63 protein-coding genes (1 of these 63 running past the window's edge) are annotated in these 54647 nt (G+C 61.1%); 27 read left to right on the top strand and 36 right to left on the bottom strand.

All coding sequences use genetic code 11. The annotated features are described in order from the left end of the window. The 9 genes from B7O88_RS04355 to B7O88_RS04320 form a co-directional block, all read right to left on the bottom strand. Positions 1 to 1401, bottom strand: the 5' portion of a protein-coding gene (locus B7O88_RS04355; protein ID WP_172409637.1) for a hypothetical protein. It extends 471 nt beyond the left edge of the window; the window shows 1401 of its 1872 coding nt (coding positions 1-1401); it begins with the start codon at positions 1399 to 1401; its stop codon lies beyond the left edge, outside the window. A gap of 21 nt (positions 1402 to 1422) precedes the next feature. Continuing rightward, the gene (locus tag B7O88_RS04350) at positions 1423 to 2679 is read right to left on the bottom strand and encodes a hypothetical protein (protein ID WP_088273998.1); all 1257 of its coding nucleotides are present in this window, start codon (positions 2677 to 2679) and stop codon (positions 1423 to 1425) included. Continuing rightward, a complete protein-coding gene (locus B7O88_RS17925; RefSeq protein ID WP_172409636.1) occupies positions 2679 to 4250 on the bottom strand; it encodes a hypothetical protein in 1572 nt (523 codons plus the stop codon). The genes B7O88_RS04350 and B7O88_RS17925 overlap by 1 nt, the downstream gene beginning before the upstream one ends. Positions 4251 to 4252: 2 nt before the next feature. Beyond that, a complete protein-coding gene (locus tag B7O88_RS17920; protein ID WP_172409635.1) occupies positions 4253 to 6256 on the bottom strand; it encodes a hypothetical protein in 2004 nt (667 codons plus the stop codon). A 60-nt stretch (positions 6257 to 6316) separates the two neighbouring features. After that, positions 6317 to 7384, bottom strand: a complete 1068-nt coding sequence (locus tag B7O88_RS04340) for a hypothetical protein (protein ID WP_088273997.1) — start codon at positions 7382 to 7384, stop codon at positions 6317 to 6319. Between the two features lie 88 nt (positions 7385 to 7472). Next, positions 7473 to 7904, bottom strand: coding sequence for a hypothetical protein (locus B7O88_RS04335; RefSeq protein ID WP_235005730.1), 432 nt, complete (start codon positions 7902 to 7904; stop codon positions 7473 to 7475). Then, entirely contained in the window at positions 7904 to 11197 is a 3294-nt protein-coding gene (locus B7O88_RS04330; protein ID WP_088273996.1) for a tape measure protein, read from the bottom strand. The genes B7O88_RS04335 and B7O88_RS04330 overlap by 1 nt, the downstream gene beginning before the upstream one ends. Before the next feature lie 92 nt (positions 11198 to 11289). Continuing rightward, positions 11290 to 12630 carry an ISL3 family transposase gene (locus tag B7O88_RS04325; RefSeq protein ID WP_088273995.1) on the bottom strand — a complete coding sequence of 447 codons (1341 nt, stop codon included), beginning with the start codon at positions 12628 to 12630 and terminating at the stop codon, positions 11290 to 11292. Further along, positions 12623 to 13117 carry a hypothetical protein gene (locus B7O88_RS04320; protein ID WP_088273994.1) on the bottom strand — a complete coding sequence of 165 codons (495 nt, stop codon included), beginning with the start codon at positions 13115 to 13117 and terminating at the stop codon, positions 12623 to 12625. Before B7O88_RS04320 ends, B7O88_RS04325 begins: the two co-directional genes overlap by 8 nt. A 198-nt stretch (positions 13118 to 13315) precedes the next feature. On the opposite strand from B7O88_RS04320, the gene B7O88_RS04315 reads away from it, so the two are divergent. After that, on the top strand, positions 13316 to 14176 hold the full coding sequence (locus B7O88_RS04315) for a hypothetical protein (RefSeq protein WP_088273993.1): 861 nt from the start codon (positions 13316 to 13318) through the stop codon (positions 14174 to 14176). Positions 14177 to 14221: 45 nt separating this feature from the next. On the opposite strand, the gene B7O88_RS04310 is transcribed toward B7O88_RS04315, so the two are convergent. The 20 genes from B7O88_RS04310 to B7O88_RS04215 form a co-directional block, all read right to left on the bottom strand. After that, positions 14222 to 14965 carry a phage tail tube protein gene (locus B7O88_RS04310; protein ID WP_088273992.1) on the bottom strand — a complete coding sequence of 248 codons (744 nt, stop codon included), beginning with the start codon at positions 14963 to 14965 and terminating at the stop codon, positions 14222 to 14224. A gap of 15 nt (positions 14966 to 14980) precedes the next feature. Continuing rightward, the gene (locus B7O88_RS04305; protein WP_088273991.1) at positions 14981 to 15178 is read right to left on the bottom strand and encodes a hypothetical protein; all 198 of its coding nucleotides are present in this window, start codon (positions 15176 to 15178) and stop codon (positions 14981 to 14983) included. Positions 15179 to 15190: 12 nt separating this feature from the next. After that, positions 15191 to 15628, bottom strand: a complete 438-nt coding sequence (locus tag B7O88_RS04300; protein ID WP_088273990.1) for a hypothetical protein — start codon at positions 15626 to 15628, stop codon at positions 15191 to 15193. 1 nt (position 15629) lies between these two features. Beyond that, complete coding sequence (locus B7O88_RS04295; RefSeq protein ID WP_235005729.1) at positions 15630 to 15971, bottom strand: hypothetical protein; 342 nt, start codon at positions 15969 to 15971, stop codon at positions 15630 to 15632. Beyond that, positions 15968 to 16204: a hypothetical protein gene (locus B7O88_RS04290; protein ID WP_140418564.1), complete on the bottom strand. Its 237-nt coding sequence runs from the start codon at positions 16202 to 16204 to the stop codon at positions 15968 to 15970. Before B7O88_RS04290 ends, B7O88_RS04295 begins: the two co-directional genes overlap by 4 nt. A 112-nt stretch (positions 16205 to 16316) precedes the next feature. Further along, positions 16317 to 17345: a major capsid protein gene (locus B7O88_RS04285; protein WP_088273988.1), complete on the bottom strand. Its 1029-nt coding sequence runs from the start codon at positions 17343 to 17345 to the stop codon at positions 16317 to 16319. A 15-nt stretch (positions 17346 to 17360) separates the two neighbouring features. Further along, complete coding sequence (locus B7O88_RS04280; protein WP_088273987.1) at positions 17361 to 17711, bottom strand: head decoration protein; 351 nt, start codon at positions 17709 to 17711, stop codon at positions 17361 to 17363. An 11-nt stretch (positions 17712 to 17722) separates the two neighbouring features. Continuing rightward, entirely contained in the window at positions 17723 to 18937 is a 1215-nt protein-coding gene (locus B7O88_RS04275) for a S49 family peptidase (protein WP_088273986.1), read from the bottom strand. 5 nt (positions 18938 to 18942) lie between these two features. Further along, the gene (locus tag B7O88_RS04270) at positions 18943 to 20547 is read right to left on the bottom strand and encodes a phage portal protein (RefSeq protein ID WP_088273985.1); all 1605 of its coding nucleotides are present in this window, start codon (positions 20545 to 20547) and stop codon (positions 18943 to 18945) included. A gap of 2 nt (positions 20548 to 20549) precedes the next feature. Beyond that, positions 20550 to 20765 (bottom strand): hypothetical protein, encoded by a 216-nt coding sequence (locus B7O88_RS04265; RefSeq protein WP_088273984.1) that lies wholly within the window; start codon positions 20763 to 20765, stop codon positions 20550 to 20552. Positions 20766 to 20773: 8 nt separating this feature from the next. Continuing rightward, positions 20774 to 22789: a phage terminase large subunit family protein gene (locus tag B7O88_RS04260; protein WP_328587505.1), complete on the bottom strand. Its 2016-nt coding sequence runs from the start codon at positions 22787 to 22789 to the stop codon at positions 20774 to 20776. Continuing rightward, positions 22707 to 23234 carry a terminase small subunit gene (locus tag B7O88_RS04255; RefSeq protein WP_088273983.1) on the bottom strand — a complete coding sequence of 176 codons (528 nt, stop codon included), beginning with the start codon at positions 23232 to 23234 and terminating at the stop codon, positions 22707 to 22709. Before B7O88_RS04255 ends, B7O88_RS04260 begins: the two co-directional genes overlap by 83 nt. Positions 23235 to 23376: 142 nt before the next feature. After that, a complete protein-coding gene (locus B7O88_RS04250) occupies positions 23377 to 24111 on the bottom strand; it encodes a hypothetical protein (protein WP_088273982.1) in 735 nt (244 codons plus the stop codon). Next, positions 24108 to 24479, bottom strand: coding sequence for a hypothetical protein (locus tag B7O88_RS04245; RefSeq protein ID WP_088273981.1), 372 nt, complete (start codon positions 24477 to 24479; stop codon positions 24108 to 24110). Before B7O88_RS04245 ends, B7O88_RS04250 begins: the two co-directional genes overlap by 4 nt. A gap of 288 nt (positions 24480 to 24767) precedes the next feature. Next, positions 24768 to 25205 carry a hypothetical protein gene (locus B7O88_RS04240; protein ID WP_088273980.1) on the bottom strand — a complete coding sequence of 146 codons (438 nt, stop codon included), beginning with the start codon at positions 25203 to 25205 and terminating at the stop codon, positions 24768 to 24770. Between the two features lie 306 nt (positions 25206 to 25511). After that, positions 25512 to 27284, bottom strand: coding sequence for a DUF5906 domain-containing protein (locus B7O88_RS04235; RefSeq protein WP_088273979.1), 1773 nt, complete (start codon positions 27282 to 27284; stop codon positions 25512 to 25514). Beyond that, entirely contained in the window at positions 27281 to 28330 is a 1050-nt protein-coding gene (locus tag B7O88_RS04230; RefSeq protein ID WP_088273978.1) for a PriCT-2 domain-containing protein, read from the bottom strand. The genes B7O88_RS04235 and B7O88_RS04230 overlap by 4 nt, the downstream gene beginning before the upstream one ends. Then, a complete protein-coding gene (locus B7O88_RS04225; RefSeq protein WP_235005740.1) occupies positions 28323 to 28415 on the bottom strand; it encodes a TraR/DksA C4-type zinc finger protein in 93 nt (30 codons plus the stop codon). The genes B7O88_RS04230 and B7O88_RS04225 overlap by 8 nt, the downstream gene beginning before the upstream one ends. A gap of 144 nt (positions 28416 to 28559) precedes the next feature. Beyond that, complete coding sequence (locus tag B7O88_RS04220) at positions 28560 to 29048, bottom strand: phage regulatory CII family protein (RefSeq protein ID WP_088273977.1); 489 nt, start codon at positions 29046 to 29048, stop codon at positions 28560 to 28562. A gap of 317 nt (positions 29049 to 29365) precedes the next feature. Continuing rightward, positions 29366 to 29593 (bottom strand): hypothetical protein, encoded by a 228-nt coding sequence (locus B7O88_RS04215; protein ID WP_088273976.1) that lies wholly within the window; start codon positions 29591 to 29593, stop codon positions 29366 to 29368. Between the two features lie 99 nt (positions 29594 to 29692). Between B7O88_RS04215 and B7O88_RS04210 the strand changes: the two genes are divergently transcribed. From B7O88_RS04210 to B7O88_RS04130, 17 genes are all read left to right on the top strand, one after another. Beyond that, positions 29693 to 30328, top strand: coding sequence for a LexA family protein (locus B7O88_RS04210; protein ID WP_088273975.1), 636 nt, complete (start codon positions 29693 to 29695; stop codon positions 30326 to 30328). Positions 30329 to 30424: 96 nt separating this feature from the next. After that, positions 30425 to 30619: a hypothetical protein gene (locus tag B7O88_RS04205; protein WP_088273974.1), complete on the top strand. Its 195-nt coding sequence runs from the start codon at positions 30425 to 30427 to the stop codon at positions 30617 to 30619. Then, positions 30616 to 30900 (top strand): hypothetical protein, encoded by a 285-nt coding sequence (locus B7O88_RS04200; RefSeq protein ID WP_088273973.1) that lies wholly within the window; start codon positions 30616 to 30618, stop codon positions 30898 to 30900. The genes B7O88_RS04205 and B7O88_RS04200 overlap by 4 nt, the downstream gene beginning before the upstream one ends. Beyond that, on the top strand, positions 30897 to 31151 hold the full coding sequence (locus B7O88_RS04195; protein WP_088273972.1) for a hypothetical protein: 255 nt from the start codon (positions 30897 to 30899) through the stop codon (positions 31149 to 31151). Before B7O88_RS04200 ends, B7O88_RS04195 begins: the two co-directional genes overlap by 4 nt. Then, positions 31141 to 31425: a phage antirepressor KilAC domain-containing protein gene (locus B7O88_RS04190; protein WP_088273971.1), complete on the top strand. Its 285-nt coding sequence runs from the start codon at positions 31141 to 31143 to the stop codon at positions 31423 to 31425. The genes B7O88_RS04195 and B7O88_RS04190 overlap by 11 nt, the downstream gene beginning before the upstream one ends. Then, positions 31422 to 31802, top strand: a complete 381-nt coding sequence (locus B7O88_RS04185) for a hypothetical protein (protein ID WP_088273970.1) — start codon at positions 31422 to 31424, stop codon at positions 31800 to 31802. Before B7O88_RS04190 ends, B7O88_RS04185 begins: the two co-directional genes overlap by 4 nt. Further along, complete coding sequence (locus B7O88_RS04180) at positions 31799 to 32047, top strand: pyocin activator PrtN family protein (RefSeq protein WP_088273969.1); 249 nt, start codon at positions 31799 to 31801, stop codon at positions 32045 to 32047. Before B7O88_RS04185 ends, B7O88_RS04180 begins: the two co-directional genes overlap by 4 nt. 26 nt (positions 32048 to 32073) lie before the next feature. Next, positions 32074 to 32379, top strand: a complete 306-nt coding sequence (locus B7O88_RS04175; RefSeq protein WP_088273968.1) for an Acb2/Tad1 domain-containing protein — start codon at positions 32074 to 32076, stop codon at positions 32377 to 32379. A gap of 29 nt (positions 32380 to 32408) precedes the next feature. Continuing rightward, a complete protein-coding gene (locus B7O88_RS04170) occupies positions 32409 to 32753 on the top strand; it encodes a hypothetical protein (RefSeq protein WP_088273967.1) in 345 nt (114 codons plus the stop codon). Between the two features lie 41 nt (positions 32754 to 32794). Further along, positions 32795 to 33613: a DUF2303 family protein gene (locus tag B7O88_RS04165; protein ID WP_088273966.1), complete on the top strand. Its 819-nt coding sequence runs from the start codon at positions 32795 to 32797 to the stop codon at positions 33611 to 33613. A gap of 69 nt (positions 33614 to 33682) precedes the next feature. Next, positions 33683 to 34177, top strand: coding sequence for a hypothetical protein (locus B7O88_RS04160; protein ID WP_088273965.1), 495 nt, complete (start codon positions 33683 to 33685; stop codon positions 34175 to 34177). Then, positions 34174 to 34377: a hypothetical protein gene (locus tag B7O88_RS04155; protein ID WP_088273964.1), complete on the top strand. Its 204-nt coding sequence runs from the start codon at positions 34174 to 34176 to the stop codon at positions 34375 to 34377. The genes B7O88_RS04160 and B7O88_RS04155 overlap by 4 nt, the downstream gene beginning before the upstream one ends. A gap of 1 nt (position 34378) precedes the next feature. Further along, complete coding sequence (locus B7O88_RS18055) at positions 34379 to 35539, top strand: hypothetical protein (RefSeq protein ID WP_200818405.1); 1161 nt, start codon at positions 34379 to 34381, stop codon at positions 35537 to 35539. Next, the gene (locus tag B7O88_RS18050; protein ID WP_200818404.1) at positions 35536 to 35820 is read left to right on the top strand and encodes a hypothetical protein; all 285 of its coding nucleotides are present in this window, start codon (positions 35536 to 35538) and stop codon (positions 35818 to 35820) included. The genes B7O88_RS18055 and B7O88_RS18050 overlap by 4 nt, the downstream gene beginning before the upstream one ends. Beyond that, entirely contained in the window at positions 35817 to 37631 is a 1815-nt protein-coding gene (locus B7O88_RS04140) for a DNA cytosine methyltransferase (protein ID WP_088273963.1), read from the top strand. Before B7O88_RS18050 ends, B7O88_RS04140 begins: the two co-directional genes overlap by 4 nt. Further along, entirely contained in the window at positions 37628 to 38824 is a 1197-nt protein-coding gene (locus tag B7O88_RS18120; RefSeq protein ID WP_088273962.1) for a DNA adenine methylase, read from the top strand. The genes B7O88_RS04140 and B7O88_RS18120 overlap by 4 nt, the downstream gene beginning before the upstream one ends. Further along, positions 38821 to 39099, top strand: coding sequence for a pyocin activator PrtN family protein (locus B7O88_RS04130; RefSeq protein ID WP_088273961.1), 279 nt, complete (start codon positions 38821 to 38823; stop codon positions 39097 to 39099). The genes B7O88_RS18120 and B7O88_RS04130 overlap by 4 nt, the downstream gene beginning before the upstream one ends. 317 nt (positions 39100 to 39416) lie before the next feature. Here the strand turns inward: B7O88_RS04130 and B7O88_RS04125 are convergent, their stop codons facing one another. After that, positions 39417 to 40538 carry a site-specific integrase gene (locus B7O88_RS04125; RefSeq protein ID WP_088273960.1) on the bottom strand — a complete coding sequence of 374 codons (1122 nt, stop codon included), beginning with the start codon at positions 40536 to 40538 and terminating at the stop codon, positions 39417 to 39419. A 102-nt stretch (positions 40539 to 40640) separates the two neighbouring features. Here B7O88_RS04125 and dusA point away from each other — a divergent pair, with 102 nt between their 5' ends. Both dusA and tal read left to right on the top strand, forming a co-directional pair. Beyond that, complete coding sequence (gene dusA / locus B7O88_RS04120) at positions 40641 to 41657, top strand: tRNA dihydrouridine(20/20a) synthase DusA (protein ID WP_088273959.1); 1017 nt, start codon at positions 40641 to 40643, stop codon at positions 41655 to 41657. A 59-nt stretch (positions 41658 to 41716) separates the two neighbouring features. Then, complete coding sequence (gene tal / locus B7O88_RS04115) at positions 41717 to 42667, top strand: transaldolase (RefSeq protein WP_088273958.1); 951 nt, start codon at positions 41717 to 41719, stop codon at positions 42665 to 42667. Here tal and rssC read toward each other — a convergent pair. Continuing rightward, positions 42656 to 43144: an anti-sigma factor antagonist RssC gene (gene rssC / locus B7O88_RS04110; protein ID WP_088274321.1), complete on the bottom strand. Its 489-nt coding sequence runs from the start codon at positions 43142 to 43144 to the stop codon at positions 42656 to 42658. The genes tal and rssC overlap by 12 nt on opposite strands. Beyond that, a complete protein-coding gene (locus tag B7O88_RS04105; RefSeq protein WP_088273957.1) occupies positions 43144 to 44334 on the bottom strand; it encodes a PP2C family protein-serine/threonine phosphatase in 1191 nt (396 codons plus the stop codon). The genes rssC and B7O88_RS04105 overlap by 1 nt, the downstream gene beginning before the upstream one ends. Positions 44335 to 44564: 230 nt before the next feature. On the opposite strand from B7O88_RS04105, the gene B7O88_RS04100 reads away from it, so the two are divergent. Then, entirely contained in the window at positions 44565 to 44870 is a 306-nt protein-coding gene (locus tag B7O88_RS04100; protein WP_160003140.1) for a PilZ domain-containing protein, read from the top strand. Between the two features lie 24 nt (positions 44871 to 44894). Here B7O88_RS04100 and B7O88_RS04095 read toward each other — a convergent pair whose 3' ends face one another. Continuing rightward, complete coding sequence (locus tag B7O88_RS04095; RefSeq protein WP_235005727.1) at positions 44895 to 45623, bottom strand: MlaA family lipoprotein; 729 nt, start codon at positions 45621 to 45623, stop codon at positions 44895 to 44897. 102 nt (positions 45624 to 45725) lie between these two features. Here B7O88_RS04095 and B7O88_RS04090 point away from each other — a divergent pair, with 102 nt between their 5' ends. From B7O88_RS04090 to B7O88_RS04080, 3 genes are all read left to right on the top strand, one after another. After that, a complete protein-coding gene (locus tag B7O88_RS04090; protein ID WP_088273954.1) occupies positions 45726 to 46160 on the top strand; it encodes an acyl-CoA thioesterase in 435 nt (144 codons plus the stop codon). A gap of 63 nt (positions 46161 to 46223) precedes the next feature. Next, the gene (locus B7O88_RS04085; RefSeq protein WP_088273953.1) at positions 46224 to 46778 is read left to right on the top strand and encodes a hypothetical protein; all 555 of its coding nucleotides are present in this window, start codon (positions 46224 to 46226) and stop codon (positions 46776 to 46778) included. A gap of 74 nt (positions 46779 to 46852) precedes the next feature. After that, positions 46853 to 47131, top strand: a complete 279-nt coding sequence (locus B7O88_RS04080) for a DUF4404 family protein (protein ID WP_088273952.1) — start codon at positions 46853 to 46855, stop codon at positions 47129 to 47131. Between the two features lie 41 nt (positions 47132 to 47172). On the opposite strand, the gene queF is transcribed toward B7O88_RS04080, so the two are convergent. From queF to B7O88_RS04065, 3 genes are read right to left on the bottom strand one after another with little or no spacing between them, the layout of a single operon-like run. Beyond that, a complete protein-coding gene (gene queF, locus B7O88_RS04075) occupies positions 47173 to 48009 on the bottom strand; it encodes an NADPH-dependent 7-cyano-7-deazaguanine reductase QueF (protein ID WP_088273951.1) in 837 nt (278 codons plus the stop codon). A 50-nt stretch (positions 48010 to 48059) separates the two neighbouring features. Beyond that, positions 48060 to 48836, bottom strand: a complete 777-nt coding sequence (locus B7O88_RS04070; RefSeq protein ID WP_088273950.1) for an ABC transporter permease — start codon at positions 48834 to 48836, stop codon at positions 48060 to 48062. A gap of 2 nt (positions 48837 to 48838) precedes the next feature. After that, positions 48839 to 49771, bottom strand: a complete 933-nt coding sequence (locus B7O88_RS04065) for an ABC transporter ATP-binding protein (protein WP_088273949.1) — start codon at positions 49769 to 49771, stop codon at positions 48839 to 48841. Between the two features lie 228 nt (positions 49772 to 49999). Between B7O88_RS04065 and B7O88_RS04060 the strand changes: the two genes are divergently transcribed. The 3 genes from B7O88_RS04060 (at position 50000) to B7O88_RS04050 (ending at position 54529) form a co-directional block, all read left to right on the top strand. Next, positions 50000 to 51310, top strand: a complete 1311-nt coding sequence (locus tag B7O88_RS04060; protein WP_088273948.1) for a spinster family MFS transporter — start codon at positions 50000 to 50002, stop codon at positions 51308 to 51310. A 244-nt stretch (positions 51311 to 51554) separates the two neighbouring features. Continuing rightward, positions 51555 to 54023 carry an acyl-CoA dehydrogenase gene (locus B7O88_RS04055; protein ID WP_088274320.1) on the top strand — a complete coding sequence of 823 codons (2469 nt, stop codon included), beginning with the start codon at positions 51555 to 51557 and terminating at the stop codon, positions 54021 to 54023. Positions 54024 to 54127: 104 nt separating this feature from the next. Continuing rightward, on the top strand, positions 54128 to 54529 hold the full coding sequence (locus tag B7O88_RS04050; RefSeq protein WP_088273947.1) for a PA2817 family protein: 402 nt from the start codon (positions 54128 to 54130) through the stop codon (positions 54527 to 54529). Positions 54530 to 54647 lie beyond the last annotated feature (118 nt).

The following is a 54647-nucleotide window of genomic DNA, read 5'->3' as shown; positions in this document are numbered from 1 at the left end:
GTAGCGCGGCAGAATGGCCAGCTCATCGCTGGCCAATGCGGGGCTGACTACACCGCCGGCGGTTTCAGCCAGGGCGGCAATCACCTGCATCGGGGTCTGGCTCTGGTAGCTAAACGCCCCGGCCGGTAGCGTCCAGTCTGGCGGGCCGAGGGTATAGCTGTCCCAGTTGAGGGTGAAGCCGGTGTTGATCAGTTCATTGCTGGCGGCCAGCTCGGCGTTGATATCTGCCGTGTTCACCCTGCTGCGGGGTGGCGCGTATGGCGCGGCCAGCAGTTGGGTGCGGCTGACACCGGTGACGGTGTAAGCCTCTTTGCCGAACTGGCGGGCACCGCTGTAGCGCTCGATCAGGAACACCCAGACGTGGCCATTGATGGTCACCTCCACTTCCTTCGGGCCGCTGGCGTCCGGCCGCACCTGATTGAGCGACGTGCGCCCGAACAGGTTGGCCGAGAGCGTCCAGGCGAAGCTATCGATATCACGCCCTATGCGGATGTTAGTCGCATCCAGCGCCACCCGGTCAGGCAGCACCACAACGCTGACGCTGTTGGCGATCATGTAGGTCTCCAGAATATCCGGCTCGGCCGGCGGGGTGATGATGGTGATGGGGCCTTCGTAGTCTGGGTACTCAATGCCGGTTGGTACTGGGTCGAGCGGCGTGGCCCTGCCCCACGGCAAGCGGCTGCCGTGGTTGACCCGGCGCGCAGGGCGGACGGGCAACCCAGTTGAGGCATCCACAGGGCCGATCTGGCCGGCCACCGTTGGCGGCAGCGCGAAGGTGAAGAACACCGCACCGTTGACCGACGGGGTGTACAGCCCCCCATCGAACGCGAACGCCAATGGCTGCGGCGGCACGTACAGCTGGCTGCTCTGCTGCTGCAACTTGCGCGCGCGATACTCAGCGCTGCGCTGGTAGCGGCCACGGGTGGTCGCATCCTTGGCGGGCACGCGCGGGTTGTAGACCAGCCGCACCTGCCACTCGACCGGCTGAATGCTCTGATCCCACCCCGGCGCAACGCCCAGATCCTTGGCTGGCAGATCGCCCCATTGCGCGCGGGTTGCTGCGCCATCCATAGCGCTGGCAGTGCCCCACTCCAGATCGTTGCTGCTGTCCTTCGCTGGCATCCCAGACCACGGCGCGTCGCACTGCAGGTCGACCACCTGGCCGACACCCCACCCGGACACACCCACTGCATCACGCTGGCCTACTGCGCTCCAGCCCGCCACTGCTCCAGCGTCTGCTGCTGCCGATGGACGAGACCAGGTGCTGGTGAGGGAGGTGACGAGGCTGGGGGGCAGGACGTAGCCAGCATAGCTACCCCCGAAGTCGAAGACTGCTGGTAGCAGCGGGACGTAATGGCCGCCCTCAAACTCAAAGACAGCCGTTAATGGCGTGTAGCTCATGTCGTCCGTCACCTGCTGCAATTAGATATAAGGGCGAGCGTACTTGTATGGGTGCCCTTCGCCGAGAACTGACTGGAGACCAAGTTCCCATGCTGCCCAACCGAACAGCTTGTCGATCTCGGCGTCAGCCGGAATACTGCCAGAGCCGATAATTACTGCCGCGATCTGACCTCGGAACCTTGTTGTCGAACCTGAAGTAAGCGCATTGCCGCCGATACGGGCGATATTGGAGTCCGAGTTACTTGTTAGACCTGGCGTCTGAAAAGAAGAGTTCTCGCCGTCAAGAGCGCCGTTAATGTATTGGCTGCATCTGGCACTACTCCAGTTCGCTACCCCGAGAACCATGTTCCATCCAGCAGCGATAGCAGACGGCGGGGCAGCCTGGAATCCGTTGCTATCGAGTCGGCGTCCACCGGTAGTGAGCTTATCTCCAGAGCCGGCGGACGTAAGCCCGTGAAAGACCCCAAACCGAGTAGACGTACCACCACCCACCGTGAATACAACAAGTGGACGTTCAACGTCGGAAGAGTCAGAAGCGGACGCCCTCTCAATAACGAAAATCCAGCCCGCTCCGGTGTTACGAAATAAGCCCAGAGCCGCAGACGGGATATCCAAATGGTCTGCGGCGCCATCAAACTCTAGAACCCGCTTCGTTCCTCCGCTCATCGCAGCAATAGACGGACGCCAAGCGGCGTTTGATTGGGTAACGTCGTATCCGTTCCCGCTCCGATCCGCCCAGACACTCGCCGCCCCAGACACATCCGTAACGTCGCTTTCCCAGTCGAGCCAAACCTTCGGCGGCACAGAAAGATCAAGAGGCGTCCATGGCACCTCAGCGTACTCAACAGCCAGCGGCCCGTGTGCCAACGGCCGGTAGTACCTAACAGCCTCCAACGTCGCAGTACCAACTGGCTGCGGGCCAATTGCTGCGCTGTTCCACCACTCAGGCTCGGCTGCCGGCAAGGTGCCCGCCTGCGTTACCCGATACAGCCAGCCAACAAAGCTGGATGGACGGAGCAGATCGCCAACAGCGACAACCATATTGGCTTCCCACTTGCTGCCCCATTCGTCGATAGCCAGCGCGTAGATATCCGACTCGCGATACTGGGCCCGAATATGCAGCTCGGCCAGACCGGACTCATCGCTGGTACCAATACCCGCAATGCGCCAGGACCCATCGGTCTGTCGCTCAACAGCAACGATCTGACGCGCGGCGGGCAAACTATCCACCCGCACCTGCGCCTGCAGCACACCTGCCAGCAGATTCTCTTCACTCATCAGTCTGCATCCCCACGAATCTGGATCTTGAACTGGTCGTCTTCAACCGTGCCCTGCCCGCTCACCACCGTGCGCACGATCCACATCGGGCCAAGACAGGCATCGGTGTTGAAGCGCACCGCGTTGCTGGCCGCCCAGCCGGTGCCCCAGCCTGCAGCCCGGATCACGAAGTATGGTGAGCCGGTGGCCGGATTGATCGGTGAGCAGTCGCTGCCGGTGGTCCCAGTGGCGATGACACCCAGTTGCTCTTCCACCACGTTGAAGGTGCTGGAGCCGGTGAAAATGATTGCCCACTTGCCGCTGATCGCGCCGATGTTGGTGATCTCGATCGGGTAGTTCAGCAGGTTGAACTGGGCGGTAGTGCTGTCGCCTTGCTGCGCATCCGTCCAGTTAGGTGAGCCGGTGTTCCAGGCTTTCTGCGTGAACCAGTTGTAGACCCGCGCCTGCAGGTCGCCCCAGGTAACGGCGCTGCTGACCACCGTTTCAGCGGCGGGCAGGTCCCACGGCACGGGCGAGCCAATGCCGAGTGCGCCGGTGATCTGCACCTCGGTGCACACGGTCATGTGCTCCACGCGGTCGCGGATCACCAGCGGGCTGGTCAGCGGGTTGCCTTCGGCATCCACGGCGGTGAACGGGTCTGCCCAGGTCAGCGTGCCCAGCTCACGGTCAGTGGTGTACTGATCCGGGCGCAGGGCAACGCCGTTGGCGTCGACCACTTCGATGGCCGCCTGGTAAATACGCGGCAGCTGCACCGTGTCGCCAGCTACCGGGGTCGCCTCTGTCTCGGCGGTGTGCTGGATCACCAGCACGTCGCCGTCGCGGTACACCGGCACTCGCCCGTCTGCCGGTAGGCGCACCGGGTCGAGCCCCAGCAGCTCTGCGGACATTGGCAGGCTGGTCTGTACAACGGCGTTGTATGTGATCAGCGACGCGATCACCGGCACGCTGGCGGCGCCGCTCACGTCCAGCGGGTCGGTGGTGAAGCGCAGGCGGACGATGCCGGTTTGAATGTCTACGCTGCCGTGAACAATGCCGCCGGTGATGTTGCCGTTAAGGTCTGCCGTTGCGGTGACGATTTCTGCTGTGTCTGCCCGCACTACGGTGATCTGCAGGCTGGCAGGCCGCAGAGGTGCGCCGGGCGTGCGGAACGTGAGTTCGGTGGTGCTGAAGCCGGCGCTGCTGGTGAGGCAGGCGAGGCGCGTGACGCCGCCGCTGATGCCTGCCGGGTAGCTGGCCAGCGTGGCCTTGCGGCCGAGGTAGTCGACCGTGCCCACGGCCACACCGGCGTTGGTGCTGGTATTGACCGCGCGGAACAGCACGCCAGCGCGATCAATGTAGGTCTCGCCGCCCCACTGCAGCACAAGGCTGCCGGGTACGATCGGGTCTGCCACACCGGGCAGCAGGTCCAGCTCCAGCGCCGGGGTGCTGACTGAGTGGCTCTGGCTTTCATACGTGGCACCGGCAGCCTGGGCACGCACCATGAGCGTTCCGCCGAATACCTCCTGACGCGGCACAACGGTGGTAACCGTGCGCGGCGTGCTTTTGTATCGTTTACCCGCGACTACGCCCATCGTTATACCTCGGTCATGTTGTATTGGACTTCGTGCTCTACGTAGTCGTAGAGCTGCTCAACCTGCAGGCTGAACGCCCCGGTTGTGTAGTTGATGCTGCCGATGAAGCCGATCCAGTTGCCGACGCCGTCGTCGTTGGCTTCGTAGTCCACCAGCTGCACGCCGCTGTAGGCGACGCCATCGGTACCGGACGGCACCAGCGATTTGCGCGTGGACTGCCAACGGATGTTCACGCTGCCGGGCTGCAGGGGCGCGCCGGGGATTACCCCGCTGACGATGCCGCCCGAGTCCGGCGCTGCCGTGAGCGGGGTATCGACATCCACGCCGCCGCGGTTGTAGTCGAAAACGATGCTGCTGCCCTGGTCGGGCGTGCTGGCCAGCTCCAGCCGCACGGTGCCGGTGAGGTAGACCACGGTGCCGGTGCCGGCTGCGCCGGCCAGGGTGCCGTCGCCCTGATCCAGCAGGGTCTGGCTGACGCCGCCCTGCAGCACGGTGACCACCACGCTGCCAGGCTCTACGCCCTCATGCGGCAGCTGGTGCTCTACGCGAATCTGCGGCGCGGTACCGGCGCCGGTGTGGGTTTGCAGGTTGTCGTCGATCTGGCAAACGTAGGTGTAGACCAGGCTGGTGTTGGCATCCGGCAAGGCGTTGAGGCTGATGCTCACCGCGCCGGTGGCAAAGTCAACCGTGCCGCTGCCCTCGCCCGACAGCTCGCCGTTGCCCAGATCCCGCAGATCATACCACTTGCCCAGCGCCATAAAGCTGATCGACAGCGTGCCGGGGCGCGGCTTGGCCTCGGCAAGGTTGAGCGTGTACGCAAAGCCCCGGGTGGCCAGCACCACTTCGATCTCGCCGGTGACGCTCTCCCCTGTGACCGCTGCTGCCGGCTGATAGGTGAGGCTGGCCGAGCCGGTGTAGGTGCTGGACCGGTAGGCGTTGATCTCGCCCGTTTCGTAATCAACGGTGATGCGCGTGAAGTTGTTGGCACCGCTGCGCCAGGTCAGCTCGCCCTGCCCTTCGTCTGCATACACGCCGCCGTTAATGCTGAGCGACATGCTACCCAGGGCGGCGCCGTGGGTGATAAAGCTGCGGCTCTGGCCCGCCGTCACCTGCGCGAACTGCAGCGTAACCGTGCGGCTGGTCGGGCTGGCCGGCACAACGTAGCGCTTGCGGGCACCGCCGAGCTGATTGGTCAGCGCGCTTTCTTTCACCGCGCTGGGTACCAACTGCGAGTAGACCGAATCCACATTGACAGTCATGTCGCCAGCGGTGATCGCGGCAGCCAGCGGGCTGATGCCGTAGTACCGGGCCGAGTCTGCAACCTGCGTGGCGAGCACCACGCTCTTGGGTTCGTTGGCCAGGTTGGTCGCGCTGGTGCCACCGGGCACAGCCTGCCCGCCCGGGAACTTGACGTTCAGCGGCGCGGTGATCGTGATCGAGAGGCGGCGCCGGGTGAAGTTAACAAAGTTGCCGTTGCCGTAGTCGTACACAAACTCCTCGAGCGCAGCCTCCACCGCCTGCACGCGCACGTATTGGCTGTTGGCACCGCTGGTGAGCTGGAACACATCACCCACCTCCGGCACCCGGGCCTCTTGCCGCTGAATACCAGTGATTGCGCGCTGGCCCGCATACTGATCGCCCAGCAGCTCAAACTGCGCAACGGTCGACGGGACCACATAGCCCTCGATCACCGAGCGGGCGTCGGAGCGCTCATCGGTCTGGCTGTTGCTGTTGAACAGCAGCACGGCCACGCGCGGATCCGCCGGGGCCTTGGTGACGATGGAGTGCGCACCCAGGTAAGCGTCGGCATTCTCGGTCAGCACACCGGCAAACACTTTGCGCAGGGCAATGCGACCAAGGGTGCGGTCCAGCCGGCTGATATCGGGGAACAGATTGTTCACCTCACCGTCGACCACGGCATCACCGGTGGCGCGCCCGCCGCCGTCGTTTTCATCGGTCAGGCGCTGGGACTTGAGGATTTTCACGTCATTGACGGTGATGGTCATGCTTTTCTCCGGGCATAAAAAAACCCTGCCGGGGCAGGGTTTCTGGGACACCAATGTGATTTATTCAGCTGCGGGATCTTGCTCTGCGTAGCGAGCCTGATCTTCGACTCGTGCCACCTTCTCAATCTCAGCTTTAACAACTCTACCGCTTCGCACCTTTGTGATTAGGTGCAAGGCAACGACCTTACGCCCCCACTCAGCGTCCTGAAGTAAGTCCAGAATCTGATCGGTAACCATGCTGCCGTCTTTGGGTAAAGTGGCCACGATCTCCTGACGCCTGGTCACGTCATAGAGCTTGAAGCGGTAATCTGTAGGGCTTGAGTGATCTACGTTCTGAATTCGGTACACCCCAGCCACACGATCTTCTACAGAACGATTTCTGGGAGAGTTACCCAACTCACTGACAACTGCGCCATCAACACGGCGGCCCTGCATCTCAATCCACTCTGAGTCAGCAGTGCTAGCGATAATCTCGTCATACGAGGCCGCCATTCGCTCTGAAATAGTGGTGAGTTGCGGCAACTCGTCGACAACCCGGTTGAACATACCCTGCATAGCTTCGGTGTGCTGGGCGTCAATCTGCTGCATTACCTGCAGAGTCTGAATTCGCTCCTCCCGCTCAGCCTCATGTTCAAGAGCCGCGATTTCCGCAAGCCGGACTTCCTTCTTGTTTTGCAGGTAAGTATCTACAGACCACCCGCCTACTGCAGCACTGCCAAGGAAGAGTATGGCGATTAGCTTTTGACGCGGTTCCATATCCTTAACCCCCTCCGCCAGTGCATCACCTATCTTTAAGAACTGATCTTCAAGTTTCGCTATGAATCCTGAGCTGCCTTCACCAACTTCCACCAGCAGCTTGAGGTCTTCTCGTTCAGCATCACGGAGCCGATGACCTGAGTCAGCGTACTTTGCAAGCGCATACGACTTGTTGAGGTTTGTCTGAAAAAGCAGGAAAGACTTCATCAACTCAGGCGTAATCGTCGAGTGATAACGCTCGCCCTTTACATGAAGCTCGAACTTTGGCCAGTCAATAAACTTGACCTCTGGAACCTCCATATCTGGAGACTCCAACAACGCGTGCAAAAGCTCCAAAGCACCCGCATCGTCCCTGATTTCAATAGCAGCCATAACCCTTCCCTGTCCTGTCGTGGCGGAAGAATCTACACCAATTGAATGCTTTTTCCCACCAATCAGCGAATCCCACTATAGACAGCTTTCAGCTTTCAGGCTCTGGCTCTGGCGGCGGCGCGACGGTGATCAGCCGCAGGGTCAGCTCATACACGGTGTCAGCCATGTCTTGTGAGCGGATCACCTGCTTGGCAGCAAGGGGCGGGCCGCTCTCGCGGTTCCAAGTGACCCAGTACTGATCACCGCGCGGCAGCACCAGTTGCATCACTGCGCCGGGCTGATCGCGCAGCGCTTCCAGCGCCCGGACAGTGGCCAGGGTGAACCAGGCCCCGCCGTTGCTCTGCAGGGTGATGGGCCGGCCATGCAGCTTGACGCCCTCCTGAATCAGCAGCGCGCCGGTGAGGCCGCGCTCCTGGCTCTGGGTGATGGCGTCCCAGTCGAACTCGTCCACCCATTCCATCTGGTCGCCGGCCAGATCCGGATCGGCAGCCAGGTCCACTGCGCCAAGGGTTAATGGCATCACACGCTCCTCAATCCAGCCTGTTCAAGAATGCCCAGCAGTGCGTCTTGCTGCCCAGTGGGCACGCTCACATCGACAGAACGGCCCTGCGCCGTTTCCAGCCTGATGATCGTGCTGGGCGCGGGCGCAGCTTCCGGCGCTGCCGCTGCAACGGATTCACGCCGTTGCTGCCGGGCTTCGGTTTCACGGGCCAGTTCGGTCTCGGACTGAATGGCGCGCAGCATGCCGAGGGCTTGCCGCAGGTCTGCAACGGCGGCCTGATTGCCCACCGCCTGCGCTTCGGCAATCTGGGCCTGCAGTTCAGCCTGCCGGCTTTGCATACGCCGGCGCTCGATCGCTTCTTCGTTGCCGCGCACTTTGTCCAGCTCGTCCCTGATGCTGGCGAGCGTGCCCTTGGCGCTATCGGCCACCGACTCAAACTGCTGCTTGACCGACTCCAGGGCGCTGTCCAGCTCCGAGAAGTCGGAGGCGTCCAGCAGGTCAAGGCTGGACTTGAGGCCAACGGCCTGCACCTTGAAGCTGGCCAGCGAGACCGCTCCCTTCTCATACCCGTCCATCAGCCGCTGCAGTGCCAGCTTCTGCTCGAGGAACTGTTCCTGCAGCTTGCGGCTGGCGAACAGGGTTTCATCTGCCCAGCGCGCAAACGGCCCACGCATGCGGTTATCGAGGTTGTTTTGCAGGTCCGCCAGCTGGTCGTTGACGATGTTCAGCGACGCGGCGGTGCCTTCGAGACTGCTGGTGTCCAGATCCACATCAACGCTGCTGATGCCCTTGAGCGCGTCAAACGCTTGCAGGGCTTTATCACTCAGCTCGGCCAGCGGCGAGCGGGCGGCGGTCATCACCTCGTCGAAGAAGGTGCTGAAGGCGTCGCGGAAGACTGCTTGCTGCTCTGCCCTGGCATCTGCTGCGGCTTGCTCTGCAGCTGCCTGCTCGGCCAGCGCGTCGGTCACGGCCTGCAGTTGCTTCTCAAGGTTTGTCTGGGCGTCGGCCTGGTTGCCGGTCGATTCGCTCAGCTTGTCCTGTTGCTTCTCCAGCGCCTTGATGGCTTTGTTGTACTCGTCAACCGACAGCTTGCCGTCTTCATACAGCGAGCTGATGGCGGTGCGCAGCTTGCTGATATCAACGTCTGTTTTGGCGCTGCTGATGGCCTTCTGGACGCCGGCGAAGTCTTCCAGCTCGTCGATCACATCAGAGAGGGACTTGGCGGTTTTGGCGGCCTCGCCCCCTACTTCGTCCAGCTTGTCGGCAACGATGCCGAGGCCGGCTGCGTATTCCTGCTGGGTGATTGCGCCGTCCTGGTACGCGCTCAGCATGGCCGCGCGCAGGCCTTGCAGCTGCTCCACCGTGGTGGCGGTATCGATCAGCTTCTGGGCTTCGGCAAAGTCAGCGATGGCCTGAGTGCCGGCGATGGCCGCTTCAATCGCGGCGTTCTTCACCAGCTGCTGGTTGTTGACCATTTCATCAGCCAGCGCTTGATTCATCATGCGCTGCTGATCAGTCTCGGCCTTGACCGCCTCGGTCACATCCCGCGCGCCCCGCACCTGATGCCGCGTGGTTACGTCCCATGCGTTGCGGATGCTCTCGCCAGACTGCTCGATCTGATTGACCAGCGCGCCCTGCAGCATTGTGATCTCGCTGCGGGCGTTGGTGATCCTCTCTTTCAGGGAATCCAGATTGAAGGCATCAGCGATTACCTCCCCTGCTGCCAAGAACGGGTCAGCGATGTTCTTAGCCAGCGTCACGGCAGCAAGCCCAATGGCCGCGAAGCCAGCCACCAGCCCTTGAAACAGGGTGGTGAACGGCGCCACAAACAGCTGCACCCGCATGCGGGCGTCGTCCAGCTTGGCACCCAGATCGCTCAGCCAGGTGCTGGCCTTGTCGCTCAGCTCGCTGAGGTCAAAGTCTGCAATGTCTCCGATGAACCGCTTGACCCACTCCGACGCCTCGATGAATGCATCGGACAGGGTGGTGGCCAGCTGATCCAACTTGCCGTCACGATCCATCTGGTCGATGGCATCGGCCACGCCCAACAGCTGCTGCTTGACGTAATCGAGCGCGCCGCTTTTGGCGATGCGATCGAGGAAGTCAGCCGCCACGTCACGCAGGTTGCTGACGATACCTGCCAGGCGGCTCATGTTGGCCGCTGCCGAGCCTTCGGCTGCCTTGCCAATCTCGGTGATCAGATCGCGGATTACATCGCGGCCCAGCTTGCCCTTGCTGCTCAGCTCCTGCAGCTGCTCGGTGTTTTTGCCGGTTACCTTCTGCAGCAGATCCCACACGGGCACACCGCGTTCGACCAGCTGCAGAATCTCTTCGCCCTGGAGCTTCTGCTTGGCCCACGCCTGGCCGAGGGCCGACGAGATACCGGTCAGCTTTTCCATACCGCCGCCGAGCTTCTCGGACTGGTCGGTAATGGCCTGCAGGGTGCCGTCCATTGGATCAAGGCCAAATGCCTTGAGCAGCGTGAACGCTTCGGTCACGTCCTTCAGCTGCAGGGGCGTGTCACGGGTAAAGCGCTTGATCCACTCCGTTGCTTGCTCGCCGCCCTCGATGGAGCCCATCAAGGCAGTGAGCTGGGTCTGCATGCCCTCGAACTGGTCGCCTGTTTGCAGCATCGAGTAGATGCCATCGCGCACCAGATTCAGGCCTTTCTGCACCAGGCTGAACGCAGCATTGAGCGAGACGTAGGCCGCAGCAAAGGCCAGCACTTGCTTGGCACCGGAGGTCATAGCCGAGCGGGCGGCATCAACGCGCGAACGATACTCAGAGGATGCCCGCGACGCCTTGCGCAGCTCATTCTCCAGGCGCCGCACCTCATCGGTGTTGTCGCCCACTGCTGCCTTGGCCTTGGCCAGCTCTGCGGCCAGCCGCTTCTCTTCGTTGGCCAGATCCGCAGTATCGATACCCGCATCACGGGCTGCGGCTTCGTGATCGCTCAGGCTTGCGTTGAGCGCGGTCACTTGCTTTGCCAGCTTGCGGCCTTCGCGCTCGGCATCCTTGAGGGACTGCGCCAAACCAGCCGCTTCCGGCGACTGGTTCAGCGCCTCACGCAGCTCACGCACCTGCAGGTCATTCTGCACCAGTGCCTGCTCGGCCTGCTCGGCAGCGCGCTGGGTTTGCTTCAGGGTCTCAGCCAGACCGCGGGCAGAACGTGCCCGGTCAAACTCATCACGCAGGCTCTGGCTCTGTGACTGCACATCCTCCAGCGCCTGCGCCGCCTTGCGGGCCTCGGGCGACAGATCATCCTTGCCGCGCAGGATGAACTGAATCAGGCGGTCTTTGATGCCAGCCATGGGTTTTCTCCGGGCAATAAAAAAGGGTATTCGGGAAAGGGTGTTGTTAGGCCCTTTCTGAATACCCCTAGGTGAGGTGGTTGGTTGTGTTGTTAGCCTTCCTCTTGGAAAGCTCCCGTTTCTGGTTCTGAGTACAGCTGCAGGATGCTGAAAATCGGAACTCCGTAATCCACCAGCTCGTCCTCGATGGGCTCGACTGCCATGATTTCCCTGGCCAGGAACGGCGCTAGCCGCTTGGTTTCTGGCGGCTTCACTTTGTGCTCTAGGGTGAACATGATCTTGGCGCGGAACATCTCGAAGCTCAGGCCTCGTGCGTTACGGTTTACGTCGCGCAGGTAGCGGTTGATCGACTCGGTTAGCGCGTTGGTGTACCGCTGGGGGATGAACTTGAAGTAGTTGAAAATGTACTCGCCCCAGTTGGTCATCATGGTCGTGACAACCTTCCAGTCCTTCTCTTGCTCGGCAGGGATGCGTTGACGCCATTCGTCATAGGCTTGCCTGGCTGCATTGTGGGTCTTGCTATTCCAAATGTTGTAGAAGCCTTCCTTGAGGTTGTAGGCGGTACCTAGCTCGGGGAACTGATCGAACCACGTCTTAATCTTCAGGTGCGCCCAAACGTCCAAATCACGCCGCCGCATCAGCATTAGCTTGCGGTCGCCTTTCAGGGTGCGCTTTTGCGGAACAGTGAGGCCTCGCTTGATCCGCTTTCGTATCTGGTCCATTGCATCGTTGGCGTACCGCACAACGTGGAACTTATCGACGATGACAGTGGCGTTAGGGAACAGCTCTAGCGACACGTCTTTGTACGGATGGAACATGTCCTGGCAGACGATCTGGACCCTATCCCGGCCGCGCATGTTGGAGATGTAGTTATGGATTACGATTTTCTTGCGGTTAGGCAGGACGTCGATGATCGTTCTTTCTTCCAGGTTGATCAGGACGCACCTGTACTCACCGCCAACAAGCAGTTCGTCAATGCCAAGAACACGCGGAAGCATGGGCCTGTAGCCCACCTCCTGCTCGGCGCAGTAGTCGCGCAAGGCCCGGCGCACCACCGACTCATCAACGCCTAGATCGCGGGCTACAGCTGAGTTAGTGGTCGTCATGGCCTGCTTGATGATGTGCGCATGGCAGCGCTTCGTCATGCGGTGCTTCTCGTCGAAGTCCAGCAAGGCCGGCGAGAACACTTTGCTGCATGTCTTGCACTTGTAGCGCCGCCGCATGCCCCACAGCACGGTGCGCTTGCCCCTGATTGGCAGGTCAACGTACTTGGTCAGCTTCTTCGAGAAGCGGATCGATTGGCCAATAGCGCCGCAGGCGGTACAGAACTCGGGGGCCGGAAATTCAACCTTGAATTGCAGATCGTGTTCATCCTCTAGGAATTCCACGATCTTGACTTTGAGCGGGTGAAGCAGGGACAGCGAGTCAGGCACCGACGTCCCCTTGAGCGGCGAGCGCTAATCGAGCGGCAGCAATGCGCTGATCTATCTTCACTTGCTGCGCGGCGATTGCATCATCGAGCGCTCTACCGTACTTGCCCGCGAAGCCTGATGGCTCGTCGTGGATAGCAAGCATTCCTTTCAGCGCCTCAACCAGCGCACTCTGCTCCGGCTGCTGCTCGGTCTTCGCGGGCCAGGCCAGTGACGCCACGATGCGTTCGTGCTGGGAGACGGTCGTCAGGGGCTCACGGACGTCACCAGGATAGAGAGCCCCAATCCCCATGGCTGAATCTGCAATGTAAGAGCCGAATCCGTCAGAGCTAATACGCACACCAACCACAATCGGCGCATCCACCCCTTCCGCCTCTGCGGGCTGGTTGGCGAGGACGCCATACATGCGACGCTCTGCATCTAGCCGAGTCTCGCGGTCATTACTGACAAGTCCAGCCAGCAGCTCCCGATCAACCAATACCTTGTCCATGATTTCTCTCCTTCAAAGGGATGAGCCTTCATTATAACAACACGTAAAGCCGAAGTTATTGCCATTATGCTTTAAGGATGCGTTTTACCTGCAACAACACGTAAAACCGATAACCCATAAAAAACCCTGCCGGGGCAGGGTATAAGAACAAAGCTATAATCGACCGCTATTCAACAAGCGCTTACCAAGGAACTGAAAATGGACTTTCTAAGTGGAGTAATACTCGGCGTCGTCGCAACGCTTATCGCCATCCTGTCAGTCAAGTCACGCAAGAAACCGCAGGAGCCGGCCCCATCTGCGAACAACACAAACCCAGCAAGAACCGGTTCCGGGGTCACCATCCAGGTAACGCAATACGGCGGCCCTGAAACCGAGCCAAGTGACTTTGAGCAGCAAAGTCACCAAGGCAACCCAGACCGTGACCCTTGGGAGGCAGGCGCCTGGGAGGTGCAAGAATCCTTCCCCGTTAAGGCCAATCTATTCATTACGTTTCGCGACGTTGAAGGAAAGGTAACCGAGCGCCCCATCACCGTTCAGGCGGTAGGCAGTCACCTGGGCGAACCCACCCTTGTCGCTTTTTGCAGACTAAGAAACAACAACAGAACATTCCGCATTAGCCGCATCGAGAACTGCGTTGACGAAGAGTCCGGCGAGATTATCGACAACCTTTACGACTACCTACATGAGCGCTATTCCAGCAGCGTTGACGCCTCGCTGGACAGGGCATACAACGAAGCTCCCGATGCCATTGATGCGCTTTTCTACATCGCCAAGGCTGACGGCCAGATGCGCAAACCAGAGCGCGAGATCATTGCCACCTTTCTCCAGTCCCTGACAGGCGACGACCGAGTCAGCGAATCTGTCGTTCAAAAAATGATGGCTGACTGGGAAGTACCAAGCCTCAGGACGTTCAAAGTGTCCGTGGGGAAAGTCGGCAATCTGAGCAATGAAATTCAAAGCATCTTCAAACAGGGCGCATCCGATATTGTCGCTACCGGCAAAACCGTGACGGCGTTGGAGCAAGAGGCTTTGGATTACATCGCCAAAAGGCTCGGCTAACCAGCAACCGAGGAAGGGGGCGGCACTCCACCCCCTCCCTCACCATCAAGCCGCCATATCCATCTGGCAGAACTTGCTGATGCCGGTACCGGTGATGCGGTCATCCGCCAGCGCTTCGCCCGGGATCTCCAGTTTCAGGTACTCCTGACCGAAGGCTTGCATCTGGCTGACAAGGCCCAGCTTCACGCGATGAACGCGCAGGCTGTAGGGCTCACCCGACTGGGCTTCGTTCAAGCCGGCAATGTAAATCTCCAGCTCGACCGCAGGCGCAGTCAGCATCTGAATGACGCTTGCACCGCGCGGAGTGTAGCTGGCTTTGACGCCGGCGCTGGTGATGTTGGTGGTGCTCAACACGATGATGCCGTGCTGGTTCAGCAGGTAGTCGGTACCGGCAACCAGCGCAGTGTCTGACGCTGTTTTCAGTACCGGCGCAACCGTGAGGTCCGGCAGGTGCTTGAACGGAATCAGCTCACCCAGCACACCGGCGCATGCCAGGGCTTCGTCCACGATGGGCGTGGTATCGACTTCGGTCACAGTCGCACGGGTCGCACGCGCGATGTTCTCAGGCGTCAGATCCCACAGGCCGAGCGTGGTGTTCACATCCGTCACACGATCACGGACGTTACGGTTGCCGCCACCGCCACGGTAGTTCGGCAGGGCAATGCGGTTGGTCTGGTAGGAGATGTTGAAGACATCGCAGTTGCCGATATCCAGCAGCGCATCCTGGCTCTGATAGGCGCGAGCGTAGGCAATGCCCTCGCCGATAAACGAACGATCTACTTGTGCCATAAAGGGTTACTCCCGTTAGGCCTTGGTGGCTGGCTCGGCCTTCTCAGGCGCGGCCGGCTGCTTGGCGGTTGCGTCGGTGGGCTTGGCAACAAACCCGTTCTTAATAGCGTGGGCGGCCACATCCGGCGGCAGATTCTGCTCGCCCTTTGGATAGGCCACGACCTTGCCGCCCGCATTCCAATTGAATGGCGCGGTGACGTTGTGCTTCGGCATGAATGCCTCCGGTTATTTGAGGGGTTGTTGGTAGTTGATTTGCAGTTGCATGACGTGGGCGGCCCAGAGGCGACCAGGCGCGGGCGGCAACGATGACTCGCTGGGCATAGCAACCTGCTGCACGCCCTGAACCGTCAGCCCTGCCTTTGGCCCTGCCAGCGCGACTTTCACCGCCAGCCGCCCAGCACGCAGCGCCGGGGCGAACGCACGGAGCTTGGTGACCAGGGTCACGCTTACCGTGGTTTGCTCGCGCACCCCGGCGTCGCCGACGCGCTGCACCTCCTGCGTGTCGCCTGGCTGCAGGATGATGAAGCTGTCCGGCAGCGCGGGATCGGCCTCATCCAGCACCCGCAGCACGCTGTCTTCAAACACCAGCGCGCCAAAGTCGGGCACCGCGGCCAACCGCTGTTCCAGCTCTGCAAGCAGCTGGCTCTGTACGTCAGCAGGCATATCAGGGCCTCACGTAGAAGGTGATCAGGGAACCGTCATCAGATTCGATGCCGTCCAGGTGCATGGTCTTGCCGGCGATCAGCTTGACCGGCTCGCCCGCATTGCTGCGGAACGCGCCCTTGCGGTCGTAGCTGCCCAGCGCGCCTTTCAGCACGCAGATGGTGACCACGCGATCAACCGCACCGGACAGCTCGTTGATGCGCTCGACATCCTGCTCGACGATGGCATCGAGCCCCTCAACCGCAACCGACCCGGATGCGGTGAGGAAGTCGACGCGCCCATCCTTGAGCGAGTCCAGCAGGGTGGCGTCCATGTCGTCCATGGCTGCGGAGAAGTCGCTCATGGCCACTCCTCCACTGCTCCGGCGCGCTTGATGATGCCTTGCCCCAGAAGCTCTTCCTCGAGCTCAGGGGTTGGCGGCTGGTACGGATCGCCCTGGACGTAGGTTTTGCCGGCTTCCTGAATGCAGCCCCAGGCAACCACAAAACCAGCAGAGGTGACTTGCGCCGCCGCTTCCAGGGCAACATCCTGCCCAGTGGATGCAGCACCGGAATCAGCACCAGCCTGGGCTTCCACTGCACCAGCTCCTGGCGCTTCCACAGCGTCAGCCGAGTCAGCTGCAGGAACGTCAGCATCTTCGACGGGTACCAAGTCGGCTTGCGGCTTCTTAGCCGCTTTGCCAGCCACGTCACACCACCTTGGCGAAGATGAAAGCGTCCGGCTCGAGGAAGCCGGCCATGGGCGCGCTTTGCAGCTTCAGCCAGCGTGCAGACGGCTCCGGAGTGACCCAGCTTTTCGGGAAGCGGGCCGCTTCCACCATTCCGCTCTCGATTGCGTCAAGATCCTGAATCGCGCCGTACAGCATCGCGTTGCGGGTATTGCTGGCACCGAGAATCAGGCCACCCGCCGGGATCATCGGCTGCTCGACGTCTTCCTCGTCCAGGTACCACTCGTCGTAGGCATACAGGTCCAGACCCGGGTCATTCAGGTAACCCAGATAGGTCACACCGTCCGGCAGCTCTTCCGGCTTGATCATGCCCATGTCTACGCGACGGGTGTTGAGTTGCTTCATCACCATGTCGTTGGCCTGGAAGGCCGCAACCGCTTCGGCGCTCAGCACTGCAGTGTTGGCAGTCCGGCCAGAGTCCTTGGCGATCTTGCGCTTCCAGGCGCGCAGGTTGGCGATAGGGTCAGAACCATCGGCATCCCACTTGCCAGTGGTGAGCGTGATCTTGTGATCAGCGGCCATGAGGAAGTCGATGGTGTCATCAACACCCTCGCCGACCACACGAATCTGGCCAGTGGTCAGGGCCTGAGCGCACTGCCATTCCTCGCGACGGATGATCTCTTCGTCCAGGTCGCGCAGATCCGCGCCCAGCTTCTCAGCTGCACGCTGCGCCGGCGGCTTGGCCGCATAGGGTGATTCACCGGCTGCGCGCTTGAGGATCAGGTCGGCAGTGGTTTCGCGCTTGGGCTGAACATACGGCGGCGCGTAGGTGCTGCTGCTGTAGCCTTCGCCCAGCGATACGCTGCCAGGCAATTTCGGGTGCACGAACGGCGCCATCTTCCGCTTGCCTTTGACGATGTCGATGTCAACGGTTTTGGTGGGGAAGGTGCGCGGGTTGGAGCCGTTGAAGAATGTCGCCATCAGGAAGCGGCGCGGGGTCTTCATCTGCTCGACGGCTTCGAGCATCGTGCGGGTATCAAAAATATCCATCTGTCAGTGCTCCTATCAGCGGATGAACAGAGAAAGCGGACGCAGCGCAGCCTTCACGCTTGCGATGGTGTGGCCAGTGCCAATGGTCAGCTTGTCGCCGAGCACTTCACCGGTCAGCATCACCGGGGCCGGGGCCGGGGCATCAGTGGTATCCACTGCCTCAGCCAAGATCACCTCGGGGTTCTGCGAGCCATCTGTGGCAGCCGACAGCGACAGGACGTATTCGTCATCGGCAGTGACCTTGCCGAGTACGGCGCCCGCAGCCAGGACCATGCCCTGAGCGATCACCACCGAGTCCATGACGACGGGGAAGTGGCCAGCAGCAAGCTGAGCCGGCACATAGGTATTACGGATCGGGTTAGCCATGTGGCCTCCTATCAACGACGGTTTGCACCAGCGGCAATCGCGCTGGCGGCAGCAGTCCGTTCAGCGGCTTCGCTCTCCGCCGGCGGGGTTTGGGTAGTGGTGCGGGTTGCATCAGCCTTGATGCCTGCCAGGCTGATGCCACGATCCTGCGCCGCCTTGAACAACTGCAGGGCTGTGGCTTCAACACTGGAGCCATCGTCGATGGCCGCTTCGATCTCCTTCTCGAAGCCGGTAGCGGCCAGCGCCTGAATACCCTTGACCCGGTCGCGTTCAGCGGCCACCGCAGCAGCGGTAATGGCCTTCTCGTCTACCGGCTCAGGCGCGGCAATTTGAATGGTGTTCGGGTCGGTACCAGCAGCCAGAGCCGCCTGCAGTTCCGCCGTGGTCTTTACGGTTGTCATGGTGAGTTTCCTCGGGGTTGCGGCCGCTTTGGCCATTTCGGTGATCAGGCCCTCAAGAGAGCCCAAACGGTGTGCGAGCCCGGCGTCTACCGCCTCGGCGCCCACTCTCAGGCCGCCGTGGTCGCCCATCTCTGGGATACGCTCAACATCAACGCCCAGGTTGCGAGCAACCTTGGCGACGAACACGCCGGACATGGAGTCGATGGTTTTACTGAGAACGGCCCGCCCCTCTTCGGTGGAGAGGTCCGGGCGCTTGTTGGGGGCGTTCTGGCTGGTGATGGTGTATCGCTTTTCGCCTTCTTTGGCGTCGCGGATCAGCACCTCGGTGACAACACCGATGCTGCCCACCAGTGCAGTGTCATCGATCACCAGTTCGCCAGCCGCACTGGCGAGCCAGTAGGCTCCGCTGGCGACATACCCGCCACCGTATGCCTTGATCGGTTTGCGCTCCCGAGCTGCATAGATCATGTCGGCCAGCTCGTTGATGCCGCTGGCCTCACCACCCGGGCTGTCGATATTCAGCACGATGCCCTTGATCTTCGGGTCATCGAGCGCGACTTGAAGATCAGTCGCCAGCTCCTGAGTGCTGGTGGCGCCGCTGATACGCGTGAACAGGTTGGCGTAACGCATGATCGGGCCGGTCACGGGGATCACTGCGATCCCATCGCGCACGGTCACGCTGCGGGCGTTCTCCAGCGGCTTGCCGATCCGGGCTTCCAGCGCCTCCGGCTGACCTTGGCGATCAGCAATCGCCATCAGGTTATCCAGGGCGTCAGGCAGCATCAGCCATGACCGCGACGCGGCCAGCTCAAATGCACGTGGCATGGGGTTTACTCCTGATTGGTGTTTGGTGCTTCTGGCTCGGGCTGGGCGCCCTTGGGCAACTGGTAGTTGCCATCCTGCCGGCGCTGGTCAATCTCGCGGGCGCGCTGGCGATACACCTGCTGCCATGGCTCGCCGGTCATAGCTGCTGTTTCCAGTGTTTCGTTGCTGACGCCGATCTCAATCCGCTTGCCTGCTGCGTTGGCTTCTTTGAGCTCGTCGATAGCGCCACGGGCTGGGCCAATCCACAGCGCCTGGCAGTAGGCCTTGCGCTTGAGAGGGTCGGCATAGCCAGGCAGATCGATCAGCCCACGCGCGACAGCTTCGTCGATGATCAATTCACGGCTGGGCTGGCAGAAGTCGCAGGTCAGCCACCAGCGGCGCAGGCTGTAGAACCGCCATGCCTGCAGCATTGCTGCGCGGGCGGCGCTGTAGCTTGAGCTGTAGAACAACAGAATCTCTTCTGCCGGCAGCTCCAGCGCTGCGCCGATCTCCTTCACCACGGCCATAAAGAACGGATCAAACTGCGCGTTGGGTCGGCCGGGGTTGACGGTGGTCGCCTTCTCACCACGACCAAGATCGATGATTGCCCCTTCACCAAGCTGAATATCTCCACCGTCGTCGTCATCGGTCGATGCGCCTTCGCCGCCATTCACCAGGCTGGCAAGGTTCATCTTTTCATCATCGAACTCGCTGCTCTTTTCGATGAAGACGGTGAACATGGCCGACACCACCGCAGCCATCAGCTCGGCACTGCTGTAGCGCTCCAGCTTCTGCAATGGCTCAAGCACAGGCGCGAGGTAAGGTGCGCCACGCTTCTGACCGGGCCGCTCTTTGTCTGCCATGATGTGCAGCACCCTGCGACGCCCTGTTACGGCGCCGAAGGCTTCCAGCTTGTCCCAACGCAACTCAGCACCAAGCGTCAGCTCATTCGGGTAGCCGCTGCACACGTGGTACCGCACAGGAGCGCCCAGTGCATCGAACTCAACGCCCTCCACAATGCGAGCGGTATCGAGCGCGCGCCCAGGGTTTGACAAGCGGTCTGTCTCGATCAGTTGCAGGCGAGTGCTGAAAACGCAGCCGGTGCGCTCCTCATCTGGGGTAGACACCAGCACATCACCACCCACCAGCGACGACACCAGCACCAGCGCTTGCAGCTGGTAGTGGTTGAGCGTGGCCTCGGCGTCGCACTCGCGTGGGTCATCCGCATAGATTGACCAGACCCGGTCCAGCTTTGCATTCAGCGCATCGCCTTCTTCCTCGCTCAAACCAAGCGCCTCGGTATCGACCTGAGCCCGACACACCAGCCCGGTACCGACAACATTCGTGCGCAGCCGCATGATTGCCGCACGGGCGATCAGGTGGTTACGCATCGCGTCGCGGGACCGCGCCACCAGCATGCTGCGCTCGCTGCTTGCCAGGTCGCGCCGCGGGCTACCAAGCCCCGGAATCCAGCTAACCATGCTGCGCAGCATGCGCGATGCACCACGCCAGCGTGTCTCGCTGCCTCCGCCACCGCCCTGCGTGACGATCTTCGGCTGTGCGATATCCTGAGCCAGCTTGAGCGCCTCCTGCATGAGCAACTGCTCGGGAGATTTTTTGAAAATGCCCATGATCAAATCTTCCCGTAGGTGATGCGGCTGCGCCCGCGACCGCGCAGGGCTGCTTGCTCCGCAGCCACTTCACGGGCGATCTGCGCTTCCAGAATCCGGAGACTGGCCAGTTCGGCGCGTTGCAATTCGCGGTCGCCCTTGCGGAAGCGCTGGCCCTTCTCAAGGATCGTCTTGATCGACGCCCGAACGTCAGCCAAGCGCTGTTGTGCATCGGTCATGGTTCACCTCAGTGCGCCCGACCGCGCACCCTGCGTCCTCCGCTCTTGGCGGCCTTGCGGGGTATGGGCGCGACGGGCTCTTCGCTATTGAAAAGGTTGGGTTGCAGCAGTTGCTGCTCCAGCGCGTCCCAATCGGCGTCGCGCAGGATGTGTGTCTTCAAGCTGCGCGCCGCATGCAGCGCGTACACCTCGCAGTCCAGCGCCTCATTGCGACGGCCTGCCTTTTTCTGCCAGACCATCTTGCTCGGGTTGCGCGGGTGCGGAGCCAGCACCTCGTTGGTGATCTGCTCGTAGTAGTCGCTGCGGATATCGCTATACCAGTGCATACGGCCAGGGCCGGTGCCCTTCAGGCGCAGCCGCTGATCAATCAGCGACTTGGCCTTGTGGGTACCAACGATGAACGGGCGCAGGCCGTACTTCGATGCCTTGGTGTTCGCTGCGTTGGTGTCGGAGGTCGGTGCGGGCTTTACGAAAATCTCGCGCTCCCGGCTGTCTACCGATGCCCCTTTGACCGCCATGATGTTGAAGCGCATCCGGGCGCGTACGTAGGTGTACACCGCGTCGCTGGATGTGCCGTCAGAGCAGTCGATGCCCGCTGCACTCACAACCATCTGGCATCCGTGCTCGCTCTTGACCTGAGTCGCCAGCAGCTTGTCCAGCTCGACCCACACCGGGTCTTTCACATCCAGCGGATTGCCATGCAGCTCGCCCCAGTACAGGCGCCATGACTCCTCACCACGCCCCCAGCCAACCATCAGCACAGCCAGACGATCGTGCTGCACGTCTACACCCACAGTGATCAGCAGCACACCTTTCGGCGCGGTCAACTCGCCATAGGCTTCGGCTCGGCGCTCAAGCTCGTCGGTCTTTGGCGCGTCGCTCTGGTATTCGTAACTCTCGCCCTTGGAGCTGTTCACGTAGGCGATCATCGGCCCGATGTTGCCTTGGGCTGCTGCGTGCTCGGCCTGCAGCTTCTTCTCCATGAGTACTTCAAAGCGCGAGCCGTAGAAGGTCGCGTAGAGCTCATTGAGAATGTAACCGGCGATGCCGCGAAACTCGGCGGTCGCCTCCCAGCGCCCATGTTTCAGGTTGGCGTTCTTCTGGTTGTCGTCCCAGATCGCGCCACAATGCGGGCAGGCGTAGTAGCTCTGCTCTGGGCGATGGTTGCCGTACACCTCGTGCTGGTAATCCGGATCCTCCGGGCAGTGCAGGTGGTCAAAGCTGAGCGCGTGCTCCTGGCCGCACTCGTGGCACGGCACCAAGCCAACGCGCTTGTCCGACAACTCCAGTTCGGCATCGATGGCCGACAGCCCTTTGATCGTCGGCGTACCACCGATGATGATCTTCGAGCGCCGGAACGTTTTCAGGCGCTCCTTCGCCAGCTTGATGCTGTCGCCCTGCCCGCGCAGGTTCAGGTTGCAGTCGTCCGGCTCTTCAACCGCCACCCGCGGTACCGGGGTGGACTTAACACTGGCCGGGCTGTTGGAGCCGACCAGCTTGAGGAAGCCACCGGGGAACTTCTTAAAGTCCTGCCGCTGCTGCAGCTTGCGGCTGCGCAGGTCTACCTTCTTCCGCAACCGAGGCGTCGCCTCGATCATTGGCTCCAGCTTTTCCGCCACGTACTGCTTTGCAGCCTCGGCTTTGGGGAACAGCACCAGGATCGGCGATGGGTCAATGTCGATCCACTTGCCCAGCGCATTACCAAGCACGCCGCTTGTCCAGGCCACCTGTGCCGACTTCCTGCCAACGATCTCGTTAACAGCTGGATCGTCCAGCGCCTCAAGCGGGCCGCCTGGCCAGATCAGGTGCGGGGTAATCTCAAACCGATACTTGCCTGGGCGCGCAGCTTCTTCCGGGGCAAGCCAGCGATACTTGGTTGCCCACTGGATGGTGCTCAGCCGGGGTGGTGGAGACCACTTGCGGCAGACTCGGCGCAGCGACTTAGTCGCCGTCTTCTTCAGCAGCCTCCGGATCGTCCGGTTCGTCAGGATCCCCGTCTGACGGGTCTTCGTCATCAGGGTCATAGTTCGCCAGCTCTCGGAGGATGGCCTCGATAGGGTCGCGGATCAGTTGGTCATCCACCTCAACCCCGTATCGGGCAGAAAGTTCGCTCGCCAGGTTCTCCGGCAAGGTGTTCAGTAGTTCGATCTTTGCGGCGGTAATCATCGCCTCGAAGCGCTCGACCAGTTCCTCGGCCAGCACCACTTCTTCCAACTCACGGGCCAGCGCCAGTTCCTCGCGGTCACCCTTGATGCGGTCCAGCCGCTCGCGGGCTGTCTCACGCTTGCCGTTGAGTGCGGCAGCCTGCACCAGCCACTCGATCACCGCGGCCGTGTCATACACGTTTTCATTGCCGCGCCCGAGGCCAACCTCGACCACCGGCATGCCAGCGTTCTGCCAGCGAGATAGCGTGCGCTCATCACGGCCAACAATCTCACCGAGCTCAGCCTTAGTGACTTGCTTGCCCATGACACACACCTTGAAAAGACGGACACCCCTAGACAAATTTCAGCTAGAGCCAAAACACGAGCCGAATAACCCGTGTAGGGTCAGGGGGGCCGGGGAGGACCCGTAAATATCCGGACGCCCCAAATCGGTGCGCCCGCTGCCCCTACCCCCCGAACCGCTCGATGGCACGACCGATGGCCGCTTCCACCAGCGCATCGTTCTCGGCCACCTGCCGCACCACGCGATGGAAGTCGAAGCGAGCCGAGTAGTTGGGTTGCTTCACGAACAACAGCACCAGAGCGAGGGTCTTGCCTCTTCGCTCGGCGATACCAATGGGGGTCTTGCCGCGCTTCATCACGAAGAACGCCTTCGCGTGCCCCTTCTTCAGGGACCGAGCGCTGCGGGTTGCGACGATGGTCGAGCCAGACGGATTGTCTGCACCCAGACCAGAAAGCACTTGCTGCATGTGGCCGCGAGACATGTTGCCGTAGGCGTCCATCCGCGCGCCCGGCCCCGGGGCCAGGAACATACCCGAAGGCAAGATGCCCTTTTCCCGCAACCGGTACTCAGACCGCTTGACCGATCTGCCTCCGCCGTAGACTTGCGGCTCGAACCATGCCTCGGGTGCCTGGCCGCCGCCTGCCCCGTCCTTCTCGTCCTTCACCCAGACCGCCGCCTCGGGTGCCGATGGTTTGGCACGCAGCAGCCTGAAGGCGTTGAGGGTAAAGCGCGTGGGCCGGTCAAAAGCAGTGCGGGCCTCGGCCTGCAGCATCTTGATGGCCTCGCCGCCAACCTCGTTGACCGCCCATGCCAGCGCAGGGTTAGCCTGCTGGCCCAGCTTCGCCAAGTCTGCCAGCGCATCATCCAGGTCGGTGACAGCCAGACCAGCGCCGATCACCGCCCCAGCGCCTCACGAATCTCTTTGATCATGTCGATCAGCGACATGCCTTGGCTCTTTGCTGCGTAAGCAAACCACGCCCGGACGAACACCCAAGCCGGCAGGCCGCAGGCAAAGCACAGGCCGATCATCGCTACCGTGCCTTCAAACGTATCGACCCAGCTGGTGAAGCCAAGCCACTGAACCAAACCAGCCCCTCCACAGATGGACGAGACCAGCGTGCTGATCAGACCGGCCACCCACTCGCGTGAGGTCTTCGGCAGCGTCATCGCCATCACCACGACCGCGGCCAGGATCGCGCCAACGCTGATGCCCAGCAGCTTGCCCAGCCCAATGCCGGCCAGCCCTGCGGTGGTCGGCTCGCTCATGTTCTGAATCCTCATGGATGCTCCCGGGTTGAACCTTCCCTGGCGCTGAAATAGAAAACCCCGCCGGAGCGGGGTTTGGGGTTTGCTGGCAGCCAGTCCAGCAGGGGAAGCGGTTTGCCGTGCTGCTTACGCACGAATCAAAAACTTAGCTGACTTTTTACGCTAGACCGTCAAAGGCGTAAACCATCAATTAACGCCCTTTCCGGTGCTTTGCGTGGGCAGTGCGTGCAACGTGTGTTGAACGTGCGTTAGCGCCAAAACATGCCCGACTAACGGTAACGACTATTTTCAAGATGCCCGCCGAAGCCAGGGCAGCTCAGCCAGCAGCAGCGGCTCCAGCAGCACATGCAACTGGTGCAGCTTGCTGCGATAGGTCGCCTGCGACCGCCAGCCCATGCGCTTGGCCTGCTGCTCCACCAGCGGCATCGGGTCGGTCAGGTACCGCACCCGGGCCAGCTTAACCAGCTCTGCGCCAACCTTGCCGTGCCCGCCCGCCTCCACCGGCTGCCGGATCATCACCAGGGCGCGCTCGACCGCCTCACCAACAGCGCCAAGCGGGCCGCTCTCAAGGCCAACGCCGTAGCCAGCACCAAGCGCCGTACTCCTGATCATCTCGCCCTGCGCATCGATCATTGCACCCAGAGTGCACTGCAGCATCGCCACCGTGCCCCGCCGCCGATACTGGTCTCCCCAGGTAATCAGGGCCATTTCAACCCGCTCGATCATCGCAACACCCCCTGTTTTCCAACCCTAGACACAAATCCGCCAACCCTAGACACAACCCCAGACAGCAAAACCCTTTTAAAAACAAACACTTTTTTATAACTGTCTAGGGTGTCTAGGGTTGATAGGGTTTTTTGCTCACGCATGAACAAAAAACACCAAAGCCGATTGCGATAAATACACGCCCGCGCGCGCGTAAAAACCCGTGCAACCCTAGACACTTGAACGCCAGCCGCTCTAGCACGCGGGCTGTAGCTGTCTAGGGTTTGATTCTGCAACCCTAGACACACCCTAGACACCCCGGACAGATTAAGCATCAGGGCCTCCCGCATTACGCAGTGGCGCGCTGTAGCCGATGCAACCGTCCCACTTCTCCGGGTGCCAGCCGGCCTCAGCGGCCTGCCTGCGCCAATCGCGCACCAACTGGCCCAGCCGCTTGCCATCCGACAGGTCGAGCCCGTCAGGCGGGTTAGGGACAAAGAACATCGAGCGCCTTCGGTTGTTGAAGTCGTCGTACCAGAAGTACTGCCCCGGAGACTTGTATGTATCTGGCTTGGTACCGAGGAACAGCCCGAACTTGGTCTCGCTCAGCTTGTGTTCACCGCCCCGCGAGCACCACTCAGTGAAAAGGCCGTAAAGGTCCTGCGTGCGGCAAGGGCTGAACGGAATACCCAGCCCGTCAGTCTTCCACAGGTTGTAGAACGTCTCCCAGGCGGTAAAGCTCAGCTCAACCAGCCGCTGCCGCGCTGGCGTCTTCGGTGGTCGGGTGCGCTCGTCAAAGTCGCCCAGGTCGTAATCCAGCAGATACTGGTAAAACGCCTCAATGCCACCGTTCGCCAGCTCCCAGCCGATGCGCTTCTGCGCCTTCTCGGGCAGCGTCAGCTCTGGCCACAGCACCAGCATGCGCCGGTCGTTCTCCCCGATCGGCCAGGGCAGGATCTCGTTCGACAGGAACACGGCGTTCATATAGTTCGCCTCTTCCCACCCGTTCATAAACTTCGACTCGATGCGCACCGTCTTGCCGGTGACCATGTGCTTGATCTTGCCGGTCTGGTTGTAGCGTTGGTCCCGGCTGACGACCTCCTCAAACAGGCCATACAGCTTGCTCGACTGCCACTGGCTCCAGCTGCTCTCCAGCTGCACCTGGCCGACCGTCGCGCCGTACTCGCCATAGATCGGCCGCATGATATCGCCGAACAGCAGGCTCTTACCCGAGCCCTCCATCGTCGAGTGCATCAGCACCGCCGTGTCCAACTTCGCGCCCACATGCTGCAGCGGGAAGGCCAGCCACTTCGTCAGCCAGTCGACCGCATCCTGCTGGCCATTGCAGAGGAAGCCCAACAGCCAGACGATGCCACGGCACAGATCAAGATCGGGGTTCGGGGTAAGAGGCAGGCCCTCAAAGGTGTTGATCGTATCCTTGGGGCTTTCCGTCATGCGCGGGTCAAACACCAGATTCGCAGCCGGGATCACCTGCCGCTGGTCCGAGTTCTGCCAGAGCGAGAACGCATCACCCAGCGCCAACTTCACCGCCGCCGCCGGCAAACGCTGCCGCAGCTGGCGGTCGTAAATATCTTGCGAACCGTCCAGGTACACATAGCGCCAGTACAAATCCTCGCTGCTGACCTGCCCCTTCGACTTGCCCAGCCGCTTGCCCAGCTTCGCATCCGTCTCCAGCCGCTTCGCGTGTTCAGGGTCCACGCCCTTCTTGCTCGGCAGGTCATACCACTGGTTGCCCAGAGCCTTACCCACCATCGCCAGAAAGCCCGTCTTCTTCACGACCACCTTACGGTGCAGGTCGAATACCTTCGTCTCGCCCTCCACCAGCGCAAACCGGCTTGTCAACTTCTCCAGCGTCCAGCCCGAAGCCTCCCCCGCCCCCTCTTCTGGCGGTGCCGCACCAGCGGCGGGCGCTGTGTCGGATGGGGCCGGGGGAAGGTCATCAGCCGCGTCAGGCTCGCCCGCCGTGCGCACACGCGGCAACGGCGCATTGGCCGCAGCCCGCTGCAACTGCTCGCGCACCACGTCCAGCCCAAACTCTACATGCAGGTCATTCCAATCGATCTTGCGGGATGCCGTCATGCTGCCTCCCTGCTCTGCTCCGGCGCGACCGGAAACACCGCAACCGCGTCAAACTCCAACGCCAGCGCCTCAGCCAGCACCCGGCCCGGGTTATCCCCGTTGGCCTTCGGGTCATCATCACCGGCAATCACCAGCTGCGCATGTGGGTACCGCTCACGGATGCCGCGGGCAATGTGCGCCATGTTGCCCAGGTCCACGCACATGATCGTCGGCCATTGCGTCGCCTGGTACACGCTGCAGGCCGTCGCGTAACCCTCGGCCAGCGCGATCACCGGCATATCATCCGACCGGCCAACCCAATGGCAGCAACCCTGCTTGCGCGCAAACTTCGGGAACAGCTTGGTGCCATTGCCGTTAATGCTCTGGTGGCTCCACACGGTGCCGTCCAGATCGGCCAGCGGAATCAGAATGTCACCCGGCCCGTACTTGCGGAATGAAAGGTGGTCTGGCGTTGGCTTCGGCAGCGCCCCGAAGAACTGGCCGATACTCTCCCCGGTCCAGATCTCACACACCCCGCGCTTGTCGTCGGTCACCATCAGCACCGGCTGCGTCACAAAGCGCACCCCAAATGCCGGCGCCTGCTTGCGCTCCAGGTACGCAGATTTGCCCCGCGCTTTGGTGAACTCAGACAACAGCCGAACGGTTGCCACCTGGATCTGCTGCTGCATAGTCGCCTTGCGCTCTTCGTCCGCCAGCACCTCAGCCTCACGCTGCTTGCGGCGGGCCTCCTGCTCCGCGCGCTGGCGGCGCTTTTCTTCAGCGGTCAGGCTCTGCTTGCGCGGCTTCCAACCCCGCTCCTTTGCCAGATGGATAACGGTACCGATGCCCGTCTTCCCGCGCTTGCAGCTCTTCCAGACCGACTTAGCATCGGCTGCCTTGTATGAGTCGCCGTTCTGGCTCCAGCTGTTCCAATCATCAAACCCAGCCTCACCAAACTCGGACTTAACGCCCATGGCCACCTGCACCCAGGTCTCGCGGTCATGTGCATCGATATGGGCCAGCAGCCCCGGCAGGTCATCGAGGGTAATGTCGGGTAGATCAGCCATTGCCTACCCCCGACCGTTCGCGCAACTGCTGGCAATCCACACAGCACTCAACCCCCGGCAGCGCCTCGCGCCGCTTGAGGGGAATGGCTTCATCACAATCGAGGCAGTACGGGTGGTCGATAGCGGGCCGCGAGGCTTTCTGGCGGCGGGCCGCGAGGCTTTCTGGCGGCGGGCCGCGAGGGCATCATCAAGCAACTGCTGGGCGCGATCGCTGCCAAGATCACATGCATCAGCCATGGTCTGCGCCCTCCTCCATCGCCTGCCGCGCCCCAGCGCAGATGCCCAGCAGCTCGGCGATCACGCGCCCGGCGCAGTGCTCCAGCTTCAGCACCTCGTGCAGATCCCACCGCCCATCAGCCACGCCCTCATGCAGGCTCGCAACAAAGCTTGCGTCTGCGCCGGCCATTGCCGCCAACCCAAGCAGCGCCTGCGGCGTGACCTTGACAGGCATCGGCTTGAACGCGACCGCTCCACCGGGGCGCACCAGCGCTGCAGCAAGGCGTTCGTCTTGGGTGATGGTGAGAATGTCCTCGATCCACTCCGGCATGATCGGGCGATTAAGGCTGGGGCTGAGCGCCTTGGTCAGCGCATCGGGTGACACTCCCATTTCCAGGGCAACAGCAGTGATACCCCCGCGAAAATCACGGCACGCGCGATACAGCGCGGCCCTGAGTGACAGCACCGGCCCGGCGTCCGGCAGCAAGTCTTTACGGCTCATAGGTCTTATTTCCCCTTTATCGCCGTAGCCAAGGGGCGCAGGGGCGCTTATCCTTGGTCTACAGCAGTCGCCGGCCCCTTTGCACTGGCTGTGTCAGGGGCTGACTGTTGTGCGGTGAGCGGTGTGGTAGCTGCTCACCAACCCCGTCAGAGTCAGGGTCTTCCGTGGTAGGTGGTCCCTTGGCTCTGACACCTATTCAGCCAGTCGCAACGCGGCTGGCTTTGTTTCTTGCTCTGTGCCGGTAGCGGTCTGCTGGTGAGGCTCCCGCTACCGGCTCCCGCCGTGCTTGAGTTGGCTGTGTCTCCGGCGGGTGTTACTCAGGCTGCTACCGGCTCCGGGCCAAGCAGTCCGTAATGCAACAGCACATCCTGCATGGCTACTGCGCCGCAGCTCTGCTGCGCAAGGCTTTTCATCAAGCGCACGCTGGGCTCCTTGGTCGCATACAGAATGTGAGTGGTGAGATAGTTCACCGTGGTGTTGCAGGCCGCCGCGTAAGCCTCAAGGGCTTGAGCGTCCAGGCCCTTAATGAAGTCTTTTAAGGTCATGGCGTGATCCTCCTGCCGACAAAGCTACCTGATAGGTAGTTTTCACGCAATACCCTATTGGCAATTTACCTAAGAGGTAACTAACCAGATACTGACGCCATGACAGTCCAAGACATTCGCTACCAAAACACCCTGCGCCTGCTGGCAGAGCGCAAGCTAAAGCTGAAGGAATTTGCCGAGCTGCTTGGCAAATCCCCTGCTCAGGTCTCAGCTTTCGCAGGAAGAAACCCCCACAAGAAAATCGGGGAGCAGGTAGCGCGGGAGATCGAAAAGGCATTCAACATCCCGAAGGGCGCCTTGGACTTCCCAGAACATCAGAACGTGTCAGACGGTCGCCCAGCCGGACGGCAGCTACCAGTGATAGGAAGCGTGGTGGCAGGTACCTTTTGCGAAGCATTCGACCAATTCCACCCAGGCGACGCCGAAGAGTGGATCGAAGCCCCCGGCCCAGTTGGCCCCAACGCATTCATCCTTCGGATCGAAGGCATCAGCATGGAGCCCAAGTTTGTTGATGGCGACAAGGTCGTTATTGACCCATCACTGGAGGCAACCCCCGGCTGCTTCGTGGTGGCAAAGCGCACCAGAGACAACGGCGTGACCTTCAAGCAACTGCGCCGCGAAGGCGACGAATACTACCTCTACGCCCTAAACGACAGCTGGCCAGATCGCGTGATCAAACTGGATGAGGAGTGGCATATCTGCGGCCGCGCCCGCTGGAAGATATCAGACCTCTGATCGAAACAACCTAAAAAACTACCTATCAGGTATTGCAAACTACCCAAAGGTAAACTAGATTTGTGTTGAACCCACCTACCACACAGGTTCAACACAATGCGGACACAGCCAAGCAACACCTGCAGGGTATACCTGCACCCCACAGCGGCCACTAGCCCGGCCACTATCGCAGCCATCATCAAGCGCACCGGCCTTGCCATCGTTATCGGTGGCAATCGCGCCGGCGCCGCCCTGCGCCCTGTTCAACCGGTCGATGACGTCGGCCCCTGGGACGGAGGGTCGGCAGCGTGAATACCCTTACCGACCTCAGCAAAAAACTACTGCCCGCCCAGGTCAACGCCGGTGGCGCGTTCAGCGTGGCGTTTACCCACACACGCATCTACGGCACCAGCACGCAGAACTACGGCACCCTGCAGGTGCATCGCGAGGCCAAACAGCTGCGCCTGCATCTGCGCGTAGACGGCGAGCTGCACACCCTGACCATTCCCCAGGCCGAAGCCACTAACCCGGTGGCGCGCATTGAGAAATGGATCGACGACTGCGCCAATGGCCAGCTGGAGCGTGCAGCGTGAGCCGGGAAGAACAGCGAGACATCGCCGTGGGCGGCATCCTCCAATCACTGAATGACGCGCGCTACGCATCGGATAAGGAACCAATCTCCAGTGAATACTTCGGCGTAGCTTTAGGCATGATCAGCCTCGCCTATTCGTTGGGTTTGATTAGCTTTGCGGAGCGAATCCGTCTCGGCAAGCTGAACCTAAACGCCGCCTCCTACGCCAGAAAGGCCCGCGCAGCAGCACAGGAGCCCACCCATGCCGCATGAATACGACCTGGCCACCACAGCCAAGCTGCTGAACACCGGCCTCAAGCGCCTGACCGCAGACCTCAAGGCCCGCAAAATCCTTGATCAGCACTGCCTGCCCTACAACACGTCAGACGTTGACCGCGGCCGCTTTCGCGTTCAGCTCAAGCACCACAACGGCAACCCGCAGATCAACAACGGCAACGGCCAGATCTACGGCCAAACCTACGTCACCCAAAAGGGTTTGCGCTGGCTCGCCGACCTGATGGGCGTAGAGATCGAGGAGGCAGCGTGATCAACCCCAACAAAGCCCCGCTCAACCCGCAGCCGCTGATCGATCGCATCACCGGTGCCGTTGCCCTGCTGCAACTGCGCCTCAAGCACCCGACCGCCGTCGATGCCAAGCAGGCCGCAGCCGCAGCAGATGAAGCACTGGAGCACCTGCGTCGCCTGGACAACACAGCCCTGCGCCTGGCCGAGGCCCTGCATATTGGCATGGCCCGCTTCCCGCACCCGCTCACCGTCAGCGTCGGGTTTGCAGGGCGCGGCCAGGAGCAGCTGCAACTCACCGTAATGGACGGCCAGCATGTAATGCACATGGTCCAGGCCAAAACAGTAGATGGTCTGCGCGAGCTGCTTGCAGTGGGCTACCTGCCAGAGGTGGCAGCATGACAACCGCCACCCTGGCACAGCTGCAGCGCCGCTACACGCTGCCGTATCTCACCCTGAGCGAACTGCGCGCCGAGCACTTCCCGCACATTCGCACAGACCGCCACCTGCGCCGGCTGATCGATACCGGTGAGCTGCAAATCACGCTCCAGCGGCTGCACGCATCCAAGCGCAGCCCGCTGGTCGTCACCCTGGAAGAGCTGGCCCGATACCTCGACGCCCAGCTCCAACGGGCCAACGCCGCCTAAGCGGCACACAACCAGAGGAAACCCACGTGGAAAACCAACACCGCAAGATCAGCGGCTACCGCGAGCTGAGTCAGGAAGAAGTTGACCTGATGAACCGCATCAAGGCCAAAGGCACAGAGCTGCTGCAGCTGCAGGCCGAACTGGCTAATCACCTACTCGATCAGCGGCAAAAAAAGGCCATCGCTTCAGAGAATGGCCAGCAGGCCGCAGTGCATGAGTTCGTTCGTTTCTCCCGCGCAGAACCAGAGCGCTGGGCAGCCATCGGCAAGACCGACATTCAAACCGGAATCATGGCCCTCGTCCGTGCTGTAGCCCAGCCCAGCGAAGCCTGATCACCCCCTACCAAAGAGGAAGCACCGCAATGAAACCTACCGACCCGGGCGAGTTCATCGCCAGCTTGAACGCCGGCGTACTCGCCAACCAGATGGGCATGGCCCTGTCGCACGTCGCCGCCGGCGTCGTTGAGCACGGCAAGAAGGGCAAAGTCACCCTCACGCTTGAGCTGAGCCAGATCGGCGACAGCCACCAGGTGAAAGTGGCACACAAGCTGGACTTTACCGAGCCAACCAAGCGCGGCAGCAAGCGTGAAGACACGGCCACCGAGACGCCGTTCTTCGTCACTGCCAACGGCCTGCAGCTGTTCGCAGACAACCCCAGCGGCCAGCTGTTTACCAAGCAGGACGCCCCGGTCGTCGCCCGCGACTGACCGCCAGCAGCACCAATCCACCTACCACAAGGAAAGACCTAATGCTGACAGCAGAAACACTCAAGCAAATCACAGACGCCGCCAACGTCGCCTACGGCAAGCCGCTGGAGTCGTTCACTCCCGCACTGCTGGTTCCTGATAGCTACTCGCTGAAGAACATCGAGCATCTGCAAGAGTTCCGCAGTCGCTTCCGCGGGCAACTGCGCACCAAATCCATCGCCGACTTCTGCAAGTACGTCAAAGAGCACCGCGTAGAAACCTTCGCCACCATCGGATTCGTAGACGCAGAGCGCATGGCCTGCAATGTCATCTTCAATCTCGGCCACATCGAAGAGCCAGGCCACGGTGACGACGAAGCGCTGCTGCAGCTCAAGCCCACCGCTGCGTTCAAGGCCATGAAGCAGATCGCCGGCGAACACCTCGGCCAGACCAAACTGGCCGAATGGATGGAGGACTGGCACGGCAGCCTGGTCGTGATCGACGCCAACGGCGAGAAGATGGAAGTCGCCGATGCCGTACAGAAGATCCGCACCATCACCATCACTGCGAAGGCAGAGCGCACCAGCTCCGAGAGCAACTTCGGTACCAGCCGCAGTGCGATGGACTCCATTGAAGCCAAGCACGCCGAGAAGCAGCCGGCCGAACTGCACTTCACCACTGTGCCGTATGAGGGCCTTGCAGCACGCACCTTCATCCTGCGGATCAGCATCCGCACCGGCGAGAAGCCAACGCTGATGCCCCGCTGGGCCATGCAGGAACAGAACGAAGAAGACATGGCGCAGGAGTTCAAGCAAGTACTACTGAACGAGCTGAGCGAAGTCGCAGACCTCACCGTCGGCACCTTCGCCATCGGCAAGTAACCACCAACAACAGCAGCCAGCCCGGTGCAGCACCTACCACTGCGCACCGGGCGCAGGGAGACACAGCCAATGACCGAACCAACCACCCTCACCGCCATTCACTACTTGGGCGCCGCCATCCTCGTCCTGATCGTCCTGCTGGCTATCGCCTGCTGGTGGGCCTATGACGCATTTGAGCGCGGCAGCAGCATGGGCCGAGCCGAACTCAGCAAGCTGCGCGCAGGCATGAACTCGGCAAACCGCAACAACAACGACCTACGCCGCGAGACAGTCAGCCTGAAGAACCAGCTGGAGCGCACCAAGTCGGACTACGCCCAGGCACTGGAACAGCAGCAGCTGAACCACGAGCAGGAGCTCCAAGCCCTGCGCGCCAATCTCACCCCGCTCAGCGAGCGCGACATCAGCACCATCGGGAAGATGGCCGAGAAGCTGAACCTCGCCGCCAACGCCCTGCACGCCACCGGCAGTTTCAAGGAATCACGCGAGGCCAAAAACCTCGCCTCCAGCGGCTTCCGCATCGTCGACGACCTCACCCGCGCCCGCGCCACGCAGGAGGCAGCATGACAGGCCAAGCCATCCGCACCCGGCAAGAGCTGATGCAGCAACACGCCGCCCATGCCGCCAACATCGCCCTGCTGCTGCGCACCCCGCCCAAGGGCGAAGCCGCACGCTTTCGCCAGCAGAAGACAATCGACAACCTGCGCAACCAGATGCTGGACATCGACATCCAGCTGATGCGCGAAGAATGCGCAGAGGGGGTGTGATATGCAGTCACCTGACCAGAACGTCGAACGCAACCGGCAGCTGCTGCTGGACCGCTCCCTTGTCGGCCTCAAGAAGTACGGCGTCACCACCGAGCGCGACGACCTGACCCTGAACGAATGGCTGCAGCACCTGCTGGAAGAGCTGCTGGACGCGGCCAACTATGTGCAGGCAGCGATGAACAACGCGGCGCCTGATACCTTTGCGCAGCGCTTCAGCATGTACGAGGGCATGCTGCTGTGGATCCTGTATCACCACCAAGGCGGCAAAAGCACCATTGGCCAGCCTATCCGCCGCCTGCTTGGGATAAAGCAGCACGCTCCACTCTCAGCTATGCAAGTGCAGCACGCCGAGGCTGTCGCGCGCATGTATGGCTCGCCAAATAACCTGCATGCAGAACCAAGCGCAACCGACACCACCCCGCCAACGCTCTGCCAGACCATCCACCTCGGGCAACCCGGCGTCACCGTAGAACCCTGCTTGATGCTGGGGCCGGATGAAGAGGAGGTGGCCTGCCTGCTGTTCACCGCCCCCGGTACCGAAGTGCGCCTGACCTGGCCAACGCAAACCCAGGCACTGGCCGTACTGGCTGCTGCAACTGGGGAGCAGGCAGAAACGCCACCCGCCCATGCGCCTGTTGAGCAAGCAACTCACAAGAAATCCTTGTCGGTTCGACAGTCCATCATCGATGTCCTGCTGTCGACAACTGGCCAATCGGAGGCGGTAGCGGCGGACGCGATCATGTCGATAATGCGCCCACCTGTTGAGCGGGTGGAGCAGGGCCATGACGCTATAGCGCTGGATAAGGCGCGAAAAATCATTCAGATCATGTATGGCGATATGCCAAAAGGCGGATCTACTCAGCTGCTCGCTATGGTTCAGGTGTGCGTACTTGAAGCCATGAGCCATGTATGCACCCCACAACACGCACCCACCCCCGTGCCACTCGCAGCCAAACACCAGGGCATGTGCATCAGCGCACAGGGCTTGCTTGCCCGCGTTCGCGGCCGCCTCCAGTTCGGCGCACGCGAGATGCTCAAGCACCTCGAAGAAATGGCCGACCGTTACTACGCCGGAGATATCTCTGTGGTGGATGAGTTCCTGCAACTGTACTGCCTGGACGAGAAGCGGCCGGAGCAGCAGACCGAAGGGGCGCAGCGATGAGCATCGACATCCCCCGCGCCTGGGAGATCGCTCGATCTGTATCTCCCGAGTATCACCACAACGCATGCAGCTTCAACGTGACCAACGGCGGCGTGCTGTGCGACTGCGACGTTATCTATAAGCACGCCGAGTATCTGGACAAGGCCAACTTTTACGGCAAGGACGGGGCAGTGCTGCAACCGACACAGCCCACACCGTGCAAAGGCTACTGCCTGACTCGGAGCGGCAACCGCACCACCGGCCACATCCAGTGCGCAGACTGCGGGAGGCCGAAGCCATGAATCTCCACACCCAATACCAGCTCAACTACGCCAACGACCTGCGCATCGATCTGTTCGCAGGCGGCGGCGGGGCCAGCACCGGTACCGAAATGGCGACCGGCAAGCCGGTGGACATCGCGGTCAACCACAACGAGAACGCGATCAGCATGCACCGCGTGAATCACCCCTACACCCAGCACTTCACGTGCGACGTGTACGAAGTGAAGCCGCACGAGGTCACCGGCGGGCGCCGAGTGGCACACCTGCACGCCTCTCCAGACTGCACCCACCACAGCCAGGCAGCAGGCGGCCAACCGCGTAGCACCGCAAGCCGGTCACTGTCGTGGGTTATCGCCATGTGGGCAGGCCAGGCGGCGCCGGCAATGATCACGATGGAAAACGTCAAGCAGATCCGCAACTGGGGGCCACTGGTAGCTAAGCGCTGCAAGGTCACCGGGCGCGTGGTCACACTCGACCGCATCACCTGCCCCCGCACAAACAAGACCATCAACCGCGTTGCCGACCCGGGCGAGCGGGTACCGGTGCAGAACCAGTTCCTGATCCCCGACCCGAAGCGCAAGGGCAAAACGTGGCGCGCCTTCCTTAAGCACCTGCGCGGGCTTGGGTACCAGGTGGAGCACCAGCTGCTGCGCGCCTGCGACTACGGCGCAGCCACCACCCGCGAGCGCCTGTTTCTGGTCGCCCGCCGCGACGGCCTGCCGATCTGCTGGCCCGAGCCAACCCACTTCGAGAAGCCCAAGCGCGGCCAAAAGCGCTGGCCAGCAGCAGCGGACCACCTCGACTTCAGCCTGCCCTGCCCGTCGATCTTTGACCGGCCCCGACCGCTGGCCGATGCCACCATGCGCCGCATCGCCAAAGGCATCCGCCGCTTTGTGCTCGACTCTGCGCAGCCCTTCATCGTGCCGATTGCCAACTGGAGCAGCGACCGCGTACACCCCGTCGACGAACCGCTGCGCACTATCACCGGCCAACCCAAGGGCGGGGCGTTTGCGCTGACCTCTGCTGTCATTGCACCGGCAACCCATCAAGGGTCAGACCGGGTGCAAGACGCTCGGCAGCCACTGCCAGTCATCACCTGCGCCAACCGGGGTGAGCTAATGGTTGCGTCGCCAGTGCTGGTTGGCGTTGGCGGGCCAGCATACTCCGGCAAGCCCACAGACGGCGGCAAACCACTCGGTGCGATCTTGACCGAGAATCACCGGGCAATCGCCTGCGCCTTCATGGCCCAAATGAACGGCGGCTACAACACCACCCCCGGCCACCCGATCACCCGGCCAGCCAGCACCATCGTCGGCAAAGCCAGCCAGCAGCAGCTGGTCACCGCCAACTTGGTCACCCTGCGCCGTAACTGCACCGGCCAACCGGCAACGGCACCACTGCCAGCCATCACCGCCGGCGCGGAGCATCACGCCCTGGTTGAATGTACCCTCTCCCCCGAGGTGATCGAAGAGAAAGCCCTGCGCGTTGCAGCGTTCCTCATGAGCTACTACGGCACCGACAACCTCTCAGCTGCTGACGCCCCGCTGCCCACCATCACCACCAAAGACCGGCTCGCGCTAGTAACCGTGGTGTACCAGGGCACGCCCTACGTCATCATCGATATCGGCCTGCGCATGCTCCAGCCCCGCGAGCTATACGGCTGCCAAGGCATGCCCAGCAACTACATCATCGACCGCGGCCACGACGGACGCACCTTCAGCAAGTCGGACCAGGTGAAGATGGTCGGCAACAGCGTCAGCCCCTACCCCATGGCCGCGCTGGTGAAAGCCAACGAGCACGATCAGCAGCTGATGCAGGGGGTGGCGGCATGATCACCACCCCCGTCATCCGCTACCACGGCGGCAAGTTCAGGCTTGCAAGCTGGATCTTGCAGCACTTCCCGGAGCATCGCGTCTACGTTGAGCCCTTCGGAGGCGCTGCCGGCGTGCTGATGCAAAAGCCGCGCAGCTTCGCAGAGGTCTACAACGATCTGGACGGCGATATCGTCAACCTGTTCCAGGTTCTGCAAGACGCAGGGCAACGCGACCAACTCACCGAACTGCTGGTGCTCACGCCCTACGCTCGATCTGAGTTTGAGCGGGCCTTTGATGAAACCAACGACCCAATTGAACAGGCCCGCCGCACTATCATCAGGGCTGAAATGGGTTTCGGCTCTGCCGGCGCAACCAAAGGGCGCACAGGTTTCCGGATCGATACCAAACGCGAGTACGCCACCGCGCAGCACATCTGGGCGCGCTTCCCCGACCGCATCGCCGCGATCTGGCAACGCCTGGCGGGCGTGCTCATTGAGCAACGCCCTGCCATTGAAGTCATGCAGGCGCACGACACGCCAGACACCCCGCATGTATGGACCGACTCGGCCAGCGCGGGCTGGCACTGGAGGCGACCGCATGAAAACCCCACTCATCCTGCGCAACCTCGACCTGCCACAGCACTGCGATATCTGCGGCCAACGCCGCAACCAGGGCGACCACCAACCCTGCTCCCGCAAACGCCAACAGATCGGCCAGCTGCGCCGCAAGCAGGAGGCCCAATGACAGCGCGCAAACACAGCATCCAGAAGCGCCGGAACAAGATGACGGAGATACTGCTGCGCACCGTCGCCATCGTGCATCACAGCGCCCTCGGCTACGGTGAGGTGCGCACGGTCGACATGAAGCTCGAGCGCGTCTCCCTGCTCGACCGGCACCAGGCCGGCGCGATCGCAGAATGGGCGCACCCATGGTGTGTGTTCATGGCCGTGATGACCGACGACAAGCGCATGCACACAGCTGTCGTAAACCTCAGTTCACCAATGGTACAGGCCGACCTGACGCCCACGCTGGAAGAAGAGCACCAGCGGCTGCTGGCCAAGGTAAAGATTGAGATAGGGCTGGAAGGCAACGGCGTGCAGGTCCACTCATTCGGATGGATCGCAATGCCACGTCAGCAAGACGTTGAAGACGAGAAAGCCGAGCGCCTGTTTGCTGCTGCGCTGCGGACAATGCGGAGGGCTGCAGCATGAACACGCTGTTTCTACTGATGGCGCAGTACAACGGCTTGGCCATCGTGCCGCTGGAGAGAGTCTGCAACGACTACTTCCAGCACCTGACGCCGGAGAAGATGCAGCGCAAAGTCATGGCCGGCGAGATCGACCTGCCGATAACGCGGATTGAGGGGAGCCAAAAAGCGGCAAAGGGAGTGCACCTGCAGGATCTGGCGAACTACCTGGACGAGCAGCGCCGGCGGGCAGTCGTGGAAAACGACAAGCTACACGGCCGCTTCAAGAAGGCCAGCTGACGTGCCCGGCCCTGTGTCACTTTCGATCAGCTGGCACGACCTGCTGCCAGCGGCATCATCCGCAAGTGAACGCCGCCAAAGATGGGCGCGCTGGCTGCAGCTGACCAGATCAGCGGATCAACCGGAAAGCGCCCGCTACTGGGCAACGCCTGACCAGACTTGCAGAACTTGCAGGCACCGCCGTGGCGGCTGGTGCACTGCTCAGGCGCTACCTTGTACCGTCAACCCGATAACGACCATGAACCACAATCAGCTTGGCCTTGCCTGCATGGGCGCAGGCTACACTAAGCAGCCGCCAGAACAGCTAACGTTGCCGATCAGGATGCTCGCGCACCCAGATCAACCGGCGCATCAATAATCCGCTGCAGCCATTCCCACTCAGCGTACTTGTCACCCTGCTTGCGCAGGTGCGTGTAGCGCCGCAGCGAGTTCCAATCTCGATGGCCTGACACGCTGGCCACCCGAGGGATATCCCAAGCCATCTCAAACAACCGGCTCACACCCTCATGCCGCAGGTCGTGAAAGTGCAGGTCATCGATCTGCAGAAACTTGCAGGCACGCAACCAAGCAGCACTGACTGATGAGCTGTTGTAGGGGAAGACTTCGGCACACCCCCGCGGCATGCTCTGCAGGATTGCCCAAGCTTCATCCGGCAGCGAGCACCAGACATTGTTGCCGATCTTCTGGCCTGGGTTCTTCATGTCTCGCACCATGACCCGCTGATGCTCGTCGTCCACGTCTGCCCAGAGGATCCGGGTAATCTCATCCTGCCGGCGCGTAGAGAATAGCGCGAAGCCGATCACCTTCAGCATGTTGATAGAACTCGGGCGCCGCTGCTGCATATCGGCAAAGTGCTGTAGCAGTTGGTTCAGCTCATCGAGTGTCGGGCGCCGGTTACGCTCTTTGCTACGGGAGGTCAGGCCCATCTTGCGCAGCACCTTGCGTGCATCCGTCATCGCGTGCGGGTCAACCTCATAACCCCACGCCGGCTTGGCCACCGCCAGTACCGCACCCAGGTGCGACAGATCATTGCCCACGGTTTGAGGCGTGACACCGCCACCCTCCGGCCCAGCGCGCCAGATGGCGTACTCAACCAGCACCTGGCTGGTCAGGTCACAATCCATCACCTCACCGAGCCAACTCGATGCGATCGCTTTCAGGGTGGCCAGCTTCGTCTTGCCGAGCGGACGCATGGCGCCAACCTGCTCGATGTACTGATCGATCATCTCAGCAACCGACGCACCCTCTCGCATCGCCCGATCAAGTGCACCCGGCTGAGCCAGCTCCCCTTCCCGTCGCTTCAGCCAGGCGCTGGCCGCTTGCTTGCGGTCGAAGGTCTGGCTTTCCTGATAAACTGTCACCCCACCCCGCATGATCCTGATCTGGGCGGTGTGACTCGATGATCCGTTCTTGCGCTTGCGCGTAATAATTGAGCCCATTTTCCCTTGCTACATTTTTTGATCGCCTTGCTACATTGTAGCAACGACCTATCAAAAACGGGCGAAAATGGCATAAAACAGGCAATAAACAGGCAGTAGAAAATGCACGCAGAATCGCCCTCCAGCCCAGTAACCACGCGCCAAGAGCCCAATCGCCGCTTCAGCGTTGCGCCGATGATGGACTGGACTGATCGCCACTATCGCTACTTTGCGCGGCTGATCAGCCGGCACGCATTGCTGTATACCGAGATGGTGACAACCGGTGCGGTGCTGCATGGTGATCCCGAGCGGTTTCTGGGATACAGCGCCGAGGAGCAGCCGCTGGCGTTGCAATTGGGCGGCAGTAATCCGCAGGAGCTGGCTCAGTGCGCGGTGCTGGCCGAGCGAGCCGGCTACGCCGAGGTCAACCTGAACGTCGGCTGCCCCAGCGACCGGGTGCAGAACAATATGATCGGCGCCTGCCTGATGGCGCATCCGGCGCTGGTGGGTGACTGTGTGAAGGCGATGCAGGATGCCTGCAGCACGCCGATTACGGTCAAGCATCGCATCGGCATTAACGGCAGGGAGAGTTACGAGGAACTGTGCGATTTCGTTGGCACTGTTCACGCCGCAGGCTGCACCAGCTTCACAGTGCATGCGCGCATTGCCATTCTGGAGGGGCTGTCGCCGAAGGAGAATCGCGAGATACCGCCGCTGAAGTACGAGGTAGTGCATCAGCTCAAGCGCGACTTCCCGCAGCTGGAAATCAGCCTCAATGGCGGCCTGACCGACCTGGAGGTCATGCAAGCTCAGCTGTCTTACGTTGATGGGGTTATGGTCGGTCGCGAGGCGTACCACAACCCTTGGCTGCTATCCGAGGTGGATCACCGCTTCTTCGGTGACGACCATCCGCTGCCGTCACGGATTGAGGTGATGGCACTGATGCGGCCGTATATTGAGCGCCACATCGCCGCCGGTGGCCAGATGCACCACATCACCCGTCACATGCTCGGGCTGTTTCAAGGCTTGCCCGGCGCACGCCACTTCCGCCGCGAGCTGAGCACCACGATCCACCGCACCGACAAGCCGCTGGCGCTGTACGATGCGCTGCTGGAGCAGATGCAGGCACGCGTTGGCTGATTGCGGCTGTCAAAGCCTATGAGGTAAGGTCGGAGCATACTAGGGAGTACCACCGCACCATGACCTCAAAACTCGAAAGCCTGAAACAACACACCCTGATCGTCGCCGACACCGGTGACATCGATGCCATCCGCCAGCACCAGCCGATCGACGCGACCACCAACCCCTCACTGCTGCTCAAGGCCGCAAGCCTGCCCAGCTGCGCGCCTCTGCTGGATCGCTCAATCGGCGAGGCAAAAGGCAGCGTAGAGCCACTCAGTAACGCCTGCGATCGCTTTGCGGTAGCGGTTGGCAGTGAAATCCTGGGGCTGATCCCGGGCCGCATTTCCACCGAGGTGGATGCCCGTCTGTCGTTTGATCAGGACGCGACCTTTCGCAAGGCCTGCGAGCTGATCGAGCTGTACGAACGTGCCGGCATCACCCGTGATCGGGTGCTGATCAAGATTGCCGCCACCTGGGAAGGGATTCAGGCGGCCGCCGCGCTGGAGCGCGAAGGCATCCAGTGCAACCTGACACTGCTGTTCTCGTTTGCGCAGGCCCAGGCCTGTGCCGATGCCGGGGTCTATCTGATTTCGCCATTCGTGGGCCGCATCTATGACTGGTACAAACAACACGAAGGCCGCGACTTCAGCGGGTTTGATGATCCGGGCGTGCAATCGGTGGCGCGCATCTTCCGTTACTACAAGGCGCACATGTACGAGACAGTCGTGATGGGTGCCAGCTTCCGCAATACCGGACAAATCGAAGCCCTGGCCGGCTGTGACCGCCTGACCATCAGCCCGCAACTACTGGAGAGTCTGGCCGATCAGGCCGGCACATTGACGCCGTCACGATTGCTGCGGGAAGGGTCTGCCGATCCCCGTATCGAGCTGGATCAGATCGGCTTTCGCTGGACTCACAATGAGGACGCCATGGCAACCGAGAAGCTGGCTGAGGGAATTCGGGCTTTCGCGGCAGACCAGCTCAAGCTGGAACAGTTGGTTGCAAGCCGACTGGGCTTAGCTGTCTGACTTTTCCAGTGCACTGACCAGGTCGCGAAACGCTTCACGGTTACTGTCGTTGAGGTCCATCAGAATGCGATGGGCCTCCAGCACCTTGTGTTTGACCTTGTCTTCGGAAAGCATCTGCGCCGGCAAATCCTGCAGCTCCTCGCAGGTCGGCGTGGATTCGGACACGATATTGAAGACCTGATCAAACCCCATGCTCTGCAGCAGACGGTTCATGTCTTCATGGTTGGATACCAGCGTCGGCAAAAAACCAACCTTCTGCCGCGACAGGATTGAAAGCTTGGCAAGCAGCCCCAGCGAGGTGCTGTCGATGCACTCTGTCTCTGTCAGATCGATCACAATGGCCTTGAAGGTCAGCACACTGAAGATCTTTTCGATATAGGCATCCAGCGCCGCACACAGCGTCAGGCGCACGTCACCGATAAACTTGAGCACAAAGGTGCCTTGCGCTTCCGCAAACTGAATCTTGCCAGTCGTCATCATTCTGCGTTCCTGCTCAACACCAATACGGATATATCATCGGGCATCGTTTTATCGGGCCCCAGCCCGAGGGACGCCATGATACCTTGCATGCGGCCATCCTGCTCGGCTATCAGCACAGGAAGACGCGCTTCCTTCTCCTTCAGGGTAGCCCCTTGCAGACAGTCCAGCACACCATCGGAACACAAGGTAAGACTGAAGCGTTCCGGCAAAGGGATGGTCTGATCCTGATACTCGGCATCCTCGAACAATCCTACCGGCCGCCCCTTGCCTGTCAGATAGTGCGCCTCGCCATCGGCGTAGATCACCGGTAGCGGCAGATGACCACCAATACTGTAGGTCAGAGTCTGGTCCTGCTCATCAATCACACCACCGAGCATGGTTACATGCTTGCCAAGCTTGCAGCTGATCAGACTGCGGTTGATGTGGCCCAGCACGTCTGAGGGCTTGAACTCGATACGTCCCTGGCCTTCCAGCTTGCGACGCTCATAAAGCAAACGGGTGGTCATGAACTTGAGCAACACGGTCACGAAGGCGGAAGAAGACCCATGCCCGGACACGTCTGCCAAATAGAACGCCAGCTGCGAGTCGGATACTCGGAAATAGTCAACAAAGTCCCCCGAGAGGTACAACGACGGAATCAGTTTGTGCTCAAGGGTGTACTCGCCACTGACCCAGGGTGTGACAGGCAGCATGTTGAGCTGCACCTGATGCCCGGCAGCCTGATCGTCACGCAGCTCCTTGAGGTGGACCTCAAGCTCGCGGTTGGCACGTTCAAGCCGCTCGCGAATCCGTTCGTTCTCCAGACGCAGACGATAACGGTCAAGCGCTCGCCGCACCGCGTGCTCCAGCACCTCGGGGTCATTCAGGGGATTGAGCAGAAAGTCGCTGGCACCCAGCCTGAGCGCCTGCACCACGTCATTCATTGCGCCGTCGGCGGACATGACAATAACCGGGGCGCCATGCGCCGACTCGGTCATCTGGCGAACCAGCTCAAAGCCCTGATTGTCGCCGAGTTGCAGATCACACAGGATCAGCTCGGGATGCCGGGTGTTGAACAGGGTCAGGCCGCTACCGGCGTTCGTCGCCTGGAGCACGTCATACCCGTTCCCTTCCAACAGTGCCGACAGACTCTGACGAGCCTTGTCGTCGTCATCGATCACCAGCAGTGTGGTGCCTGGAGGCTGCATAGAATCCCTACGTCATTGTCGCTGCGCGCATCATTCGCGGCGACCACAGGGTGATTTGGATAAACCGGAAATAACCCGGCGTTTTCAAGGGGGAAACACTACTCCCATCCGTTGCCGCAAGCAACCGTTGCAGAAGGACCGCAGGGTGCTTGTCGAGGTCTCGACTCGGAACTAGGATGACGGGTAGAAAACCAGAAAAACCGACATATCTGCCAGAGCCGGAGTCGCCGATGTCGTTTCATGATCAGCAGTACAGTGAGAAGCGTGATTTCATGCGTATGACGGTGGAAACTGCCGCCACACTTACCTTTGGTGCCGATAACCATTCGTGCGACGTTATTTGCCGCGACCTTTCCAACCAGGGAGCCCAGGTCACGGCGGGTGAAGCCGTCGCCGCTGGCACGCTCATCACCCTGTCGATTCCCTCACCCACCCCCGGCATGCAAGGGCTGCAGGCCAAGGGAGAGGTAGTACGCTGCCAGGCAGAGAACAACGGCCGCTTCAGTATCGGGCTGCGATTCGACAGCCTGAACTGAGACAGCCGTGCCCCACCCCGGCGATCAGAACTCGTCGGGGACGTTACCGTCACGCACCTTGTATTCGCGATTCTGAAGAAAGGCATTGCGAACAAAGGTGTAGCGATCTCCGGTAATCAGGCGCTCCTGATCCAGCAGACCACTGCGGATATCAACCGTCTCCAGCGCAAACATCTGGTTACGAACGCGCACGTCGTTCATGTAGCCGGTATAGGTGTAATTGAAGAAGTTCTCCGGAAGCTTCGACGCCGTATCACGCACTGTATTGGGCCCAAGGAAGGGCAAAACCAGATACGGACCGCTCTCAACCCCCCAGTAACCAAGGGTCTGCCCCAGGTCCTCATCGTTGCGCTCCAGCCCCATGCGAGTAGCCACATCCACCAGACCGAAACCACCCAGCAAGGTATTGAACAGGAAGCGCGACATGTCGACGCCGGCTTCGTTGAACTTGCCCTGCAGGCCATTGTTCAGGAAGTTGGCCGGTTCTTCGAGGTTGTTGAAGAAGTTGCCCACCCCATCGCGCACAAACTGCGGGGTTACCGCCTTGTAGCCCTTGGCAACCGGCTTGAGCGTATAGCGGTCTAGCGTGTCGTTGAAGCTGAAGGTGACGCGATTGAAACGCTCCCACGGATCCGGGTCCGCATACTCCGACGCGTAATCGTCGTAGTCATCGGCGGCAAAAACGGGTGTAATACAGGTCAGCGACAGCGCCGACAACACCATTGCCAAGGCTCCTGTATTCAACAGATTCATCAGCGGTTTCTCCATTCTTCGCTTTTGAGATGCAGTCGCCGAAGGGCTCTGCGGGCCTGCCAGTGTAATGCATAATTTCCGTGAATTTCAGCGATATTTACCATGACCGATCCGAACAAGACCCTGCTCTATACCACCGAAATCCCCATTCGCTATGGCGATATGGACAGCAACCAGCACGTCAACAACACCCGGTATTACCAGTATCTGGAAGACGCCCGCATCGAGTGGCTGGACGGCCTGGGGGCGCCACGGCGCGAGGTAGGCCAGGGCCTGGTGCTGCTGACCTGCACCCACCATTTTCTGAAGCCGGCCTTCCACCCGGGCACCATCATTGTTGAGCTGTACGCCGGCGTGGTTGGTCGCACCAGTCTGACGCTCGAGCACAAGCTTTACATCAAGGGCCAGCCCGATGTGATAGGGTACGGCGACGTCAAGATGGTCTGGATTACCGTCGACAATCAGCGCCCGATTCCGGTACCCAACAGCGTTCGGCTTGCCATGGGAGCCGAGCCGCTGGACGAAGCCGGGTCATAAATCTGACACATTCTGTAACCATCATGTGCGGTCAACACGCGTTTGCGACCAGGAGCACCGCACATGACCGCACAGCAGATCGAGGCTGTTATCTTCGATCTTTCAGGCACCTTGACAACGGCCCGACCGCAGGCCAGCGCCGCCACATTGCTGCCACGGGCTATTCCTGCCCTGGAGCGGCTACGCAGTGAGGGCATTCGCACCGGCCTGATTATTCAAGCTCCTGACCATCCGTTCGCCTCGCTGGACGCGCTAACCGACGCCACCGTTCGCAGCGACGACCAGCTGCGCCCCTTCCCTGCGCCCGACCTTCCCGCCGCCGTTGCCGTGCGCCTCAAGGCCAGCGCCCTGAAACGCTGCATTCTTGTGAGCGGCTGCGCCGACGGCATCAGCGCGGGGCTCAACGCCGGCCTTTGGACGGTTGGTACCGCACTCAGCGGCGCTCTGGACCGACATGGCAACGAGCGCTGGGCAACACTGACACATGACGAACAGGATCGCATACGGCTGCAGGCAACCATGACGCTGATGAACGCTGGCGCTCACTATGTCATTGATGACATTAGCGAACTTGACAGCTGTCTGCGGGATATTGCGCTGCGTCAGACAACGGGCTGATTGGCGCAAAAGCGGCGGACGTCGTATTGATCTGGGGGTATAGTGGAACCAAACCGGATGGACAGGAGAACCGTATGCCCTCAGATCGTTTGAAGTCTCAGCTGGAGTCTTTGCAGCAAACACTGAATGAAAGCAACTCGCCGCTCAGCAGCGAAGAGCATGAAGCCCTGCAGGCGCTGGCAACCAGCCTTGAGGCACGACTGCTGAATGAAACCACGGATCTGCAAGTTGATGAAGACCCAAGCCTGGTGGACGGCGTCAACCTGATGGCCGAACAATTCGAGGCCCGTCATCCCACCCTTGCAAGTACCCTGCGCAGCGTGATGCAGAGCCTGGCCGACATGGGCATCTGACAATCCCGGTGCTCCGCTGCGGCGGAGCACCGGTCCTTTTCCTACTGTCGAGCCAATCGCAGGTTTTCCGGCATGCCGGGTTGCGTTGAGCGCCAGGGATTGATGTCCAATCCGCCCCGACGAACATAGCGCGCATAAACCGTCAGCGTCGCCCCTTCACCCAACAGCTTGAGAATATCCAGGAAGATACGTTCCACGCATTGCTCGTGGAAATCCGAGTGCTGCCTGAACGACACCAGGTAGCGCAGCAGAGACGCGTGATCGAGTTGAGGCCCGCTGTAGCTGATCTGCACAGAACCCCAATCCGGCTGCCCTGTCACCGGGCAGTTGGATTTCAGCAAATGACTGTGAAGGACCTCGGTCACCGGCCCTGCGTTGGGTGCAAGGGTCAGCAGCGACGGATCGTAACTGTACTCGGATACCTCAACCTCCAGATCATCGATACAGGTGCCGGGCAATGCCAGCAAACCCGCCTGATGCAGCTGCTGCATGCTCAGCAAGCGGACCATGACCGGCCCCTGCGCCGCAACCGACAGGTCGGTTTCCAGCGTCTTCAACAGGTCATGGCGATCACGAAAAACCGTCTGATTGAGTGAGTTCAGGTACAGCTTGAAGGACTTGGATTCGACAATCCGCGCCGCCTTGATCGGGAACACGAACTCGGCCGCAGCCACCACGGGCTTGCCAGAGGGTGTCAGCCAGGACAATTCGAAGCAGTTCCAGATATCAGCGCCGTGAAACGGCAGTTGCTGCGGATCCAGCCCCAACTCCTGCCATTTCGGCAGTCGTGAGATTGGATACAGCAGCGACGGCGTGTAAACGCTGATGTAGGTACTGGACTTGCCCAGCGGCGACTCGGTCGCAGGATGATCAGACATGGAATACCCCGGGGATCGACAACGGGCCGCCGGCTGACGGCCCGCGCCCATTATTGCCGCATACCCGTGCCTCTGACCAGCAACCAGTAGCTCACGCTGTAGAGCGCCACGGTAAAGATAGCCATGATGATCAGGGCAGTCGCGATTGGAATATCGGACACCCCCAAAATGCCGTAACGGAACGCGTTGACCATATGCAGGATCGGGTTGACCTGCGACACCGCATGCCAGAACGGCGGCAACAGGTTGATCGAGTAGAACACCCCGCCGAGATAGGTCAGCGGCGTCAGCACGAAGGTCGGCACGATCGAGATATCGTCGAAGGTCCGGGCGAATACCGCGTTGATAAAGCCGCCCAGCGAAAACACCAGCGAGGTAAAGAAGACCACCACAATGGTCAGCCAAACGTGCTCAACACGCAGCTTGGTGAAGAACAGTGACGTCAGCGTTACAATCAGCCCGACGGCCAGCCCGCGGGCAACGCCGCCAAAGGTGTAGCCAAGCAGGATCACATGCGGAGAAACCGGCGCGACCATCAGCTCCTCTATAGAGCGCTGAAACTTGGTACTGAAGAAACTCGAGACCACGTTGGAATAGCTGTTGGTAATCACCGACATCATGATCAGGCCCGGTACGATGTAATCGATATAACGGAACCCGCCCATCTCGCCAATGCGACTGCCGATCAGGTGACCAAAGATGACGAAATACAGCGTCATGGTGATCGCCGGCGGGAGCAATGTCTGCGCCCAGATCCGGGTAAAGCGGCGAATCTCCTTGGTCAGGATGGTCGTGAATGCCACCCAGCCCTGTTGCCAGTACTGCATGCTCAGGCCCCCTTCTTCTCGGCGTTTTCATCCACCAGCGTAAGAAACAACTCCTCCAGCCGGTTACTTTTGTTGCGCATGCTCACCACCTCGATTCCGGACTCTGTGAGCGCTGCAAACAACGCATTCAGGCCTTGCGCCTTGTCCACCTGTACCTCAAGCGTATGCTCGTCAACCAACCGCGCGGCGTAACCTGCCAGTGCCGGCGCGTCGGTCAGGGTCTGGCGCGTATCGAGCAGGAAGGTTTCGACATGCAGCTCTTTCAGCAGCGCGCGCATGCTGGTGTTATGAATGATCCGGCCCTCATCGATAATCGCGATGTGGCGGCACAGCTGCTCAGCCTCTTCCAGATAGTGCGTGGTCAGCACAATGGTGATGCCTTGGGCGTTGATCTCCTGAAGGAACTGCCACATCGAGCGGCGGATTTCGATATCAACGCCGGCGGTGGGCTCATCCAGAATCAACAGTTTGGGCTCGTGGATCAGCGCGCGGGCAATCATCAGCCGACGCTTCATGCCACCGGACAGCATACGAGAGGGTACGTCGCGTTTTTCCCACAAACCAAGTCGCTTGAGATAATGCTCGGCGCGCTCACGTGCGCGGGCCAGCGGTATACCGTAATAGCCGGCCTGGCTGACCAGAATGTCGATCACCTTCTCGAACTGGCTGAAGTTGAACTCCTGCGGCACTACCCCGATGCAGCGCTTGGCTGCAAGCAGCTCGCGATCAATGTCATGCCCGAAGATGCTGACCTCACCTGCCGACTTGTTGACCAGAGAAGACAGAATCCCGATCGTCGTCGACTTGCCTGCCCCATTGGGTCCCAGCAGAGCAAAAAAATCGCCCTCGCGCACCTCCAGATCAATGCCCTTGAGAGCGCGCATCCCGGTGGCGTAGGTCTTCTCAAGCCCCCGGATACGTATAGCTGCTGTCATGCCTTGCCTCACGCTTGGAAGTGGAGGGCTAACTATGGGGGCAGATACGCAGGAATCAAGTCCAACTGCTCGAACCTCGAGGAATTCGCACCTAAACCGCGAATACAAATACCGCTGTGCGGAATAAGCGGCTTACAATTTTGCTACAAATGCAGCCATGCGGTTGATTGTTACGATCTGCGGGACAACGTATTCTCGCCGCAGAACAACAAACGCCGGAGACAACACATGGCCCAAACGCCAGACACCGCAGCTGACACGCAAGACGTCAGTTATCGCATTACCCCCGCCTATCGACGCTACGCGTTGTTTATTCTGGTCCTGGCCTACACGTCCAGCCACGTCGACCGCAACATCGTCGGTATCCTGATCGAACCCTTGAAGGCCGACCTGTTGCTGTCGGACACCCAGCTGGGCTTCCTGTCCGGCATCGCCTTTGCCCTGTTCTACGCAACCCTTGGTATTCCGATCGCGATCTTTGCCGACCGCTCCAACCGCCGCAACATTATTGCCTGGTCCATTGCTATCTGGAGTGCAATGACTGCGGTGTGCGGTCTTGCGCAGAACTTCTGGCAACTGGCAATCGCCCGCATCGGCGTCGGCATCGGTGAAGCCGGCTCCAGTCCGCCGTCGCACTCGATGATTGCCGACCTCTATCCGAAGGAGCAACGCTCCAGCGCCATGTCGATCTATGCCCTGGGCGTCTACCTCGGGATCATGATTGGCTTTATCGTCGGAGGTTTTGTCGCTGAATGGTGGGGCTGGCGTGCTGCCTTCTTCGTGGTTGGCCTGCCCGGCATCCTGATTGCCCTGCTGGTGCGTTTCACCATGATCGAGCCGCCGCGCGGCTTCGCGGATGGCGTCAAGCCGCCGCCGATGGGCAAGGTCAATATCAAGGCCGGTTTTGCCGTATTGTGGCGCGTGCGCACCACGCGCCACGTGGTTTTGGGGGTTACCCTGACGGCACTGGTCGGTTATGGCACCATCGTCTGGAACCCGGCGTTCCTGATTCGCAGCCACGGCCTGACTCCTGGCCAGGTAGGTCTTTTCCTTGGTCCGCTCATGGGCGTTGTTGGCGGCCTGGGCGCCTGGATTGGCGGCATGCTGGCAGACAAACTGGCAGCACGCGACGCCAGCTGGAACGCATGGATTGTTGGCGTGGCCAAACTGCTGGCGATTCCGTTCATCATTGCCTTTTATATGGTAGACAGCACCTTCTGGGCCCTGGTTGTGTATTGCCCGGCGGTGTTCCTTGGCGCCTTCTATCTCGGCCCCAGCTTCGCCATGATCCAAAGCCTGACCCCGCTGCGTAGCCGCGCCCTGGCCTCGGCCATCATGCTGCTGGTACTGAATCTGGTCGGCCTGGGCCTGGGCCCGCAACTGATCGGCATTGTCAGTGACCTGGTCAGCGGCCCGTTCGGCTCTGACAGCCTGCGCTATGCTTTGATCGGCGCGGCATTCGTCAACATCTGGGCCTGCGCGCACTACTATCTCGCCGGTCGCACTATCCGTCAGGACCTCGACACCGTCGACGCCTGACGCCTCCGTTACGGGCGCCTTATGGCGCCCTTAATACCCTGTCACTGCTCCACTCCCGCCCCTGCCACCCAAACCGGCTATGCTGAAAGGGTGCTGAACAACGATATTCCTCCGCGGCATTACCACACATCGCCCGGCACCGAGCGCGTCATCGCCTGCGTCCGTCGGGGATCGAAGGTCGAACGGAATTTTTCAGCACATCCTCTGGTCTGCAGAGATGTACCGAAAAGGAGTGCGTATTATGATGACCCTGCTTTGGCTGATCGGCCTGCTACTGTGTATCGCCGGCCTGGCCTACATCCGAACGAGCCTGCTCAATGCCACCATCGGCGTAGCAGCCTATCTCGCCGTAATGACGCTACTCGGCTCTACCCACTGGCTGCTTGATCTGCTGTTGTGGGCTGTATTCCTTGGCATCGCCGTGCCGCTCAACCTGCCGGACTGGCGTCGCCAGAGTATCAGCGCGCCCTTGCTCGGGTGGTTCCGCAAGGTACTGCCCCCGTTATCGGACACCGAACAGCAAGCCCTGGATGCCGGCACCGTCTGGTGGGACGGCGAGCTGTTCAGCGGTCGCCCTGACTGGGGCAAACTGCACAATTTCCCGACCCCGCGCCTGAGCGATGATGAGCAGGCATTTCTCGATGGCCCGGTTGAACAGCTGTGCCAAATGACCAACGAGTGGCAAGTCACTACCGAATTACAGGACCTGCCGCCGCAGGTCTGGCAATTCATCAAGGACAACGGCTTCTTTGGCCTGATCATTCCCAAGGAGTACGGCGGCAAGGGCTTCTCGGCCTACGCCCACTCCCAGATCGCGATGAAACTGGCCAGCCGCAGCGGCGATCTGGGCTCGACAGTCATGGTGCCCAACTCGCTGGGCCCTGCCGAGCTGCTGATGCACTACGGCACCGAGGAGCAGAAACAGCACTACCTGCCCCGCCTGGCCCGTGGCGAAGAGGTCCCCTGCTTTGCCCTGACTGCGCCTGAAGCCGGGTCCGATGCCGGAGCCATGCCCGACAAGGGCATCATCTGCAAGGGCCAGTGGAACGGCGAGGAAGTCATCGGCCTGCGCGTTACCTGGGAGAAGCGCTATATCACCCTTGGCCCCGTGGCAACGGTGCTGGGCCTGGCCTTCAAGGCCTATGATCCGGATCACCTGCTCGGCGACGAAGAGTCGCTTGGCATCACCCTTGCGCTGATTCCCACCAACACCGAGGGTGTCAACATCGGGCGACGCCACTTCCCGCTCAATGCTGCCTTCATGAACGGTCCCAACTCGGGCACAGACGTGTTCATCCCCATGGACTACCTGATCGGCGGGCAGGAACGCATCGGCCAGGGCTGGATGATGCTGATGAACTGTCTGTCGGTCGGGCGCTCCATCTCGCTGCCGGCCGGCAGCATTGGCGCCGCCAAGATGGCCAGCATGACCACCGGCGCCTATGCCCGAATCCGCCAGCAGTTCAATCTGCCAATTGGCGAGTTTGAAGGCATTCAGGAAGCGCTGGCCCGGATCGGCGGCAACACCTATGTTATGGATGCCGCGCGCACCATGACCGCCGGCGCCGTCGATCTGGGCGAAAAGCCCTCGGTGCTGTCCGCAGTGGTCAAGTACCACCTTACCGAGCGCATGCGCCAGTGCATCAACGATGCCATGGACGTGCACGGCGGCAAGGGCATCTGCATGGGTCCACGAAATTACCTCGGCCGCGCCTATCAGTCCGTGCCGATCTCGATCACCGTCGAGGGCGCCAACATTCTGACCCGCAACATGATGATCTTCGGCCAGGGCGCCATTCGCTGCCATCCTTATGTCCTGCGGGAAATGCAGGCCGCCGCACTGGACGATCAGAACGAGGCACTAACCCGCTTTGATCGACTGCTGTTCGAGCACATTGGCTTCTCGCTCAGCAATGCGTCCGCCAGCCTGCTGCTGGGCCTGACCGGTGGACGTCTGGCCGGAGCGCCGGACTACCCGCAAACCCGCCGTTACTACCAGCAGCTTTCACGTCTGGCGGCCACTTTTGCCACGCTGACAGACTGCACCATGCTGATGCTGGGCGGTGAGCTGAAACGTCGTGAGCGACTCTCCGCACGCCTGGGCGATATCATGAGCAATCTTTATCTTGCCAGCGCGACACTCAAGCACTTCGACGACCAGGGGCGCCAGGAGGAGGATCTGCCCTTCGTACAGTGGGGACTGGAAGACCTCCTGCATCGGATCGAAACCAGCCTGCACGAGGTGCTGCGCAACTTCCCGAACCGATCGATGGGCTGCCTGCTTCGCGCCGTTGTCTTCCCGCTCGGTCGCAGGCTTGATCCGCCGAGTGACCGGATCGGCGCCGAAATAGCCCGCCGCCTGATGCGCCCGGGCGCCTCACGTGATCGGCTGATTGCCGGCTGCTATCAGAGCGCGGATCCAAACGACGTAACCGGCCTGCTCAACAGCGCGCTGAGCAAGGTCATCCTCGCCGATCCTATCGAAGCACGTCTGCACAAGGCCCTGCGCTCGGGCGAGCTGGATCATGACAGCGATGCCGATACGCTGGCAGTCGCAGCCGAAAGCGGCGTGATCAGCCCGGAGGAAGCCGAACTGGTGCGCGAGGCTCGTGCTGCGCGCCTGGCGGTGATTACCGTCGATGATTTTTCGAAGGAAGAAATGACTCCGCATAAACCCGCTCGCCGCAAGGCCGGCAAAACCGAAAGCACCTAGTGCGACAGGTGGCCGGCCACCGCGCCGGCCACCCTCTGCGCGCGCCGCGCGGTGCAGCTCACAACCTGATAGACTCCCCGCCATTGCGCTATCAGGAGTCCTTCATGAACAACACACTCGGCTATCACGACTATCACCTGGCTCTGTTGCAGAGCCTGTACGACACCATCCGCACCCAGTCAGCACTGCTTGAACAGCTACCGGAAGAAAGCAACGAGCTGTTTATGGAGCGTTTCAATGAGCTGCTGAACCAGCTGCAACAGGGCAATCACGATGATATGTATCTGGGCCAGGATATCCTCTGCCAGATTATCGCCCGCTACCCACAGATCGCCCACCTGATTCCCCGCGACCTGCTCTGGTACTTTGGCGGCGACTGCCTGCACTTCATGCCTGACGAAGAAATCGCCCAATATCAGTTGCTGGATGAACACCGTGCCGAAGCGGAAGCCCGCGGCGAACCCTTCGACTGGGAGCAGGCCCGCCAGTTGCTGCAGGCGCGCTGAGTCGATCACCGGCCTGCCTCATTGAGGCAAGGCCGGCCCTGCCGCCCTGCCCTTACTGCGCACCCGAATTTCGGGCACAAAAAAACCGCCTCAAAGACGGTTTATTTGTTAAATCTAG

Source organism: Halopseudomonas aestusnigri, from assembly GCF_002197985.1.
In the GTDB taxonomy this organism is placed as follows: domain Bacteria; phylum Pseudomonadota; class Gammaproteobacteria; order Pseudomonadales; family Pseudomonadaceae; genus Halopseudomonas; species Halopseudomonas aestusnigri.
This window is presented reverse-complemented; position numbering and strand designations above follow the sequence as displayed.

Bases quoted from the DNA above. Each gene is read 5' to 3' on its own strand.
- tal (WP_088273958.1), top strand. From the start codon at position 41,717: ATGACCTCAAAACTCGAAAGCCTGAAACAACACACCCTGATCGTCGCC.
- B7O88_RS04245 (WP_088273981.1), bottom strand. From the start codon at position 24,479: ATGAGCGAGCCGACCACCGCAGGGCTGGCCGGCATTGGGCTGGGCAAG.
- B7O88_RS04220 (WP_088273977.1), bottom strand. From the start codon at position 29,048: ATGAGCCGTAAAGACTTGCTGCCGGACGCCGGGCCGGTGCTGTCACTC.
- B7O88_RS04350 (WP_088273998.1), bottom strand. From the start codon at position 2,679: ATGAGTGAAGAGAATCTGCTGGCAGGTGTGCTGCAGGCGCAGGTGCGG.
- B7O88_RS04265 (WP_088273984.1), bottom strand. From the start codon at position 20,765: ATGACCGATGCACAACAGCGCTTGGCTGACGTTCGGGCGTCGATCAAG.
- B7O88_RS04255 (WP_088273983.1), bottom strand. From the start codon at position 23,234: ATGGGCAAGCAAGTCACTAAGGCTGAGCTCGGTGAGATTGTTGGCCGT.
- B7O88_RS17925 (WP_172409636.1), bottom strand. From the start codon at position 4,250: ATGGGCGTAGTCGCGGGTAAACGATACAAAAGCACGCCGCGCACGGTT.
- B7O88_RS04240 (WP_088273980.1), bottom strand. From the start codon at position 25,205: ATGATCGAGCGGGTTGAAATGGCCCTGATTACCTGGGGAGACCAGTAT.
- B7O88_RS04300 (WP_088273990.1), bottom strand. From the start codon at position 15,628: ATGCCTGCTGACGTACAGAGCCAGCTGCTTGCAGAGCTGGAACAGCGG.
- B7O88_RS04085 (WP_088273953.1), top strand. From the start codon at position 46,224: ATGACCGCACAGCAGATCGAGGCTGTTATCTTCGATCTTTCAGGCACC.
- B7O88_RS04275 (WP_088273986.1), bottom strand. From the start codon at position 18,937: ATGCCACGTGCATTTGAGCTGGCCGCGTCGCGGTCATGGCTGATGCTG.
- B7O88_RS04270 (WP_088273985.1), bottom strand. From the start codon at position 20,547: ATGGGCATTTTCAAAAAATCTCCCGAGCAGTTGCTCATGCAGGAGGCG.
- B7O88_RS04065 (WP_088273949.1), bottom strand. From the start codon at position 49,771: ATGACAGCAGCTATACGTATCCGGGGGCTTGAGAAGACCTACGCCACC.
- B7O88_RS04170 (WP_088273967.1), top strand. From the start codon at position 32,409: ATGAAACCTACCGACCCGGGCGAGTTCATCGCCAGCTTGAACGCCGGC.
- B7O88_RS04260 (WP_328587505.1), bottom strand. From the start codon at position 22,789: ATGACCCTGATGACGAAGACCCGTCAGACGGGGATCCTGACGAACCGG.
- B7O88_RS04140 (WP_088273963.1), top strand. From the start codon at position 35,817: ATGAATCTCCACACCCAATACCAGCTCAACTACGCCAACGACCTGCGC.
- B7O88_RS18120 (WP_088273962.1), top strand. From the start codon at position 37,628: ATGATCACCACCCCCGTCATCCGCTACCACGGCGGCAAGTTCAGGCTT.
- B7O88_RS04050 (WP_088273947.1), top strand. From the start codon at position 54,128: ATGAACAACACACTCGGCTATCACGACTATCACCTGGCTCTGTTGCAG.
- B7O88_RS04100 (WP_160003140.1), top strand. From the start codon at position 44,565: ATGTCGTTTCATGATCAGCAGTACAGTGAGAAGCGTGATTTCATGCGT.
- B7O88_RS04090 (WP_088273954.1), top strand. From the start codon at position 45,726: ATGACCGATCCGAACAAGACCCTGCTCTATACCACCGAAATCCCCATT.
- B7O88_RS04180 (WP_088273969.1), top strand. From the start codon at position 31,799: ATGACAACCGCCACCCTGGCACAGCTGCAGCGCCGCTACACGCTGCCG.
- B7O88_RS18055 (WP_200818405.1), top strand. From the start codon at position 34,379: ATGCAGTCACCTGACCAGAACGTCGAACGCAACCGGCAGCTGCTGCTG.
- dusA (WP_088273959.1), top strand. From the start codon at position 40,641: ATGCACGCAGAATCGCCCTCCAGCCCAGTAACCACGCGCCAAGAGCCC.
- B7O88_RS04285 (WP_088273988.1), bottom strand. From the start codon at position 17,345: ATGGATATTTTTGATACCCGCACGATGCTCGAAGCCGTCGAGCAGATG.
- B7O88_RS04235 (WP_088273979.1), bottom strand. From the start codon at position 27,284: ATGACGGCATCCCGCAAGATCGATTGGAATGACCTGCATGTAGAGTTT.
- B7O88_RS04160 (WP_088273965.1), top strand. From the start codon at position 33,683: ATGACCGAACCAACCACCCTCACCGCCATTCACTACTTGGGCGCCGCC.
- B7O88_RS04320 (WP_088273994.1), bottom strand. From the start codon at position 13,117: ATGGACAAGGTATTGGTTGATCGGGAGCTGCTGGCTGGACTTGTCAGT.
- B7O88_RS04055 (WP_088274320.1), top strand. From the start codon at position 51,555: ATGACCCTGCTTTGGCTGATCGGCCTGCTACTGTGTATCGCCGGCCTG.
- B7O88_RS04305 (WP_088273991.1), bottom strand. From the start codon at position 15,178: ATGCCGAAGCACAACGTCACCGCGCCATTCAATTGGAATGCGGGCGGC.
- B7O88_RS04230 (WP_088273978.1), bottom strand. From the start codon at position 28,330: ATGGCTGATCTACCCGACATTACCCTCGATGACCTGCCGGGGCTGCTG.
- B7O88_RS04060 (WP_088273948.1), top strand. From the start codon at position 50,000: ATGGCCCAAACGCCAGACACCGCAGCTGACACGCAAGACGTCAGTTAT.
- B7O88_RS04155 (WP_088273964.1), top strand. From the start codon at position 34,174: ATGACAGGCCAAGCCATCCGCACCCGGCAAGAGCTGATGCAGCAACAC.
- B7O88_RS17920 (WP_172409635.1), bottom strand. From the start codon at position 6,256: ATGACCATCACCGTCAATGACGTGAAAATCCTCAAGTCCCAGCGCCTG.
- queF (WP_088273951.1), bottom strand. From the start codon at position 48,009: ATGTCTGATCATCCTGCGACCGAGTCGCCGCTGGGCAAGTCCAGTACC.
- rssC (WP_088274321.1), bottom strand. From the start codon at position 43,144: ATGACGACTGGCAAGATTCAGTTTGCGGAAGCGCAAGGCACCTTTGTG.
- B7O88_RS04165 (WP_088273966.1), top strand. From the start codon at position 32,795: ATGCTGACAGCAGAAACACTCAAGCAAATCACAGACGCCGCCAACGTC.
- B7O88_RS04215 (WP_088273976.1), bottom strand. From the start codon at position 29,593: ATGACCTTAAAAGACTTCATTAAGGGCCTGGACGCTCAAGCCCTTGAG.
- B7O88_RS04280 (WP_088273987.1), bottom strand. From the start codon at position 17,711: ATGGCTAACCCGATCCGTAATACCTATGTGCCGGCTCAGCTTGCTGCT.
- B7O88_RS04130 (WP_088273961.1), top strand. From the start codon at position 38,821: ATGAACACGCTGTTTCTACTGATGGCGCAGTACAACGGCTTGGCCATC.
- B7O88_RS04295 (WP_235005729.1), bottom strand. From the start codon at position 15,971: ATGAGCGACTTCTCCGCAGCCATGGACGACATGGACGCCACCCTGCTG.
- B7O88_RS04190 (WP_088273971.1), top strand. From the start codon at position 31,141: ATGCCGCATGAATACGACCTGGCCACCACAGCCAAGCTGCTGAACACC.
- B7O88_RS04205 (WP_088273974.1), top strand. From the start codon at position 30,425: ATGCGGACACAGCCAAGCAACACCTGCAGGGTATACCTGCACCCCACA.
- B7O88_RS04330 (WP_088273996.1), bottom strand. From the start codon at position 11,197: ATGGCTGGCATCAAAGACCGCCTGATTCAGTTCATCCTGCGCGGCAAG.
- B7O88_RS04315 (WP_088273993.1), top strand. From the start codon at position 13,316: ATGGACTTTCTAAGTGGAGTAATACTCGGCGTCGTCGCAACGCTTATC.
- B7O88_RS04310 (WP_088273992.1), bottom strand. From the start codon at position 14,965: ATGGCACAAGTAGATCGTTCGTTTATCGGCGAGGGCATTGCCTACGCT.
- B7O88_RS04070 (WP_088273950.1), bottom strand. From the start codon at position 48,836: ATGCAGTACTGGCAACAGGGCTGGGTGGCATTCACGACCATCCTGACC.
- B7O88_RS04125 (WP_088273960.1), bottom strand. From the start codon at position 40,538: ATGGGCTCAATTATTACGCGCAAGCGCAAGAACGGATCATCGAGTCAC.
- B7O88_RS04340 (WP_088273997.1), bottom strand. From the start codon at position 7,384: ATGGCTGCTATTGAAATCAGGGACGATGCGGGTGCTTTGGAGCTTTTG.
- B7O88_RS04105 (WP_088273957.1), bottom strand. From the start codon at position 44,334: ATGCAGCCTCCAGGCACCACACTGCTGGTGATCGATGACGACGACAAG.
- B7O88_RS04080 (WP_088273952.1), top strand. From the start codon at position 46,853: ATGCCCTCAGATCGTTTGAAGTCTCAGCTGGAGTCTTTGCAGCAAACA.
- B7O88_RS18050 (WP_200818404.1), top strand. From the start codon at position 35,536: ATGAGCATCGACATCCCCCGCGCCTGGGAGATCGCTCGATCTGTATCT.
- B7O88_RS04210 (WP_088273975.1), top strand. From the start codon at position 29,693: ATGACAGTCCAAGACATTCGCTACCAAAACACCCTGCGCCTGCTGGCA.
- B7O88_RS04335 (WP_235005730.1), bottom strand. From the start codon at position 7,904: ATGCCATTAACCCTTGGCGCAGTGGACCTGGCTGCCGATCCGGATCTG.
- B7O88_RS04095 (WP_235005727.1), bottom strand. From the start codon at position 45,623: ATGAATCTGTTGAATACAGGAGCCTTGGCAATGGTGTTGTCGGCGCTG.